The sequence below is a fragment of the Paraburkholderia monticola genome, assembly GCF_001580545.1.
GTDB lineage: Bacteria > Pseudomonadota > Gammaproteobacteria > Burkholderiales > Burkholderiaceae > Paraburkholderia > Paraburkholderia monticola.
The window spans coordinates 173,015-230,685 of the sequence record NZ_LRBG01000022.1 but is presented as its reverse complement, the minus strand read 5'-3'; the positions used below and the strand labels follow the sequence as shown (position 1 = coordinate 230,685).

The following is a 57,671-nucleotide window of genomic DNA, read 5'->3' as shown; positions in this document are numbered from 1 at the left end:
ATCACAAGCGCCATCACGATGAAAAACCCGTAAGGCTCGAGCCGCGACAACGCGATCGATTGCTTCGGCGGCAACAGCGCCATCAGCACGCGGCCGCCGTCGAGCGGCGGCAGCGGAAAGAGATTCAGCACGCCGAGCACCAGGTTCACGCCGACGCCCGCGCCCGCCATGCGCGTGAAAAACGGTTCGTTGACGTTGAGCACCGCGAGCACGACGCCGAACACGCCCCAGACGAGCGCCTGGATAAAGTTGCAGGCGGGTCCGGCTGCCGCGACCCACAGGCTGCCCCAGCGCGGATTGCGCAGATTGCCGAACGCCACCGGCACCGGTTTCGCATAGCCGAACATGAACGCGCCGCTCGTCGCGAAGTACAGCAGCAACGGAATGGCGATCGTGCCGAGCGGATCGATGTGCCGCATCGGGTTCAGCGACACGCGGCCGAGCACGTACGCGGTGTTGTCGCCGAGCCAGCGCGCAACATAGCCGTGCGCGGCCTCATGCAGCGTGATCGCGAAGATCACCGGCAGCGCGTACACCGCAATGGTTTGTATCAGGGAAGAATCCATAGCTCGCTATTGTAACAACGCGCTCGCGCACGTCTGTCGGCTTTCACTCACGGCGCTCACGCTGTTTCCGCGAGGCCGAACGGCGCGAGAGAGCCGCGCCCTGCCCGCACCAGCACCGGCTCGGAGCCGGTCAGATCGATCACGGTGGACGGCTCGCACACGCACGCGCCGCCGTCGATCACCAGGTCGAGCTGCTTTTCGAGCCGCGCCCGGATTTCCTCGGGATCGTTGAGCGGCTCCGTTTCGCCGGGCATGATCAGCGTCGAGCCGAGCAGCGGCTGGCCGAGCTCCTCGAGAATCGCGAGCGTGATCGCATGATCCGGCACCCGCAGGCCGATCGTCTTGCGCGAAGGATGCGACACGCGCCGTGGCACTTCCTTGGTGGCCTGCAGCACGAACACGTACGGGCCCGGCGTCACCGATTTAAGCAAGCGATACTGCCAGTTGTCCACCATCGCAAAATTAGAGAGTTCCGACAGATCGCGCACGAGTAGCGACAGCAGTTGCTTTTCATCGAGCCCGCGGATGCGCCGCAGACGCCCGACCGCGTCCTTGTCGTCGAGACGGCAGGCGAGCGCGTAGGTCGAATCGGTCGGCAACGCGACCACGCCGCCGTCGTTGATGATCTGCACGGCCTGCTTGACGAGGCGCGGCTGCGGATTGTCGGGATGAAGCCGAAAGTATTGGGACATGGAGATTCATGAAGGCAGCAGACGAACTGCGACGGATGGGCTGCGGCGAGCGCAACGCGTGCCGCAGCCAGCCGGCCCGCGCGCGAGACGTGCCGTAGCGGCACGGCGCGCGCTCACAGCCAGCGTTCCCAGACGGGCTTCAGATCGGCGGGTAGCGGCGGCAGCGCGCCGAGTTCGATGCGGCCTTCGCCGGGCGCATGGAAGTCGGAGCCACGCGAGGCCTCGAAGCCGAAGCGACGCGCGACGTCCGCGTATTCGCGGTACTGGTCGGGCGTGTGGCTGCCCGTCACGACCTCGATTGCCTTGCCGCCAAGGTCGATGAATTCACCGAAGAACGTGTCGAATTCGAGCTGCGAATAGGCGTAGCGGCCCGGATGCGCCACGATCGCGACGCCGCCCGCGGCCTGAATCCAGCCGAGCGCGTCGGCGAGTTTGGCCCAGCGGTGCGCGATGCAGGCCGGCTTGCCGTCGCCGAGATAGCGGTCGAACACTTCCTGGGTGTTCGCGCAGTGGCCGTGCTCGACCATGAAGCGCGCGAAATGCGTGCGCGACATCATGTCGGGATTCGACACGTAATGCCGCGCACCCTCGTACGCGTCTGGAATGCCGAGCGTGGCCAGTTGCTCGCCGATCGCTTCGGCGCGCGCGGCGCGGCCGTCGCGCGTGCGGGCGAGACCGTCGATCAGGATCTGGCTGCTCGGATCGATGCCGAGTCCGACGATGTGCACGGTACGCCCGGCCCACGTGACCGAAATCTCGACGCCGCTCAGGTAGTCCATGCCAAGTGCCTCGGCCGTGGCGCGCGCCTCGCGCTGGCCGCCGACTTCGTCGTGATCGGTGAGCGCCCACAGCGTCACGCCGTTCGCATGCGCGCGGCGCGCGACGTCGGCCGGCGCGAACTGGCCGTCTGAAACGGTGGAGTGGCAGTGAAGATCGGCGTTCATCGTGGTCCTGGAGAGGTTCTGCGGTCATTTTACTGCAACGCAGTAAGGGTCCGCAGGCGTATCTCGCGACCGATGCTCCGGTTGCCGCCGTGCCGCGAGCTCGGAACCACGCCAGCGCCGGGGCCCGCGACGTCCGGACGACGCCCGGGCACCGTTTCGAGCGTCGCCTCAGGCGCAGAAATCCTCGATCAACGCGGCGATCAACTCCGGCTGGTCGTGATGCACCATGTGCCCCGCACCGTCGATGATCTTCTCGCACCAGTCCGGAAATGCCTGAAAACGCGCCTTGAATTCGTCGAGCGGAATGTCGCCGGCGATGTGCGCAAGCGTCGGCGAGCCAGCGGCCTCGACGTGCAACACCTTCGCGCTGACCTTGCGCCACACCGCCATCACCTCGTCGAGGCGATAGAGCGTCGGCCCACGGACCTTGTGCGCCGGATCGGCGAGCAGCATGAAACGCCCTTCCCCATCCGGCTTCGACCAGTGCTGCGCGAGAAACTGCGCACGGCGCGGATCGAGGCGTGGATTGGTCTTGATCAGGCGCGCGGCGACGTCGTCGAGCGATGCGTAGCGCTTCAGTTGCGGGGGATCGCGCAATTCGTCGAGCCAGTTGAGCAGACGCTTCGGCGCTTGCGCCGGATGCGACGGCGCGAGCCCGAAGCCTTCCAGGTCGACGACGCGCCGCACCCGTTCCGGCCGCACGCCAGCATACAGACACGCGACGTTCGCGCCCATGCTGTGACCGACGAGGTTCACCTCGCCGTGCGGCGCGTAGTGATCGAGCAGCGCGTCGAGATCGCCCAGATAGTCCTGGATCCAGTAGCTTCCGCCGCCGCGCTCGGCGACCGGCCAGTCGGACAGGCCGAAGCCGCGCATGTCGGGCGCGATCACCTGCCAGTCGCCGGCGAGCGCATCGACGACGAACTGGAACGACGCGCCGACGTCCATCCAGCCGTGCAGCATGAACAGCATCGGTGCATCAGCTTGGCCCCAGCGCCGCACGTGCAGCTTGACGCCGCGCGCGGCAACGAACTCAGAGCGGGAAGTATTCATGAACGGCACACCCACGAAAAAAAGAATGGTCGTTCGATTATAGGGACAGCGGCGCAAGAAGTGGTAACGGATTATTGAGGCGACGCTCGGTGATCCGTTGCCTCCGTGGCTTGCTGTGCATCCTGGCTCGCGAGGGCGGCGAGTTCGGCGTCGTCGAAACCGGCGTCGCGGCGCGCTTCGAAATTGAATGGGCCGCGCAGTTTCGGCGCGTGGTACTGGTCGGCGAGGCGCAGATAAGTATGGTGCGGATCGAGACCGTGCTGGTCGCACAGGTGGCGAAACCAGCGGTTGCCGATCAGAACGTGGCCGATTTCATCGCGCAGGATCACGTCGAGGATCGCCGCCGACGCGTGATCGCCGGCCTGTTGCAGACGCGCGCGGATCGGCGGCGAGGCGTCGAGGCCGCGCGCTTCGAGCGTACGCGGCACCAGCGCCATGCGCGCGAGCACCTCGCCGCGGGTGCGCTCGCACATGTCCCACAGGCCGCCGTGCGCCGGAAAATCGCCGTAGGCGTGGCCGTATTCGGCGAGACGCGCGGCGAGCAGCGAGTAGTGATACGCCTCTTCGGCGGCCACCTTGAGCCAGTCGGTATAGAACGCGGCGGGCATGCGCGGGAAGCGCCAGACGGCGTCGAGCGCCAGATTGATCGCGTTGAACTCGATATGCGCGAGCGCGTGAAGCAGCACTGCGCGGCCCTGCGGCGACTGCATGCTGCGTCGGCCGAGCTGGCGCGGCTCGACCAGTTCGGGCCGCTCGGGGCGGCCCGGCAGATCGGCGGGCTCCGCGAGCTCGAGGTCGGCGTCACACAGCGCGCGGCCGTCGAGCACAGCCGCGTACAACTCGCGGGCGGCTGCGGCCTTCGCGGCCGGATCCTGCTCGCGCAACGCGGCAAGCGCGGCGCGGCGCGCGCACGACGGCTCGTCTTGAGAATTCGATGCAGGAGCAGCGGCGGACGTCATGAAAAACGGATCGGCAATGAAAGCGGTAAAAAACGATGAAGGCGAAACGATGAAGGCGACGGATAGACAGCGGCCGGCAATGCCGCCAAGCGGCCGAAGCACACAACCGTTTACAATACCCGATTCGACCATACAGCGCGCTTTCGGGCGCGCCCGTCGGTTGGCGACGCAGGACTGCCAACCTCGCACCGCGGCGGGTGCACGTCACCCTGCCCGTGTGCGTCAACCGATCAGCCAACCATCGCGCACGGGATCGGAGTCACCCAAAGACGGGCTCCGACCATCAAGGAGACATTGTGACGATTTACAAGCTGGGCGAAGCCGCCCCGATCATTCATGAAAGCGTGTTCGTCGCGGATTCGGCGAACATCATCGGCAACGTGACGCTCGAGGAGAACGCGAGCGTGTGGTTCGGCGCGACGCTGCGCGGCGACAACGAGCCGATCACGATCGGCGCCGGCAGCAACGTGCAGGAAAACGCGGTGCTGCATACCGACCCCGGCTATCCGCTGACGGTCGAGCCGAACGTGACGATCGGCCATCAGGTCATGCTGCACGGCTGCACGATCAAGGAAGGCTCGTTGATCGGAATTCAGGCGGTGGTCTTGAATGGCGCGGTGATCGGCCGCAACTGTCTGGTCGGAGCGGGCGCCATCGTCACAGAGGGCAAGGTGTTTCCCGACAATACGCTGATTCTCGGCGCGCCCGCGAAGGCGGTGCGCGAACTGACGGAAACAGATATCGCCAACATGCAGCGCGCCGCGGCAAGCTATGCCGGGCGCCGCGAGTATTTCAAGGCGCAGCTCGTACGCATCGGCTAGACGGCCGACGCGCGCGGCGCGCAAAGGCGCGGCATCACGCCGCGTCATTCCAGCGAGGAAGAGTTGTGAGCGACCAGTTGCAAAAATTCATGTTCAGCGCGGCGCCGGTGCGTGGCGAGATCGTTTCCCTGCGCAATACCTGGCAGGACGTGCTGACGCGCCGCGATTATCCGGCGCCCGTGCGAACCATTCTGGGCGAAATGATGGCCGCGTGCGCGCTGCTGTCCGCGAACCTGAAGTTCGACGGCACGCTCGTCATGCAGATTTTCGGCGATGGCCCGGTCAAGATGCTGGTCGTGCAGTGCAGCTCGAACCTGACGATGCGCGCAACCGCGAAGCTCTCCGGCGAAACCGCCCATACGATCGACGACACGACCTCGCTCGTTGATCTGCTGAACGCGAGCGGCCACGGCCGCTGCGTGATCACGCTCGACCCGACCGACAAGCAGCCCGGCCAGCAGCCGTACCAGAGTATCGTGCCGCTCTCGGGCGTGGACGGCCCGCTGAAGTCGATCGCCGAGGTGCTCGAGCACTACATGCATCACTCCGAGCAGCTCGACACGCGCATGTGGCTCGCGGCGAACACCGAGCGCGCGGTCGGCATGCTGCTGCAGAAGCTGCCGGGCGACGGCGGCATCGTCCCGCATCCGGGCGAGCTCGACGCGGATACCTGGGAGCGCGTGTGCACCCTCGGCGGCACGCTGTCGCAAGACGAGCTGCTGAAGGAAGAACCGCAAACGGTGTTCCGGCGCCTCTTCTGGCAGGAAAACGTCCAGCATTTCGAGCCGGTTACCGCGCGCTTCGAGTGCTCGTGCTCGCGCGAGAAAGTCGGCGCGATGTTGAAGATGCTCGGCCGCGATGAAGTCGACGGCGTGATCGAGGAACGCGGCCACGTCGAGATTCATTGCGAGTTCTGCAATCAGCGCTACGAGTTCGACCCGGTCGATGTCGCGCAACTTTTCGTGGCCGGCGGACTCTCACAGGGTGTGACGCCGGCGGCCGAGCAGCGCCACTAAAGCGCCCTCTCGCTGCGATGAACTACCTGCCGACGAACTGATCGCCCTTTACGACGGTAGTGCTGAGCGCGCCGCCCCATGCCTCGTCACGGCTCGGGCGGCGCGTTGCATTTGAACGCTGCGCTGGTAGATTGGAACGATGCGACGCCGCGCGTCGGGAGAGCTTGCTCGAGCCTCGGACCGATGGAGATTCGACCATGAAGCACACGCATTCGTTGATTCTGGCCGTGATCGCGGGCAGCGCGGCGCTGGCCGGCTGCTCGATCGATCCACCGGGCCCGGCGCCGATCCTGAGCCGGCTGCCGCCCGATCAGGCAGAGGCCGTCAGTCATGCGCACACGTTCACGCCGGAGGAACGCGCGCGATATGATGCGATCGAGCAACAGGTCATGTTCGAACAGGATCAGTCGATGGCCGCGGACGCCGCCGCGCAAGCCTGGTCGCGCTATTACTCGCGCACGCCGCCCGTGAGGTTTTCTGCAGGGTTCTCGAGCGGCAGCTGGGGACGTGGCTGGGGAACCGGTATCGGCGTCGGCTTCGGGCCATATTGGGGCTGGTAGCAGCAAAGACGGCAGAGCGAAAACGGCAGCACAAAATAAAAAGCGCGGTTCGAAATGAACCGCGCTTTTTTTGCGTCTTTGATACCCAGCCTATGCGAGCCATCAAACCTCAGTGCGCCGGCTTCTTCTCCTTCGCAGCCGCCGCCTTCCCGCCATGCTTGCGATCCGGCTTAGCGCGCGACTCGGGATTCGGCACCACGTGCAGCGGCGCGGCCGACACCACACCGCGCGTCGACGTATCCGCCGACGGCGTGCTCGGCATCGGCAACGGCTGGTTCGGCGACACGAATTGCACGAACACCTCGCCGTCCTTGACCATGCCCATTTCGTAACGCGCCCGCTCTTCGACCGCGGCCGTACCATTTTGCAGATCCTGCACTTCGCCCTGGATGCGCTCGTTGCGCAGCTTCGCGTCGGCATTCTTCTGCAGTTGCTGCGCGAGTTGCCCTTGTAACTCATGCACGCGCAGCCAGCCGCCGTGCCCCCACCAGAGCGGGTACTGGATCAAGGCCAGCAGAACGATCAGGACAGCAGTGACAAGCCGCATGAAGTAAGCACAATAAATACACGCCGCCCTGCGCTATACGCAGGGCGGCGTGGTCAATCAGAAACGAGGGATAACCGGCTCATTGATCGGCGTGAACAATCTGGCGAAAACGCTTAGCGCAGATTGTAGAACGCCGACTTGCCCGGGTAGCTGGCGATATCGCCGAGATCTTCCTCGATACGCAGCAGCTGGTTGTACTTCGAGATGCGGTCGGAACGCGACAGCGAACCGGTCTTGATCTGACCGGCGTTCAGACCGACGGCGATGTCAGCGATCGTCGAATCTTCCGTTTCGCCCGAGCGGTGCGAAATCACTGCCGTGTAGCCGGCGCGCTTGGCCATTTCGATCGCCGCGAAAGTTTCCGTCAGCGTGCCGATCTGGTTGATCTTGATCAGGATCGAGTTCGCGATGCCCTTCTCGATGCCTTCCTTCAGGATGCGCGTGTTCGTCACGAACAGGTCGTCGCCGACCAGTTGAACCTTCTTGCCGAGCTTGTCGGTCAGAATCTTCCAGCCTTCCCAGTCGCTTTCGTGCATGCCGTCTTCGATCGACACGATCGGGAACTTGTCGGCGAGGTTCGCGAGATAGTCCGCGAATTCCGTCGACGACAGCTGCAGGCCTTCGCCCGCGAGCTGGTACTTGCCGTCGTGGTAGAACTCGCTCGCCGCGCAGTCGAGCGCGAGCAGCACGTCTTCACCGGCGCGGTAGCCTGCTTTCTCGATGGCTTGCAGGATGGTCGACAGGCACTCGTCGTTGCTGCCGAAGTTCGGCGCGAAGCCGCCTTCGTCGCCGACGGCCGTGCTCATGCCGCGATCCGACAGGATCTTCTTCAGCGCGTGGAACACTTCGGCGCCGCAGCGCAGTGCTTCGCGGAAGCTCGGCTGGCTGACCGGCACGATCATGAATTCCTGGATGTCCAGGCTGTTGTTCGCGTGTGCGCCGCCGTTGACAATGTTCATCATCGGCACCGGCAGTTGCATCGCGCCCGAGCCGCCGAAGTAGCGGTACAGCGGCAGGCCGGCTTCTTCAGCGGCGGCCTTCGCGACCGCCATCGACACGGCCAGCATCGCGTTCGCGCCGAGACGCGACTTGTTGTCGGTGCCGTCGAGCTCGAGCAGCGTCTTGTCGAGGAAAGCCTGCTCGGAAGCGTCGAGACCCATGATCGCTTCGGAGATTTCCGTGTTGATGTGCTCGACGGCCTTCAGCACGCCCTTGCCACCGTAACGGCCGGCTTCGCCGTCGCGCAGTTCGATCGCTTCGCGCGAGCCGGTCGACGCGCCCGACGGCACCGCTGCGCGGCCCATCGTGCCCGATTCGAGCAGCACGTCGCATTCGACGGTGGGGTTGCCTCGCGAATCGAGAATCTCTCGACCGATGATGTCTACGATAGCACTCATGGTTTCCTCAAAGGATGACGTTGAATTCTTTACTGTGACACTGTATTGCACACCCGCCGGTCTCCCCGACAGACAACTCGCGCGCCAATACGTTCGACCGCCATTGTGCGAAAACGCCGCTTGCCGATTATCGAACGCAATCGTGACACGCGGCGCACGCCTTTATCAGTTGAAATCGCTTTCGAGGAACGGCCCGCGCTTGACGGCCTGGTCGAGCGTGACGAGCGTCTCGAGCAGGTCGGCCATGCGATTGAGCGGCACGGCGTTCGGGCCGTCCGACTTCGCTTGCGCCGGATTCGGATGCGTTTCCATGAAGAGGCCAGCGACGCCGACCGCGACCGCGGCGCGCGCGAGCACCGGCACGAATTCGCGCTGACCGCCCGAGCTCGTGCCCTGGCCGCCCGGCAACTGCACCGAGTGCGTCGCGTCGAACACGACCGGCGCGTTGGTCTCGCGCATGATCGCGAGCGAACGCATGTCCGACACGAGGTTGTTATAGCCGAACGACACGCCGCGCTCGCACGCCATGAAGCGGTCTTCGGACAGACCCGCTTCGCGCGCGGCGTCGCGCGCCTTGTCGATCACGTTCTTCATGTCGTGCGGCGCGAGAAACTGGCCCTTCTTGATGTTGACCGGCTTGCCCGAGCGCGCGCACGCATGGATGAAGTCGGTCTGACGGCACAGGAACGCGGGCGTTTGCAGCACGTCGACGACCGACGCGACCTGCTCGATCTCGTGCTCGGCGTGCACATCGGTCAGCACCGGCAGACCGAGCTGGCGCTTCACTTCCGACAGGATGCGCAGACCTTCGTCCATACCCAGTCCGCGGAACGACTTGCCGCTACTGCGGTTGGCCTTGTCGTACGACGATTTGTAGATGAACGGGATGTTCAGCTTCGCGCAGATTTCCTTCAGGCGGCCGGCCGTGTCGATCGTCATCTGTTCGGATTCGACGACACAGGTACCGGCGATCAGGAAAAACGGCTTGTCGAGCCCGATTTCGAAATCGCCCAGTTTCATGCTTTCTCCTCGACCCTCGACTGCTGATGCGCGAGCGCCGCTTCGACGAACGACTTGAACAGCGGATGGCCGTCGCGCGGCGTGGACGTGAATTCCGGGTGGAACTGCACGCCGACGAACCACGGATGCATGCTGCGCGGCAGTTCCATCATTTCAGGCAGATCCTCGCTCGGGGTACGGGCGCTAATGATGAGGCCACCGGCTTCGAGCTGGGGCACGAAACGGTTATTCACCTCATAACGGTGACGATGACGCTCGTTCACATCCGTGCCGTAAATCTCTTCGGCGAGCGTGCCCGGCTTGATCGGGCAGCGCTGCGAGCCGAGGCGCATCGTGCCGCCGAGATCCGACTCTTCGGTGCGCTTCTCGACGCGGCCTTCGCGGTCGTACCACTCGGTGATCAGCGCGACCACGCGGTTTTTCGTTTCCTGATCGAACTCGGTGCTGTTCGCGTCCTTCAGACCGACGACGTCGCGCGCGAATTCGATCACCGCGAGCTGCATGCCGAGGCAGATGCCGAGATACGGCACCTTCGCTTCGCGTGCATAGCGGATCGCGTTGATCTTGCCTTCGGTGCCACGACGGCCGAAGCCGCCCGGCACGAGCACCGCATCGAGATGCCTGAGGCTCTCGACGCCTTGCGTTTCGATCTCTTCGGAGTCGATGTACTCGATGTTCACGCGCGTCGACGTATGCATCGACGCATGGCGCAGCGCTTCGATCAGCGACTTGTACGACTCGGTCAGATCGACGTATTTGCCGACCATGCCGATCGTCACTTCGTGCTTCGGGTTCTGCAGCTTCTCGACCAGGTCGGACCACATCGAAAGATCCGCGGCCTTCGGCGTGAGCCTCAGCTCTTCGCAGATGATCGCGTCGAGACCCTGGTCGTGCAGCATCTGCGGAATCTTGTAGATGCTGTCCGCGTCCCACACGGAAATCACCGCGTCTTCGGGCACGTTCGAGAACAGCGAGATCTTCGCGCGCTCGTCGTCCGGAATACGGCGGTCGGCACGGCACAGCAGCACGTGCGGCGAAATACCGATCTCGCGCAGCTTCTGCACGCTGTGCTGGGTGGGCTTGGTCTTCAGCTCGCCGGCCGTGGCAACCCAGGGCACCAGCGTCAGGTGCACGAAGCACGCGCTGTTGCGGCCGAGGCGCAGGCTCATCTGACGCGCGGCTTCGAGGAACGGCAGCGACTCGATGTCACCCACCGTGCCACCCACTTCGACGATCGCGACATCCGGCTCGCCGCACGTCGCAGATGCTGCGCCGCGCTCGACGAATGCCTGGATTTCGTTCGTGATGTGCGGGATGACCTGCACGGTCTTGCCGAGATAATCGCCGCGGCGTTCCTTGCGGATCACCGATTCGTAAATCTGGCCCGTGGTGAAGTTGTTGGCCTTGCGCATCTTCGTGCTGATGAAGCGCTCGTAGTGGCCAAGGTCGAGGTCGGTTTCCGCTCCGTCTTCCGTCACGAACACTTCGCCGTGTTGAAACGGGCTCATCGTGCCGGGGTCGACGTTGATGTAGGGATCGAGCTTGAGGAGGGTGACTTTAAGGCCGCGCGATTCGAGGATCGCGGCGAGGGAAGCGGCGGCAATACCCTTGCCGAGGGAAGATACTACGCCGCCGGTGACGAAAACATATTTGGTCATCGCTGGATGCTCGCGGGAAAAACGGATTATACCGTAAAGGATGGTCCCGACCCAGCAAAAAACGACCGCCCCGCCGCGCGCGGATGCTGCCTCGCGCGCGCTGCGCGTCAGGCGCCTCGCTCCAGTTCGCGCAGCATGCGCTGCACCGCGCGGGCAGTTTCGATCGGCTTTTCCATCGGGTACAAATGGCTGCCCTCGATCCACTCGACGTGCCCGCCGGTCGCGCGGCGCGTCGCGTCGAGACCGGCCTGGCGGATTTCCTTCGAGCGGGTCCCGGCGATGAACCCGACCGGCACCGGCGCGCCGCGCGCGAGCCGCGCGCCGAGCGTATGCGGCAGGGTCCGGTAGATCTGGTATTCGGTGCGACGATCGAACGCGAGCATGCGGGTGCCGTCGGGTGAATTCTGCGGAATGCCGAAGTCGATGTAGTCGGACAGCATGCGCTCGTCCCAGCGCGCGAACGCGGGCTTCGAATGGAAGTGCCGCCAGGCTTCGTCGCGGCTCGCCCACTGGGTGCGCCGCGTGCGCGTCGCGGCGGCGGGCGAGAGCCGCTCGTCGAGCCCCGTCCATTGCGACACGCGAAGCATGCTGCTGCGCCAGCCGGCGATCACCGGCGAGTCGAGCATCACGACGCCGCGCACCCACTGCGGCTTTTTCAGCGCCGCCATCAGCGACAGATAGCCGCCGAGCGAATGCCCGACGAGCCACACCGGCTGCTCGTACCTGCGTGCCAGGTCGTCGAGCAGTTGCTCGACCAGATGCGGCCAGTCCTGAGTGACCGGAAAGCGCGGATCATGGCCGATCCGCTCGATGAAGCGCACGTCGTAGTCGTCGGAGAGTTCAGCGAAGATGGTCCGGTAAGTCGAGGCCGGGAAACCGTTCGCGTGCGAGAAATGGATGATGTTTTTCAACTGCGGCTATCTCCGTTGTGTTTTTTGCTCGTGGGCGTGCTTTGCCGCTGCTCATACCGCCGATCGTTTCTGCTTTGCGCGCCGTGGCGCTCACTGCTCCTTCCAGTAGCGGCGCTGCGTGTCGCGATAGCGCTCGAGCTCGAGCGCCGCGCCATCCTCGCCCGGCGCGACCGGATCGACGTCGACCCGCACCGCGCCGTCGCGATCGCTGCGCGCGAGCTCGATATGGCGCGCCACGTAGCGGGCGAACACGCCCGCATTGGGATGATGAAAGCGATTTTCGTAGCCTACCTGAAATAACGCGATGGACGGATCGATAGAGTCGAGGAACGGCTCGGTCGACGACGTCTTGCTGCCATGATGCGGCACCACCAGCACTTGCGCGCGCAGCAGGTCGCGATCGCGCGCGAGCAACGCGCGTTCGGTCGACGCCTCGATGTCGGCGGTCAGCAGGGCCGTATAGCGCGGCGCATTCGTACTGGCTCGCGTCGGCAAGGTGCTGACCCTCAACACGCAGCAATGATCGTTCGGCTTGCCGGTCAGCGCCCCGGCGTCCGGCCACAGCACGGTGAATTCGACACCGTCCCACTGCCAGCGCTGCCCCGCCACGCACGGCAGCGTCTGCGCGCCATGCTGCGTCGCCATCGGCCATAACGCATGGTCCGGCTCCAGTGCGGCCACCAGCTGACGCACCTCGATCGCCTCGAGCACGGCCGGCGCGCCGCCCGCGTGATCCGAATCGGCGTGACTGATCATCAGCGTATCGAGCGTCGTCACCCCTTGCGCCTGCAGGAACGGCACCACCACACGCTCTCCCGCGTGCGTCGATTCCGGACCGGGCCCCGTATCGAACAGCAACGCGTGATGCGCGGTCTGTACCAGCACCGACGTGCCCTGCCCGATATCGAGCGCAGTCAGACGGAACGCCCCCGATGGCTCGGCAAGGGCACCGTCCGCGCTGGGGAGCAGCAGCGGCAGCCACGTCAGCGGCGCGGCCCAACGCAACGGCCAGCCGCGCGGCGCGAGACACCACAGCGCACCGAGCGCCGCCGAGGCGAGTGCCCACGCGTGCGGCTGCGGCAACCACCAGAGCGACCAGCGCGGCCCGGAGAACAGCTGCAAGCCGGCCACGAGACCGTCGAGCAGCGCGTGCGCGGCGCGCCATGCAAGCGCATCGAGTGGCGCGGGCAACGCCACGCCCGCGAGTACCGTCGGCGTGACCAGCGCGCTCACCCACGGAATCGCGAATGCGTTCGCGAGCGGGCCGACGAGCGGGATCTGCGCGAACCAGTAAGCGGTCAGCGGCGCGAGCGCGACCGTCACCGCGTACTGCACGTGCGCGGCGCTGCGCAGCCGTTCGACCAGCGCCCGCAGACGCCGCGCCAAGGTCGCACGCAATCCTTGCCACCAGGTCCGCGCCCCGCTGCCCTCTTCGTCCGGATCATCGCGGGACGCCTGAGCACCCCGCCGACGCGGCCGCCCGGACATCGCGAACAGGATCGCGCCGACCGCGCAGAACGACAGCCAGAATCCGGCCGACACGACCGCCCACGGATCGACCAGCAGCACGAGCCCGAGCGCCCAGGCGAGCACCGTGGAGCGCGCCAGCTGCCGGCCACCGACGAACGCCAGCGCGACGAGCGCGGCCATCCACAACGCACGTTGCGCCGGCACGTTAAAGCCGGCGAGCGCCGCATGCAGCGCGGCGAACATCGTGCCGAGCGTCACGCCGACGAGCTGCGCGGGCAAGCGCAGCGGCCAGTGGCGGCCGAGCCACCCCGAGCGGCGCCACACCGCTGCCGCGAGCCAGCCGGCCAGCCCCGCGACGAAGCCGATATGCAACCCCGAAATCGCCACCAGATGACTCGTGCCGGTGCCGCGCATCAGCTGCCAGTCGGCGGGGCTCACCTGGTCCTGCGCGCCGATCGCGAGCGCCATGACGATGCCGCGATGCGGCGCGGCGGCGAGCACCGAGTCGATCCGCGCACGCAGCGCGGCGCGCCAGCGGTCGACCAGCACGGCGAATCCGCGCGCGTGACCGACGAGGTGCCGCGCGCGCTCCGGCGCGCTCACGTAGCCGGTCGCGCGGACGTTGCGGGCCAGCAGATTCGCCTCGGCATCGCGCACGCCGAAATTCGCGTTGCCATGCGGGCGCTTCAGGCGCACGGTCAGACGCCAGCGCTCGCCCGGTTCGAGCCGCGGGGCCGGCACGTCGCGCGAGATCCACGCGAGCTGGATCACGCGCGGAAAAGCGGCGAGCCGCGCATCGTTCGTCTCGACGTCGAACAGGAAGCGCTCGCCTTTGTCGCCGTGCGTCGGCAAACCCTTGATACTGCCGACGACCTCGATATCGCGCCCTTCCCATGCGTGCGGCAGGCTCACCGCGAGCCGCGTTTGCGCGCGCATGGCCGCATAGCCGAAGCCGACGCTGAACGCCGCGCACCACACGGCGCTCCATCCGACCACCCGCCGCACGCGGAACGCGCGCCATCCCTCGCGGGAGAACTCGTGCCCGAAGCCACGCCCGTCCGCAGCTTCCCGCTCACATGCGACACCTGTCCCGTCGCCACGCAACCCCCACACCGCAACGCCCAGCGCCACGCAGCCGGCCGCCACGCACGCCCACCATCCGCCGATACCCGGCAACGCCGCCTGCCGCTGCAGCCAGATCACTCCCAACGCAAACCCGCACCAGACCGCCCGCATCCGCCCTCCGCGCCGCTGGCGCCGGACGTCGTCACGCGCCGGCGAACGGGCAGCAGCGAGCCCGCCGGGCATGGGCGTCGCCCGGCGCGAACCCTCTCAACCAACGGAATCGATTATGCAGAGGAAAGCGCGAGTCGCGGCAGCGCGGCGAGCGCGTTAGCCGTTGTGCCTAGGGCGGCTGCGTCGGATGAGACACCGCGCAGTTGCGCGAGAATCGCGCCGATCGCCGGAATCTGCTCGGGCGAATTGCGCTGCTTGTACATCCACGATGGGGCGATATCGGGCGCATCGGTCTCGACGACCAGCGCATCGAACGGCAACTGCTCGGCAAGTCGCCGGATTTGCCGCGCGCGCTCGAACGTCAGGTTGCCGCCGAAACCAAGATGCATGCCCTGATCGATATAAGCCTGGGCCTGCTGGAAACTGCCGTTGAACGCGTGCGCGATGCCGCGATGGAGCTGGTGCCGGCGCAATCCCTTGAGCACCTGATCCTGCGATTTGCGCACATGGCAGATCACTGGCAGATCGAATTCGCGCGCGAGCTGCAACTGGCCGTTGTAGAAGAACTGCTGGCGCGCATCGTCGAGACCGTCGACGAAATAGTCGAGCCCGATCTCGCCGATGCCGACGAAGCGCGGATCGTCGAGACTCGCCTCGATCTCCATGCGCAGCAGGTCGAGGTCGGCATCGACGGCGTGCGGCGTGAAGAGCGGATGAATGCCGAGCGCGTACGCCCCGCCCTCGACGCGATGCGCGAGCTCGCGCACCGTCGCGAAGTTCTGTCGCCCGATCGCCGGAATCACGATGCGCGACACGCCCGCCTCGCGCGCGGACGCCGCGACCGCGTCACGGTCGGCGTCGAACTCCGAAGCGTCGAGATGGCAGTGCGTATCGATCCACATGGAAGGTCTCGCTGGCAGTGGGGCCGGGCCGCAGGCGGCCAGGCGCTCCGCGGTGGCCGTCAGTCATCGCAGCCAATCCGCAACGACCGTGCCGGACCGCATTCAGACCGGCACCGGCGGCTCTTCGTGCAGCACGCCGTCGCGCAGCCGCATGATGCGGTCGCAGCGGCCCGCCAGTTCCGGGTCGTGCGTGACGATCACGAAGCTCGTTTCGAGCGTGCGCGACAGTTCGAGCATCAGGTTGAACACAGTGTCGGCGGTGCCGCCGTCGAGGTTGCCGGTCGGCTCGTCGGCGAGCACGCAGGCGGGCTTCGTGACGAGCGCGCGCGCGATCGCGACGCGCTGGCGCTCGCCGCCCGACAGCTCGCCCGGCCGATGCTTCGCGCGGTGGCCCATGCCGACGCGCTCCAGCACCGCGAGCGCCTCGCGGCGCGCGACTTCGGTCGTCTCGCGACGAATCCGCAGCGGCATCGCGACGTTATCGAGCGCGGAAAACTCGGGCAGCAGATGGTGAAACTGATACACGAAGCCGAGCGCGCGATTGCGCAGGTCGTTGCGCTCGCGCTCGGAGAGCTTCGTGAACGGCTTGCCGAGCACCGACACCTGCCCCGCGCTCGGATCGTCGAGACCGCCGAGCACGTGCAGCAGCGTGCTCTTGCCGGAGCCCGACGCGCCGACGATCGCGAGCTTCTCGCCGCGCCGCACGGCGAGTTGTGCGTTGTTGAGCACCTGGACGTTCAGGCCGCCCTGCACGAATGATTTGGAAATGCCGGTGGCTTCGAGCACGTACGGATACGACGCGGGATCCTGAGCGGTCATGGATGAATCGGTGGATGGATGGACGAGGACGTCATTCATAGCGCAGCGCCTCCGCCGGACGGACCTTCGCGCCGCGCCAGCTCGGATAGAGCGTGGCGAGCGCCGACAGCACGAACGCGATGATGCCGATGCGCGCGACGTCGGCCGGCACCAGCTCGGACGGCAGCTCGCTGATGAAGTACACCGACGGCGGCAGGAACTGCACGCCGAGCAGATGCTCGATCATCGGCACGAGCCACGGTATGCTCCACGCGATCAGACAGCCGAGCGCGACGCCGGTCGCCGTGCCGATGAAGCCGATCGTCACGCCCTGCACGACGAAGATCTTCATGATCGAGCCGGGCTGCGCGCCGAGCGTGCGAAGGATGGCGATATCGGCCTGCTTGTTGGTCACCGTCATCACCAGCGACGACACCAGATTGAACGCCGCCACGGCGATGATCAGCGTCAGGATGATGAACATCATGCGCTTTTCGATCTGCACCGCCGAGAACCAGGTCTTGTTCTGCTGGGTCCAGTCGCGAATGTACAGATCGCCCGACAGCGTGCGCGCGAGCTGATGCGCGACTTCGGGCGCGCGCTGCATGTCGGTCAGGCGCAAGCGCACGCCGGTCGGCGCGGGCAGCCGGAACAGCGCCTGCGCATCCTTGATATTGATCAGCGCGAGCGTGCTGTCGTATTCGTAATGGCCCGACTCGAAGATGCCGACCACCGTGAACTGCTTCAGGCGCGGCAGCATGCCGGCGGGCGTGATCGTACCTTCGGGCGCGACGAGCGTGATCTTGTCGTTCAACTGCACGCCGAGATTGGCCGCGAGGTCCGCGCCGAGCACGATGCCGAAGTCGCCCGGCACGAGGTCGGTCAGCTTGCCGCCCTTCATTTCCTTGCCGATGTCGGACACTTCGGGCTCGAGGGTCGGCTCGACGCCGCGCAGGGCGACGCCGCTCACCGCGTCCTGGCGCGTGAGCAGCGCCTGGGCCTCGACGTAGGGTGCCGCGCCGATCACCTGTTTGTTCTGGCGCGCTTCTTTGGCGGTCAGCTGCCAGTCGGGCATCGACCCGGTCGGGGAAAAAATCTCGACGTGCGCGAGCACCGACAACATGCGGTCGCGCACCTCTTTCTGAAAGCCGTTCATCACCGACAGCACCACGATCAACGCCGCGACGCCAAGCGCGATGCCCGACATCGACACCAGCGCGATGAACGAAATGAAGCCGTTACCGGTCGTGCGTTTGCCGGCGCGCGTGTAGCGCCAGCCGATCTGCCATTCGTAGGGAAATTTCAAGCGAATCCTTGTGTGCGTTCTTCGACTGTGTGCCGCTCGCGACGGAAATCGAACGTCCGCCGTGCGGCCCGGACGTCGTGATCGTTGGGCTCGCGGCGGCGCGGATCGTTCCTCGCTCGCCACGCCGCCGTGCGGCTCGGCGGGCGCGTCAAGGTGCGGCGGCGTCGCGCGCCGCCCTGCCACGCCCAGCGCCGCATCCGGCGATCAAGCGCGAAGTTTGCCACACAATGCCGCCGCTCCGCGCAAAGGACGTGCCTCGCGCACGCTAGCGACCCACCGGCCGCCCCGCGTCGAAATACTCGCACCGTTTGCCCTACAATGCGCACCATCATGCCTGCCGACCGCCTCCATCTTCTGCTGCCCTTCGCGCTGCCCGCCGCTGCCGATGCCTCCACCGCGCTTCATGACATCCGCAGTCCCGCCCTCGACAGGCTGATCGCACGCGCGACGCTCGTCGAACGCGTGATCGGCGAGGATTTTCAGCGCACGCTGCCGCACGAGCGCTGGGTCGCGCGGCAATTCGGCGCGCTGCCCGATGCCGCCGCGGCCGCGGACGAAGCCCCGCTCGCGCCCTACATGCTGCGCGCCGACGGCGGCGAGCCCGGCAGCGCGACGTGGGCCTGCGTGCAGCCGGTGCATGTGCACATCGCGCACGACCACCTGGTGCTGATCGACCCCGCCTCGCTCGATCTGTCGGACGACGAAGCGGGCACGCTGCTCGCGATCGCGCGTCCGTTGATCGAGGAGCTCGGTGTGCGCATCGAAGCTCCGAAGCCGGTGCGCTGGTATCTGTCGAGCGACGCCTTCGGTTCGCTCGCGGGCGCCTCGCCGTTGCGCGCGAGCGGCCGCAACATCGAGATCTGGCTGCCGCACGAAGCGCATTCCGGCGAGCGCTCACGCGCATGGATGAAGCTGCAGAACGAAGTGCAGATGGCCTGGTTCGAGCATCCGGTCAACGAAGCGCGCGAGGCGCGCGGGCTGCCGGCCGTCAACTCGATCTGGTTTCACGCGCAGGGCGCGGCGCGGCCGGTGCGCAGTCCGTTCGCGCAGGTGCTGTCCGATGCCGCCGCGACGCGCGGTCTCGCGTTGAGCGCGGGGGTCGCGACGGGCGCGCCGCCGGCGTCGTACGGCGAACTGTCGACGGCACGGCGTGGCGCGACCAAAGGCAGCGGCGCCACGCTCATCGAACTCGATCCGTTTTCCGCGCCCTATATCGAACAGGACTGGGCGCGCTGGAACCAGGCGTTCGCCACGCTGCAGACCGACTGGTTCGAGCCCGCGCTCGCGGCGCTGCAGTCGGGCGAACTGGCCGAACTCGGCCTCACGCTGTGCGGCGACACCGGCTCGGTGACGCTGACCGTCACGCGCGGCGACTTGCGCAAATTCTGGCGGCGGCGCGTGCTGGCCTCGCTTTTCATCGAATGATCCACGGCCCTTTAGCATGACCCGAATCGTTACGCGCTCCTGCTCTCCCGTCGACGCCGACGTGCTGACCCGCTGCGGCCTGCACCCCGTGCTCGCGCGCCTGTACGCCTCGCGCGGCGTATGCCTGCCCGAAGACGTCGAAACCGGCCTCGCGCGGCTCGTGCCGCCCGCCGAAATGAAGGGCTGCGACGCGGCCGCCGTCCTGCTCGCCGACGCGTTGCAGCAGCAGCGCCGCATGCTGGTCGTCGCCGACTACGACTGCGATGGCGCGACCGCCTGCGCGGTCGCCGTGCGCGGGCTGCGGATGTTCGGCGCGCGCATCGACTACCTGGTGCCGAACCGCATGGAGCACGGCTACGGGCTCACGCCGGAGATCGTCGAGCTGGCGGCGCGCAGCGCGGCCGGCAAGCCCGATCTGCTGATCACCGTCGACAACGGCATCGCGAGCGTCGACGGCGTCGCGGCGGCCAACGCGCTCGGCATCGACGTGCTCGTCACCGACCACCACCTGCCCGGCGACGCGTTGCCCGTCGCTCGCGCGATCGTCAATCCGAACCAGCCGGGCTGCACGTTCCCGAGCAAGTGCCTCGCCGGCGTCGGCGTGATGTTCTACGTGCTGCTCGCGCTGCGCGCGGAGCTGCGCCGCCGCGGCGCGTTCGGCGACGCGCTGCCCGAGCCGCGCCTCGATGGCCTGCTCGACCTGGTCGCGCTCGGCACCGTCGCCGATGTCGTCAAGCTCGACGGCAACAACCGCGTGCTGGTCGCGCAAGGTCTGCAGCGCATCCGCCGTGGCCGCATGCAGCCGGGTATCGCCGCGCTGTTTCGCGCCGCCGCGCGCGATGCGCGCAACGCGTCGGGCTTCGACCTCGGCTTCGCGCTCGGGCCTCGCCTGAACGCGGCGGGACGGCTGTCGGACATGTCGCTCGGCATCGAATGCCTGACGACCGACGACGTCGGCCGCGCCTGGGAGCTCGCGCAACAGCTCGACGCGATGAACCGCGAGCGCCGCGAAATCGAGGCCGGCATGCAGCAGCAGGCACTCGACGACCTCGCCACGGTCGATCCCGCCGGCTCGACCACGATCACGCTGTTCAATCCGGGCTGGCATCAGGGCGTGATCGGCATCGTCGCGGGGCGCCTGAAGGAGAAGTTCCACCGCCCGTCGTTCACGTTCGCGCCGGCCGACGAGACCGGCGTGCTCGTCAAGGGCTCGGGCCGCTCGATTGCGGGCTTCCATCTGCGCGACGCGCTCGATCTGATCTCGAAGCGCGAACCGGACCTGATCGTCAAATTCGGCGGCCACGCAATGGCGGCCGGCCTGACGATCGCGGCCGCCGACGTGCCGCGTTTCACGGCCGCGTTCGAGGCGGTGGGCCGCGAATGGCTGTCCGAAGAGGTGCTCGCGCGCACGATCGAAACCGACGGCGAGCTCGAAGACGCGTACTTCACGCCGCAATTCGTCGAGATGCTCGATGCGGCCGTGTGGGGCCAGGGCTTTCCGGCGCCGGTGTTTTCGGGCGAATTCGAGGTCGCCTCGCAGGCGCTCGTGAAGGACAAGCATCTGAAGCTGCAACTGCTGCGCGGCCGCCAGCGCTTCAACGCGATCTGGTTCAATCACACCGATACGCTGCCCGCACGCACCACCGTCGCCTACCGGCTCGCGAGCGACACGTGGAACGGCGTGTCGCGCGTGCAACTGATCGTCGAGCACGCGGCGAGCTGAAATCTTCCGCAAAATCAACCGCGAACACGCGCCGGAGCGCCCGTGAGGCTCCGGCGCCGCGTGCCGATCGGCTATAATTTCTCCTTTTTACGCAGAATAGAAGATCGACATGGAAGCGGAACGTCTCAACGCGATCGAAGCCTCTCTGGCCGACCTGCGCAAGCGCGCGGACGACCTACGGGGGTATCTTTGACTACGACGACAAAGCACTGCGTCTAATCGAAGTCAACCGGGAACTCGAAGACCCGGACGTCTGGAACGACTCGAAGCACGCCCAGGCACTCGGTAAGGAAAAGAAGCTGCTCGACGACACGGTCGGCAAGCTGACGTCGATCACGAACGACGTGCGCGACGCGCAGGACCTGTTCGACATGGCGCGCGAAGAAGCCGACGACGAGACGCTGCTCGCCTGCGAGGGCGACGCCCAGGGCATCGAAGCGCGCGTTGCCGACATGGAATTCCGCCGGATGTTCGCCAACCCGGCCGACCCCAACAACGCCTTTCTCGACATTCAGGCCGGCGCCGGCGGCACGGAAGCGTGCGACTGGGCGTCGATGCTGCTGCGCCAGTATCTGCGCTACTGCGAGCGCAAAGGTTTCAAGACCGAAGTGCTCGAGCAGACCGAAGGCGACGTCGCCGGCATCAAGAACGCGACGATCAAGATCGAAGGCGAGTACGCATACGGCTTTCTGCGCACCGAAACCGGCGTGCACCGCCTCGTGCGCAAGTCGCCGTTCGACTCGTCGGGCGGCCGGCATACGTCGTTCTCGTCGGTGTTCGTGTACCCGGAAATCGACGACTCGATCGAAGTCGACATCAATCCGGCCGATCTGCGCATCGACACGTACCGCGCTTCGGGCGCGGGCGGTCAGCACATCAACAAGACCGACTCCGCGGTGCGGATCACGCACATGCCGTCGGGCATCGTCGTGCAATGCCAGAACGACCGCTCGCAGCACCGCAACCGCGCCGAAGCGATGGCGATGCTGAAATCGCGCCTGTACGAAGCGGAAATCCGCAAACGTCAGGCCGAGCAGGACAAGCTCGAAGCCGGTAAGACCGACGTGGGTTGGGGCCATCAGATCCGCTCGTACGTGCTCGACAACAGCCGCATCAAGGATCTGCGCACCAACGTCGAAATCAGCAACACGAAGAGCGTGCTCGACGGCGACCTCGATCCGTTCATCAGCGCGAGCCTGAAACAGGGCGTGTAAGCGCGCACGGCGCGTGCCTCGTTCACCTTGCGGGGCCGCGCTGTTTGGTTGTTGCCGCCGAGTGGCTTTCGCGCAGTTTCTTCGCTGTTTTTCCAGTACCGCCTGAGGTTTTACACTGACTGGCTTCCCGAGCGCGGCACACGCCGCGACGGACCACCGAATACCAAATCATCATGACTGAACCGACCCAGCCGAATGCGGCCCAGCCGACTGTCGTGCCCGAAGTGGACGACAACAAGATCATCGCCGAGCGCCGCGAGAAGCTGCGCGAGTTGCGTGAGCAAGGCGTCGCCTATCCGAACGATTTCCGTCCCACGCACCACGCCGAAGATCTGCAGGCGCAATACGAGCACACCGATAAGGAAGCGCTCGAAGCGAATCCGCTCGAAGTCGCGATCGCCGGCCGCATGATGCTGAAACGCGTGATGGGCAAGGCCAGCTTCGCGACCGTACGCGACGGCTCGGGTCAGATCCAGTTCTTCATCACGCCGGCCGACGTCGGTCAGGACACGTACGACGCGTTCAAGAAGTGGGACATGGGCGACATCGTCGCCGCGCGTGGCGTGCTGTTCCGCACCAACAAGGGCGAGCTGTCGGTGCGCTGCACGGAGCTGCGTCTGCTGTCGAAGTCGCTGCGTCCGCTGCCGGACAAGTTCCACGGCCTCGCCGACCAGGAGATGAAGTACCGCCAGCGCTACGTCGACCTGATCGTCACGCCGGAAACGCGCCGCACGTTCGTCGCGCGCACCAAGGCGATCGCGTCGGTGCGCAAGTTCATGGCCGACGCGAACTTCATGGAAGTCGAAACGCCGATGCTGCACCCGATTCCGGGCGGCGCGGCGGCCAAGCCGTTCTCGACGCATCACAACGCGCTCGACATGCAGATGTTCCTGCGCATCGCACCGGAGCTGTATCTGAAGCGTCTGGTGGTCGGTGGCTTCGAGCGCGTGTTCGAGATCAACCGTAATTTCCGTAACGAGGGCGTGTCCGTGCGCCACAATCCGGAATTCACGATGATCGAGTTCTACGCCGCCTACACCGACTACAAGTGGCTGATGGACTTCACCGAGCAGCTGATCCGCCAGGCCGCGATCGACGCACTCGGCACGGCCACCATCACCTATCAGGGCCGCGAGCTCGATCTGTCGAAGCCGTTCCATCGACTCACGATCACCCAGGCGATCCAGAAATACGCGCCGCAATACACGAACGAGCAACTCGCCGACAGCACGTTCCTGCGCGCCGAGCTGAAGAAGTTCGGCGTCGATGCATCGCAGCCGCAGTTCCTGAACGCGGGCGTCGGCTCGCTGCAACTGGCGCTGTTCGAAGAGACGGCCGAGTCGCAATTGTGGGAGCCGACCTACATCATCGATTACCCGATCGAAGTGTCGCCGCTCGCGCGCGCGTCGGACAAGGTGGAAGGCATCACCGAGCGTTTCGAGCTGTTCATCACGGGCCGCGAAATCGCCAACGGCTTCTCAGAACTGAACGATCCGGAAGATCAGGCCGCGCGCTTCAGGAAGCAGGTCGACCAGAAAGACGCCGGCGACGAGGAAGCGATGTTCTACGACGCGGACTATATCCGTGCGCTCGAATACGGCATGCCGCCGGCGGGCGGCTGCGGTATCGGCATCGACCGACTGGTCATGATGCTGACCGATAGCCCGAGCATCCGCGACGTGATCCTGTTCCCGCATCTGCGTCGCGAAGATTGAGCGGCGCCAGGCGCTAACGATCGTTGCGCCTCGCGCGCGACGACATGGTTGCGAAGAACGCCCGGTTTATGCCGGGCGTTTTTTTATGCCGCGCCTTTTCGCCTGGCGGGACCGTTTTCTGCTTCGGATGGTTTGTAACCAGCGGTAAAAGCTGCGTGTTCGAGCGCAAGTCGCCGTGGCCGCAATGATTTCAAAAGCTTGCGAACACCACGGCGCGCCGTGTTTTGCGGCACCGTGCACGCCCGCGGTTGTCACCGCACAGGTTACAAATTGAAACGCTCCCCGAATCGAATTGCCCGACACTCGGTCTCACAAGCAGTCGGCTCTGTCAGAAACGGAGGCCCAATATGGACAACCCTACTCATCAACCCACGCAGCAACGTCGTCTTCATCCGTTGATCGCGGTCGCCGCCGGCGCGGTGCTCGTCGCGAGTCTCGTCGCGACCGCGGCGATCACCGGCGTGTTCCCGAAGGCGTCGAGCAACGGCACACAAATCGATCACACGCAGGCCGCGCCAATCAGCACGCAACAGCCGGGCGTCGTCGATTCGGCTGCGCCGGTCAACCCGGCGGCGCAACCGCAGCAGCAGGCTCAGGCTCAGCAAGCAGTGCCGGTCGCCCCTGCCCCCGCTCCGGCGCAGCAACCGCAATACGCACAGCAACAGCAGGCGCAGGCCGCACAGCAGTACGCCCAACCACCCGAACCGCAAGCAGCGGCGCAGTACGCGCAGCAGCCGGCCCCGCAATCCGCGTATTGCTCGACGTGCGGCACCGTCGTCGCGATTTCAGAAGTTCGGCATGAGGGGCATGGCACCGGGATTGGCGCGGTCGGCGGCGCGGTGGCCGGTGGCGTCGTCGGTAACCAGTTCGGCGCGGGCGGCGGGCGCACCGCGATGACGCTGCTCGGCGCGCTCGGCGGCGGCCTCGCGGGCAACTCGGTCGAAAAGCATCTGCGCAGCACGGCCTCGTATTCGGTGCGCGTGCATATGGAAGACGGCAAGACGCGTTACTTCACCTACCAGGCGGCGCCCCCGTTCCACGACGGCGAGCGCGTGCGGGTCCAGAACGGCGGCCTCGTCGCCGACTAGGCTCGGCGCCCGACGCTCAGTGCTTTCCGGCTCGGTGTTTCCCGCCGCGGCAATGAAAAAAGGCGATTCCATTGGAATCGCCTTTTCTTTGCAGTTCGGTGCGCAAGCGCTAACAGACGCTCAATAGTCCGCGTCTTCGATCCACGCCGCCTGAATCGCTTCGAGAATCTTTTCGTTCGAGCGGTTTGGATCGTCGTCGAAACCTTCGAGCTCGGTCACCCAACGATGCAGGTCGGTGAAACGCACCTGCTGCGGATCGACGTCCTGATGCTTGTCGGTCAGAGCCATCGCGATGTCTTGCGTATCGGTCCACTTCATGGCGGCGCCCTCCTGTTAGTGGTTTTCCTTTGCGTGATTGATCGAGTAACGCGGAATTTCGACGACCAGATCCTGTTCGTCCGGCACGATCGCCTGACACGACAGGCGCGAAGCCGGTTCGAGCCCCCACGCCTTGTCCAGCAGATCGTCCTCGTCTTCCTCGGACGGCGTCAAGGCGGCGAAACCCTCACGCACGATCACGTGACAGGTCGTGCACGCGCACGACTTCTCGCACGCATGCTCGATCTCGATACCGTTATCGAGCAGGTTGTCGCAGATGCTCTTGCCAGGAACGGCATCGATCACCGCGCCTTCCGGGCACAGTTCGACGTGAGGCAGCACAACGATTTGAGGCATACAGTTTCCGTTTGGGTCTGAGGCACGGCGGCTGCCAGCTAATGCCGCGTGCAGGCTCCGTACCATTTTACTGGCGTCACGCGGACTTTTTAAGTCCGCGCGGCGCGCTCCGGTAGTTCGTGGGGTGGTCGCGGTTGGTCAGTGGACTGGACATGCGTCGCACGCTTGCTCACGCAACGCGCATGCCGTGTGCGCGCGACTTTCGCAATGTTCGCCCGTTCAGATCTCGTCGAGCTTGCGGCCCGACAACGCGCGGCGAATTCCCTTGTTCATGCGGCGCGCCGCGAATTCGTCGGTGCCTTCGGCAAGCGCCTTCGTCGCGGCTTCGATCGCGCCGACGTCATCGCTTTGCGCGACGTTGCGCAACGCGGCGAGCAACGCGTCGAGTTCGGCGCGTTCGCCATCGTCGAGCAGATCGGCGTCGGCGGCGAGCGCCGCGTCGGTCGCTTCGACGAGACGTTGCGCCTCGACTTGCGCCTCGCGCAATGCGCGCGCGCGCATGTCGATTTCCGCGGTCGAAAAGCTGTCTTCGAGCATGCGCGCGATGTCGTCGTCGGCGAGGCCGTAGGACGGCTTCACGACGACCGATGCCTCCACGCCCGACGCGAGCTCGCGCGCGAACACGGACAACAGGCCGTCCGCGTCGACCTGATAGGTCACGCGAATGCGCGCGGCGCCCGCGGCCATGGGCGGAATGCCGCGTAGCTCGAAACGCGCGAGCGAGCGGCAATCGCTGACCAGTTCGCGCTCGCCTTGCACGACGTGAATCGCCATCGCCGTCTGGCCATCCTTGAAGGTCGTGAAGTCCTGCGCGCGGGCGACCGGAATCGTCGAGTTGCGCGGGATGATCTTCTCGGTCAGCCCCCCCATCGTCTCGACGCCGAGCGACAGCGGAATCACGTCGAGCAGCAGCCACTCATCGCCTTCCGCGCCGCGATTGCCGGCGAGCAGGTCGGCCTGGATCGCCGCACCGAGCGCGACGACCTGATCCGGATCGAGATTGACGAGCGGCGGTTGGCCGAAAAACGCCTCGACCGCGCGGCGGATCACCGGCATGCGCGTCGCGCCGCCGACCAGAACCACGCCCTTGATCTCTTTCGTCGTGACCTTCGCGTCGCGTAGCGCCTTTTTCGTCGGGCCCAACGTGCGTTGCACCAGCGCGGCCGTGATGGTCTCGAAGGTGGCTTCGTCGATCGTCAGATCGAGCGCTGTGCCGTTGGAAAGCATGAGCTTGAGGCTCGCCTGCGGCGCGCTCGAGAGCGCCTCCTTGGCATCGCGCACGCTATCGAGCAGCAGGCGCACGTCCTGCGGCGCCAACGTGCGCGGTGCGATGCCGGCCTGTTCGAGCACATGGCGATACAGCGCGTGATCGAAGTCGTCGCCGCCGAGCGCGGAATCGCCGCCCGCCGCGAGCACTTCGAACACACCCTTCGTGAGCTTCAGGATCGACAGGTCGAACGTGCCGCCGCCAAGGTCGTAGACCGCGTACAAACCTTCGGCACCGTTGTCGAGACCGTAGGCGATCGCGGCCGCGGTCGGCTCGTTGAGCAGACGCAGCACGTTCAGGCCCGCGAGGCGCGCGGCGTCCTTGGTCGCCTGGCGCTGCGCTTCGTCGAAGTAAGCCGGCACCGTGATCACCGCACCGACCAGCTCGTCGCCGAGCGTGTCTTCGGCGCGCTGGCGCAGCGTCGCGAGAATTTCAGCCGACACTTCGACGGGGCTCTTCACACCGTCGACCGTGCGGATCTGCACCATGCCGGGCGCGTCCACGAAGTCGTACGGCGCATTTTCGGCGCCCTCCACTTCGGCCTTGCCACGTCCCATGAAGCGCTTGACCGACACGATCGTGTTGCGCGGATCGCTGGCGGCCTCCGCCTTGGCCCGGCGGCCGATGCGACGGCCGCCCTGTTCCAGGTAACGCACCACCGACGGCAACAGCACGTGCCCGTCTTCGTCGGGCAGCACGTCGGGCAGGCCGCTGCGCACGGCGGCGACGAGGGAATTGGTGGTGCCGAGATCGATACCGACCGCCAGACGCCGCTGGTGAGGCGCCGGCGCCATGCCGGGTTCGGAGATTTGCAGTAAGGCCATCTGGATCTTCTCGGGGACGTGGTGCCCCGTCCTGAATGTTCGCGTTGCTGGGGGGTGCTGCCGCGGCGCGCGGCCGCTATCGTTTTTGTTTGTCGCCTGGTACGTCGCCTGTTACGTCGCTGCCTACCGTTGCCGCTTGGTTGCTGCTCGCCGGCGCCGCGCTAGCCTTCGAGCCGCTCGATCTGCGCGTCGATTTCCGAGGCGACGCGCTCGATGAACATCAGCTGCCGCACCGCTTCGCCCGCGGCCTGATTCGCGCCGCTGTCGAGCGATGCACCGAGCTTGTCGAAGCGCTGACGTTCCTCGTCGCGCAACTCGACGAGCAGCGCATCGAGCGCGTCGACGTTCTTCGCCGTGGCCGCGTCCTCGATGTTCTCGCGCCACTCCATCTGCTGCATCAGGAACGCGGGCTCCATCGCCGTGTTGTTGTCCGCGCCGACGTTGATGCCGCGCAACGACAGCAGGTAGGTCGCGCGCTTGAGCGGATCGCGCAGCGTCTGATAGGCCTCGTTCGTGCGCGTCGCCCATTGCATCGCGATACGCTTTTGCGCTTCGCCGGCCGCCGCGAAGCGATCCGGATGCACCTGCGCCTGCACGGTACGGTACGCGTGATCGAGCGTGCTCGCATCGAGCGCGAACTGCGCGGGCAGACCAAACAGGTCGAAGTGGCTGTCGTTCAGCGAGGCCATCGGATTAAGTCCGTTGATGAAAACGCACCGCAGTGCAGTCAAAAAGCGTGGTGGAGAAACGTTGGGCCTTCCGGGGTGCGCGCGTCAGTCCGAGCGCGGATCAAACTAAAAAGGCGGCCCGCGCCGCCTTTGATCCGCCGCACGCGGAAAGTACCGAACCTAGACTCGGAACGACTCGCCGCAGCCGCATTCGTCTTTCACGTTCGGGTTGTTGAACTTGAAGCCTTCGTTCAGCCCTTCGCGTGCGAAGTCGAGTTCCGTGCCGTCGATATACGCGAGACTCTTCGGATCGACGACGACCTTCACGCCGCTCGTCTCGAACACCTGATCTTCGGGTGCGAGTTCGTCCACGTACTCGAGCTTGTAGGCGAGGCCCGAGCAACCGGTGGTGCGCACGCCGACGCGCAACCCGATGCCTTTACCGCGGCGGGTCAGATACTTCTGGACGTGCTGTACTGCCTTTTCGGTCAACGTAATTGCCATAACGTTTCTCAGTTGCCAGCGGGCGCGGCGCGTGTATTCGCGCCGCTCTCACCGGTTACTTCGTTCTTACCCGGTTGCTCAGGCGGCCTTGCCGTCTTCGACAACCGCTGCTTCGCCGTGGCGCTGCTTGTAGTCGGCGACCGCGGCCTTGATCGCGTCTTCCGCGAGGATCGAACAGTGGATCTTCACCGGCGGCAGCGCCAGTTCTTCGGCGATCTGCGTGTTCTTGATCGACATCGCCTGGTCGAGCGTCTTGCCCTTCACCCATTCGGTGACGAGCGAGCTCGAGGCGATGGCCGAGCCGCAGCCGTACGTCTTGAACTTCGCGTCTTCGATGATGCCGTCCGCGCCGACGCGGATCTGCAGCTTCATCACGTCGCCGCAGGCGGGTGCACCGACCATGCCGGTGCCGACCGCGTCGTCGTCCTTCGCGAAGGAACCAACGTTGCGCGGGTTTTCATAGTGGTCGAGGACCTTGTCGCTATAAGCCATGATTACACTCCTTGATTCGTTTCAACCTGCAATCCGATGATCGTTCGAGGTTCGATTCGCCCAGCTGGCGCGTCAGTGCGCGGCCCACTGGATGGTCGAAATATCGATCCCGTCCTTGTGCATTTCCCACAGCGGCGACAAATCGCGCAGCTTGGAAATCTTCGTCTTCAGCAGGTTGATCACGTAATCGACTTCCTGCTCCGTCGTAAAACGGCCCACCGTGAAGCGGATCGAGCTGTGCGCGAGTTCGTCGTTGCGGCCAAGCGCGCGCAGCACGTACGACGGTTCCAGCGAGGCCGACGTGCACGCCGAGCCCGACGACACCGCCACGTCTTTCACCGCCATGATCAGCGATTCGCCTTCGACAAAATTGAAGCTGATGTTCAGGTTGTGCGGCACACGCTTTTCCATGTCGCCGTTCACATACACTTCTTCGATTTCCGACAGGCCTTTCAACAGCCGGTCACGCAGCATGCGGATGCGCTCGTTTTCGGTCGCCATTGCTTCACGCGCGATACGGAACGCTTCGCCCATTCCGACGATCTGGTGCGTAGCCAGCGTGCCCGAGCGCATGCCGCGCTCGTGACCGCCGCCGTGCATCTGCGCTTCGATGCGGATACGCGGCTTGCGGCGCACGTACAGCGCGCCGATGCCCTTCGGGCCATACGTCTTGTGCGCCGAGAACGACATCAGGTCGACCTTCAGCTTCTGCAGATCGATCGTGATCTTGCCGGTGGCTTGCGCCGCATCGACGTGGAAAATGATGCCCTTCTCACGCGTGATCTCGCCGATCGCCTCGATGTCCTGGATCACGCCGATCTCGTTGTTGACCGACATCACCGACACCAGAATCGTGTCGGGACGCAGGGCCGCCTTGAACGCGTCGAGGTCGATCAGACCGTCGTCCCTGACATCCAGATAGGTGACTTCGAAGCCTTCGCGCTCGAGCTCGCGGCAGGTGTCGAGCACAGCCTTGTGCTCGGTCTTCACCGTGATGATGTGCTTGCCCTTGCTCTTGTAGAAGTGCGCGGCACCCTTCAGCGCGAGGTTGTCCGACTCCGTGGCACCCGAGGTCCAGATGATTTCGCGCGGATCGGCGTTCACGAGCGCGGCGACCTGTTCGCGCGCTTCCTCGACCGCGCGCTCGGCGTCCCAGCCATAAGCGTGGCTACGCGACGCGGGGTTGCCGAACTGCTCGCGCAGATACGGGATCATCTTGTCCACCACACGCGGATCGATCGGCGTCGTGGCGCTGTAGTCCATGTAGATGGGCAGATGGAGAGAGTCGTTGTTCATCAATTGCTCCGGGGACGTCATGTGCTCTGGCTTCTGGGTTCGATTTCGGACTGCGGCGGGGTGTGCTATTTCGCTTCGCGCTTCACGAACCGGCCATGTTGAAAACGGAATTGGGACCTTTGGGCGCCACGCGGACGGGTTCGACCGCCGGCGCATCGTTGCGCCTGTCGCGCAGCACCGCTGGCGCGCCTTCGCGTGAGCGCTGCTGGTCGACCAGATCCTTCAGCGAAACCGAATCGAGGTATTCGACCATTTTCTGGTTCAGCGTCGACCACAGCTCATGGGTCATGCAGTGGCCGTCGTGCTGCTTGGTGCCTTCGCACGTGCCTTTGCCGCCGCACTGGGTGGCGTCGAGCGGTTCGTCGACCGCGATGATGATGTCGGCCACCGTCACGTCTTCGGCGCGGCGCGCGAGATTGTAGCCACCGCCCGGTCCGCGCACGGACTCGACGATTTCATGGCGGCGCAGCTTGCCAAACAGCTGCTCGAGATACGACAGGGAGATGTGTTGGCGCTGGCTGATACCCGCAAGCGTCACCGGGCCCTGCTCCTGGCGCAGCGCCAGGTCGATCATCGCCGTGACGGCGAAACGGCCTTTCGTGGTGAGTCTCATATGATGTGGGAACCGCAATTCTCGACAAGTTTTGTCAAGTATAAATACATGAGCGATTTAGTCAAGTATGCGCGCCGAAATTTGAGCCGTTCACTTAATTGATCGCTATACCCTTTGGCGACACGCCCGCCAGCGCGGCGTAGACGGGATTGGACCGCATTCTCCGCCCGCTTTCTCTGCCTGATACCTACGCGAGCAACTGCGGACGCAGGGAGATGATCAACCCGCGGCAAGCCGCTTCGCACTGATCCAGCACCAACTCGAACCCTTCCGCGCCGCCGAAATACGGATCGACGACTTCCCGTGTGCCACTCCAGCGGCCATCCGCCTCGGGCACGAATTCCATTAACAGACGGATCTTGTCGCGCTGCGCGGGCGGACACAGTTGATGCAACGCAGCGACGTTGCGGTCGTCCATCGCGATCAGTAAATCGAAACGCTCGAAGTCGGCGACCGTGACCTGGCGGCCGCGCAGCGCGTCGAGCGCATAGCCGCGTTGGCGCGCCGCGTACTGCGCGCGTTCATCCGGTGCCGCGCCGATGTGCCAATCGCCGGTGCCGGCCGAATCGATCAGGATGCGATCCGCGAGTTTCGCCTCGTCGACCAGGCGACGCATCACCCCCTCCGCCGTCGGTGACCGGCAGATATTCCCGAGGCAAACGAAACAGACGGACACAGTTTTCATCAGGGATTCTTCGACACTCGAGACGCCGCGCGTGGCGTCGACACTTGGTTAGCGGACTGCGCCGCGATTATACAAACCTCGACGGATTCACGCCGGGCGTGGTGCAGCCGTGCGAGCGCCGTGGACGTTGAGCATCGCCGCCCGCCGCGTCTGATTAGGATGCCTCCGCGAGCGGCGTTGCCGTGGCGCTGCGCATCGGCTTGGCCGGCAATGCCGAGGCGGCGTCGATCATCCCGTACGACACAGCGCGCGCCAGTTCGGCGCTCAGATGGTTGGCGTCGAGCGGCATCTGCGAGGCGCGCGAAGCGGTTTGACCGTTGATGTGCAGATAGGCCAGCGCCGCGAGAGGCACAACGATGGCTAGAGGCCAGTACACCGATATTGTCTTTTTCATGATGTGTTTTCCAATTAGGGGCGCATGAGCTTATGGCGCACTATGCCCAGTCGAAATGCTATAGGAATTCACAATCGGGAATAACCCACCCGCGCGATATAGATCGTTGCTCCAAATGGAACAGTCAATTGACGGCCCTCCCGCGGAACCATCTATCCGCTCGCAGGCACGAAAAAGAAAAGCTTACAAACACATACAAAGCCGTCGCGACGGACGGCGATAATGATGGTCTTATTCTTACATCTACATTTCTTCGCACTCGCGACCGGTCTGACAAAATGAAACGCATTGCACCTCTCGCTGGCCTCGTCGTCGCCACCCTGCTCGGCGGCTGCGCGGTCTATCCGGACGGTACCCCGTACGGCAATGGCTACGGCGCCTACAACGGCTATGACGGTTACGCGTACGCGCCAAGTGCGGCAGTCGTGCCGCAAACCAACGTGTACATGGGCTATAGCGATTACGCGCCGGGACGCTACTACGGCCCGGGGCCGGCTCCGGGCTATCACGGCTATCCGGATCGCGGTCATCCGAGCGACAACGACTGGCATCACGGCAATCGTGGCGATCACGGCAACAACGGCGGCGATCACGGGCAGCCGCACGGCGGGCCCCCGCCGCAGGGCGCGGCGGGCGGTCCGCACGGGCCTGGCGGATACAATGCCGGCCCGCGCCCCGGCGCGGGCGGTCAACCGCCGGCGCCGCCGCAAGCAGGCAACGGCGGCGGACGAGGCAACGAGTCGGCGAGAAACCCGCCTGGGCGTCAGCCGGGACAGATGACTGAACATTGAGGCGTGGGCGCGGCGAACGACAACAGCCGTTCCCGCGCCCACCTCGCAGGCTACGCGAGCGCGCAGCCCTCAAACCACTCGCAACGCCGCCTGCTCAGCCAAGGTGGCTGCGCTGCGCGGCATACAATTCCCGGAACGTACGGCCCACGGGCGCTGGCATGTCGCGCGTAGCGGTCCAACCGGCGCCGCCGAGCGGCAATTTGGCGATCGAGCGCTTGCGCCCGCCCATCCGCTCCATCACGCGCACCGCGAGCTTGGTCACGAGCGCATACACATCGGGATGCAGCGCGAGCCAGCCCCACAGCGTCAACCCGGCGCGCTCTTGCCACGGCCGCAGGTGTCGCTCCGTTTGTTTTTCGCGCAGCTTGCGCAACAGATCGGACAGTGGAATGCCGACCGGGCACACGCTATTGCACTCACCGCACAGCGTCGCCGCTTGCGGCAGATCGAGCGCCTTGTCGATACCGACATAGCTCGGCGTCAGCACCGATCCCATCGGCCCCGGATAGACCCAGCCATACGCGTGTCCACCGACCTTCTGATAAACCGGACAATGGTTCATGCACGCACCGCAGCGGATGCAGCGGAGCATCTCCTGAAAGTCGCCGCCGATCAGGCCCGTGCGCCCTCCGTCGACGAGCACCACGTACATATGCTCGGGGCCGTCCTGATCGCCCGCGCCGCGCGGTCCGGTCAGCATCGAAAAATAGTTCGACGTGGCCTGGCCGGTCGCCGAGCGCGGCAGCAGGCGCATCGCGGTAGCGAGATCCTCGAGCGTCGGCAGCACCTTCTCGATGCCGGTGACAGCGACATGCACACGCGGCAACACCGTACACATGCCTTCGTTGCCTTCATTCGTCACGACCACGACCGAGCCCGTTTCCGCGACGATGAAATTGCCGCCCGTCACGCCCATGTCCGCGCTCAGAAAATGCGGTCGCAGCATCTCGCGCGCCTCGCGTGTCATGTCGGGAATCTCGGTGAGACGCGGCCGGCCGTGCGTCTTCGCGAACAGATCGGCGATCTCCTCCTTATCCTTGTGAACGACCGGCGCAATGATGTGGCTCGGCGGCTCGTTGTCGTTGATCTGCAGGATATATTCGCCGAGGTCGGTTTCGATCGACTGCACGCCCATCTGCCCGAGCACTTCGTTCAGTCGCATTTCCTCGGTGACCATCGACTTGGTCTTGATCACCTTCTTCACGTCGTGCTTGCGCGCGATGTCACCAACGAGCTGCGCGGCCTCCCGCGTGGTCTCCGCGAACAGCACCGTCACGCCGCGCCGGGCGGCCTCGCGCTCGAAGGTCTCGAGCCACACGTCGAGATTCTCCAGCGCGCGATTGCGGCGCTCCTTCAGCGCGGCGCGCGTCGCCGGGAAGTCGATCGCGGTCATCGCGCTCGCGCGCGCCGATACGAACTTCGTGGACAGCTTGGTCAGGTTCTGCTGCAGGCGCTGGTCGGCCAGCTTCTGACCAGCGCGAGCCTTGAACTGCATCGATTGGACTTGCATGGCGGCCCTGATGAGATCGGATTGAAACGCGCGGCGCATTCGCGCGCGACGCAAGGCATGAGAGACAACAGGAACGAGACGCGGACAACGGCCCGCGTGAGCGCGCGCGATTACACGTCGCCGGCCAGCACCTGCGCGATATGGAGCACGCGCGTGGTCGAGTCGCCCTTGCGACGCAGCCGCCCTTCGATATTCAACATGCAGCCGAGGTCGCCGAGCACGACCGTACCGGCGCCGGTCTCGGCGATGTTCGCGCATTTTTCGTCGACGATCGCGGTCGAGATATCGCCGTACTTGACGGCGAACGTGCCGCCGAAGCCGCAGCAATGCTCGCAGCCCTTCATTTCGGTCACCGCGACGCCGACCTGAGCAAGCAGTTCGCGCGGCTGCGCCTTGACGCCGAGCTCGCGCAGCCCCGAACACGAGTCGTGATAGGTGGTCACCTGTCCCGCGAACTCGCCCGGCTGCAACTGCACCTTCGCGACGTTGACGAGAAAATCGGTCAGCTCGAACACCTTGCCGCGCAGGCGGCCGAAGCGGTTCATCAGCTCGGGATCGTCGCCGAACAGGTCTCCGTAGTGCACGCGGATCATGCCGCCGCACGAACCCGACGGCACCACCACGTAGTCGAACTGTTCGAACTCGCGGAGCGTTTTCTCGGCGAGCTCGCGCGCGAGCCGACGGTCTCCGGAGTTATAGGCGGGTTGGCCGCAGCAGGTCTGCGCAGGCGGCACCACGACCTCGAAACCAGCGCCTTCGATCAGTTTGATGACCGAAAAACCGATCTCGGGACGCATCAGGTCGATCAGGCACGTGACGAACAATCCGACTCGCATGAGCCCTCCTTTCGGGGAAACGTCCCTGATTATCCGCTGATTGCGGGTGCAATACCAACGGCCGGAAGGCATAGGACGCGCGCCGCGCCGGTTTGGAGGTCCCCGTCGAAGCGCGTTCGCTTTTTTCACCATACGAGATACAATCAGTTTTCGCTGTTTGACGCATCCACCGATTCTCATATGAGCGATACGAACCCGGATCCCAAAACTTCGATCCAGGTGATCGAACGCATGATGCGCCTGCTCGACGCACTGGCAGCGCATAGCGACCCGGTCAGCCTGAAAGAACTGGCCCTCCGCACGGAGTTGCACCCGTCCACCGCGCACCGCATCCTGAACGACATGGTGATGTGCCGGCTGGTCGACCGTTCGGATCCCGGCACCTACCGTCTCGGCATGCGCCTGCTCGAGCTCGGCAATCTCGTCAAGGCGCGCCTGTCGGTGCGCGACGCGGCGCTCACGCCGATGCGCGAACTGCATCGTCAGACCGGCCAGACCGTGAACCTGTCGGTACGTCAGGGCGACGAAATCGTCTATATCGAACGCGCGTATTCGGAGCGCTCGGGCATGCAGGTGGTGCGGGCGATCGGCGGCCGCGCGCCGTTGCATCTGACTTCGGTCGGCAAGCTGTTCCTCGCCGCCGACGAAGCCACCCGCGTGCGTGCCTACGCAACGCGCACCGGTCTGTCGGGTCACACGCAGAACAGCATTACGGATCTCGCGAAACTCGAGCGCGAGCTGTCGCATGTGCGCCAGCAAGCCTGCGCGCGCGACAACGAGGAACTGGAATTGGGCGTACGCTGCATCGCCGCCGGCATCTACGACGATACCGGCAAGCTGGTTGCGGGCCTGTCGCTGTCGGCGCCGGCCGATCGTTTGCAGGATTCGTGGCTCGGCCAGTTGAGCCAGACTGCCTTGCTGATTTCCGAATCGCTCGGCTACCGGCCGCAGCCGCAGCAGGACCATTCGCACGGCTCGCACAGCCACCATTAGTAGGCGACAGCGGCGACCGCCTGTCCACGACGGTTGCGCTCATCGCCCCCTTCGCCCTCCCGCAGGTGAAAAAAAAGCCTCGCATCCGCGAGGCTTTTTCTTTGCGCGCTGACTACAGCCGGCCTGACTACGATCGGCTGCGCAAGCGTTCGGACTTCAGGTACCCGGACCGCCGGCATCGGCGCTCGTGATACGCGGCTGGTCGCCACCGTTGTCGAGCCACGTACGCAGGCGCGTCGCATCCGCGAAACGTGAATACTTACCCGACGAATCGAGCAGGACGATGATCATCGGCCGGCCGTGGATGGTCGCCTGCATCACGAGACACTCACCCGCTTCGTTGATGAAGCCGGTCTTCTGCAGACCAATGTCCCATGTCGGGTTGCGCACCAGCGCATTCGTGCTGTTGTACGCGAGCGTGCGCTTGCCGGTGTACACCTCATAGCTGTGATCGGTCGAGAACTTGCGGATCATCGGGTACTGATACGCCGCGTTGACCATCTTCACGAGATCGCGCGCGCTCGACACGTTCATGCTCGTCAGGCCGGTCGGGTTCTCGAAGTGCGTGTCGTTCATGCCGAGCTGTCTGGCCTTCGCGTTCATCGCCGCAAGGAACGCCGGACGGCCGCCCGGGTAGTAGCGCGACAGCGCCGCGGCCGCGCGGTTTTCCGACGCCATCAACGCGATGTGCAGCATGTCCTCGCGCGAGAGCACCGAGCCTACCGACAGACGCGAACCGGTGTTCTTCTCGTAGTCACGGTCTTCGTCGGTGACTTCGATCTGGTCGGTCATCGGCTCTTTCGAATCGAGCACGACCATCGCGGTCATCAGCTTGCTGATCGATGCGATCGGTACCACGGCGCGCGAGTTCTTGTCGAACAGCGACTCGCCGCTATTCTGGTCGATCACGTAGGCGACGCTGGAGCGCAGCATCAGCGCGTCCGGCGTCTCGTGCAGACCGAAGGCCTGGCCGACGCTCGGCTGGCGCGGCTCGTACGCGACGCGGCGCATGACCGAATGGTGCCGGCCGTTCGCGGTGAACGTCACGCGCTTGCGTTTGACACCAGCGCGCGGCGCGTCTTCATCCGCCGCGGCGGTTTTCACGGCCTCGCCCTTGCCGGCTTCGGCTTTCGCCGCACGGCTCGACACCTTTTCGGTGGCGGCCGCCTGCGCCGGCTTTTTGGCCTTTTTGGCGTGCTTGGAAGTTTTTGCGGGTGCAGCAGATGTAGCTGCAAAAGTGCTGACAGGCGTAGCGAACGCCGCTGCGACGGCCAGCGAGACGGCCACCGACAGAGCGGTGCTGCGCGCCGCGCCGTGGAGCACTTTTAGCGACGAAAACATGTCGGTTTTCATGGGTGTTCGATAGGGAGCGGCGAGAGGTTTCCGCAAGTGTAGTAAAGCAATGAAAAATTAGCAATTTGAAGCACTTATACGCGCTCCTTAAACCGGCTTGTCAGCTCCGATCGCGAAAAAGCAAATAAGTGCCGCGCCTCGATCGAAAAAAACGATCGTCGCCAGCAGGCCTCGCCATTGCCGCCGCTCGGCTCAATCGAGCAGATCCTTCCAGCATAACGGCAATTTTGAGACAACCTTGATTCGGGGAAATACGGTCAGAGCATCGACGGGAACTACTGCGCCGCGCAATGAAGGCGTTGCGAGCTAGCGACAAACTCTTAAGTGTCTGACGAAAGTCGCTAACGCGCGTTCGACTACTATCGATCTTTAACGTTCCGTGTCGCTTTGTGGTTTACATCGAATTCACAATGACCGGGTTTTCAGGGGGCGTATCGCTGGGAGACCGCCCTGTCCGGCCCGCATCACGGTTTCGGCAGGGAAAAATAGTTTCCGCGGAGCGCGTTGGAGGGGCCCTTTATCTCGCACCAGCAAGGTGCAGCAACCCATTATCCCCGCGTCATCTTAATGACATGCCTACTGCATAAGCTATTGTTTTGTCGACATTTTCTCGCTGTTGTGCGTTGCACAAAAAGTTCTTGACATTCTTTGTGGCCATCCTAAAATGGGAACCATTGCTGCGATGCACAATACATCGCAGTCCGGGCAGACGAGCATCCGGCGTCTCGCCACTAACCCAATGCGGTCCGCACAGACCGGCCGCTACCCAGGAGCGTAAACCATGACTCTGCTGACCCCTGAGCAATTCGCCGCAGCCCAGAAAGCCAACTTCGAGACCCTGTTCGGCCTGACGACCAAAGCATTTGAAGGCGTCGAAAAGCTGGTTGAACTGAACCTGCAAGTTGTGAAGTCGACGCTCGCCGAAAGCCAGGAAAACGCCCAACGCGCCCTGTCGGTGAAGGACGCGCAGGAACTGCTGGCACTGCAAGCGAGCCTCGCGCAGCCGGTGGCTGAAAAGGCGCTGTCGTATGGCCGCCACGTGTACGAAATCGTTTCGGCAACGCAGGGTGAGTTCACCCGCGTCGCGGAAGCGCAATTCGAAGAGCAAAACCGCAAGGTTCAGGCTCTCGTCGAGAACGTTGCGAAGAACGCACCGGCCGGTTCGGAAACCGCTGTCGCCGTGATGAAGTCGGCTATCACCGCCGCCAACACCACGTATGAAACGGTCCACAAGGCAACCCGCCAGGCTGTCGAAATCGCCGAAAGCAACTTCAATGCAGCCGCAACGGCCGCATCGAAGGCAGCTTCGCAAGCCGCTGCGCAAGCATCGCGCGCTGCCGCCAAGAAGGCAGTCTAAGCTTCACGCCTTGACACGCCAGGCTTCGAACCTGGCGTCGTTGTTCACGCCGGCCCAGCCTACGCGCTGCGCCGGCGTTATTTCGAGTAACAGCGTCGTGCCGTTGCCACTCATCCGGTTTGATTGGCCGAACGCTCCGATACGTTGAACGACGTATCGTTTGCCCGGTCACCATGCCGGGATTTTTTTGTCCGCATGCCGGCCCGCCGCAAAAACAGAAACGGCGCGCTCCGAACTGGAGCGCGCCGTTTTTCTTTGCTACGCCACGTGAGCGTGCAGCCTTACTTCTTCTTCACAGGCGGCAGATCGGTACAGACGCCTTCGTACAACTCGGCTGCCATGCCGACCGATTCGCCGAGCGTCGGATGCGGATGGATCGTCTTGCCGATATCCGTTGCGTCCGCGCCCATCTCGATGGCGAGACAGACTTCGCTGATCAGGTCGCCCGCATTCAGACCGACAATACCGCCGCCGATCACGCGATGCGTCTCCTCGTCGAACAGCAGCTTCGTGAAGCCTTCGTCACGCCCGTTGGCGATCGCGCGGCCCGACGCGGCCCACGGGAACACCGCCTTGCCGAACTTGACGCCTTCGGCCTTCAGCTGGTCTTCCGTCTTGCCGGCCCATGCCACTTCCGGATCGGTGTAAGCCACCGACGGAATCTGCATCGCGTCGAAGTACGCCTTCTCGCCATGCGCGGCTTCCGCCGCCACGTGGCCTTCGTGCACGGCCTTGTGTGCGAGCATCGGCTGACCGACGATATCGCCGATCGCGAAGATGTGCGGCACGTTCGTGCGCTGCTGCTTGTCGACTTCGATGAAGCCGCGATCCGTCACCGCGACCCCGGCCTTCTCCGCGCCGATGCGCTTTCCGTTGGGCGAGCGGCCCACGGCCACCAGCACGAGGTCGTAGCGTTGCGGCTCGGCCGGCGCCTTCTCGCCCTCGAACGACACGTAGATGCCGTCGTCTTTCGCTTCTGCCGCGGTGGTCTTGGTCTTCAGCATCACGTTCGCGAAACGCTTGCTGTTGTACTTCTCCCAGACCTTGACCAGATCGCGGTCCGCGCCCGTCATCAGGCCTTCGAGCATTTCGACGACGTCGATCTGCGCGCCGAGCGTCGAATACACGGTCGCCATTTCGAGACCGATGATGCCGCCGCCGATCACGAGCATGCGCTGCGGAATCTGGCGCAGTTCAAGCGCGCCGGTCGAATCGACGACCCGCGGATCTTCCGGAATGAACGGCAGCTTCACCGCTTCCGAGCCCGCGGCGATGATCGCCTGCTTGAACTTCACGACCTTCTTGCCGCCTTCGGTCTGCACTTCCATGTGGTTCGGATCGACGAACGCGCCGGTGCCGACCACCACTTCGACCTTGCGCGCCTTCGCCATGCCGGCGAGACCGCCGGTCAGCTTCTTGACCACGCCCGATTTGAAATCGCGCAGCTTGTCGAGGTCGATTTGCGGCTTGCCGAACGTGATGCCGTGGGCGGCGAGATCAGCCGCCTCGTCGATCACAAGCGCGGTGTGCAGCAGCGCCTTCGACGGGATACAGCCGACGTTCAGACACACGCCGCCGAGCGTCGAATAACGCTCGACCAGCACGGTCTTCATGCCGAGGTCGGCGGAGCGGAACGCGGCCGAATAACCACCGGGGCCCGAACCGAGCACCAGCATGTCGCACTCAATATCCGCGCTGCCCGCATAGCTGCCGGCCTGCGGAGCCGGTGCGGCGGCCTTCGGTGCAGCAGCGGCGGGCGCCGGTGCGGCAGCCGCCTTCTCGGGCGCCTTGGCCGGCGCGGCTGCGGCCGCGCCGCCCGCCGCTGCCTCGACGAGCGCGATCACCGTGCCCTGAGAGACCTTGTCGCCCGGCTTGATGCGCACTTCCTTGACGGTGCCGGCGGTATCGCTCGGCACTTCCATCGACGCCTTGTCCGATTCGAGCGTCAGCAGCGACTGCTCCTGCTCGATGACGTCGCCCGGCTTGATGTTGACTTCGATGACGTCGACGTCCTTGAAGTCACCGATGTCCGGCACTTTTACTTCGACGAGACTCATGGTGTCCCCTTCTCTTATTGATCGGTGATGAGCGACGCGTTCGACGTGCACAGCGCACGAGAAACGCGCGGACGGCGCGAGGCGGCTCAGTCGAGACTGTCCGCGCCCGCGCCGGTGGACCTCACCAGCCGGTCAAAGAATCACACGCCGGAAATCGGCAAGAATCGAACCGAGGTATGCGTTAAAGCGCGCGGCTTCCGCTCCGTCGATCACGCGATGGTCGTACGACAGCGACAGCGGCATGGTGAGGCGCGGCACGAACTGCTTGCCGTCCCACACCGGCTTCATCGCGCTGCGCGACAGACCGAGAATCGCGACTTCAGGCGCATTGATGATCGGCGTGAAGTGCGTGCCGCCGATACCGCCCAGCGACGAGATCGAGAAGCAGCCACCCTGCATCTGGTCCGGCTTCAGCTTGCCCTCGCGCGCGGCCTTCGACAGGTCGGCCATTTCCTTCGCGATGTCGACGAGACCCTTCTTGTCCGCGTCGCGAATCACCGGAACGACGAGGCCGTTCGGCGTGTCCGCGGCAAACCCGATGTGGTAGTACTGCTTGAACACCAGGTTATCGCCGTCGAGGCTCGCGTTGAACGTCGGGAATTTCTTCAGGGCCGCCACGCAGGCCTTGATCACGAACGCGAGCATCGTGAACTTGATGCCCGCCTTTTCGTTTTCCTTGTTCAGCTTCACGCGCAGCGCTTCGAGCTCGGTAATGTCCGCTTCGTCGTTGTTCGTGACGTGCGGGATCATGACCCAGTTGCGATGCAGATTCGCGCCCGAGATCTTCTTGATCCGCGACAGCGGCTTCGGATCGATCGGGCCGAACTTCGTGAAGTCGACCTTCGGCCACGGCAGCAAATTCAGCTCGCCACCGCCAACGGCCGGTGCGGCTGCGCCAGCCGGCGCCGCACGCTGACCGGTCATCACGCCCTTCACGAACGCGGTGACGTCGGCCTGCGTGATGCGGCCCTTCGGACCCGTGCCGCGCACCTGCGAGACGTCGACGCCAAGTTCGCGCGCGAACTTGCGCACCGACGGCGACGCATGGCTCGGATGACGCGAACCGCCTTCGCCAGCCGGGATCAGCGGCGCCTGCGCGAGCGCGGACGGCGAAGCCGGCGCCGGCGACGGCGCCACGGGCGCGTCGGACGGCTGCTCGGCCGGTGCCTTGGCAGCCGGCGCCGGTGCCGGCGCCGCGGCAGCACCGCCGTCCGCTTCCAGCACCACGATGACCGAGCCTTCCGACACGGTATCGCCGACCTTGACCTTCACTTCCTTGACGACACCGGCGGACGAACTCGGCACGTCCATCGTCGCCTTGTCGGATTCCAGCGTGACGAGCGACTGTTCCTTCTCGACGCGATCGCCGACCTTCACCGCGATCTCGATCACGGGAACGTCTTTGTAGTCGCCGATATCCGGCACCTTGATTTCCTGCACGCCGCCGCCTGCTGCCGCGGGCGCGGGAGCAGGTGCCGCAGCGGGAGCCGCCGCCGGAGCCGGTGCAGCCGCCGCGGGCGCGGGCGCCGCAGCGGCGTTGGCGCCTTCCAGCACGATGATCAGCGTGCCTTCGGACACCGTATCGCCGACCTTGACCTTCACTTCCTTGACGACGCCCGCTTCCGAGCTCGGCACGTCCATCGTCGCCTTGTCGGATTCCAGCGTCACGAGCGATTGCTCTTTCTCGACGGTGTCACCCGCCTTCACCAGCACCTCGATCACAGGAACGTCCTTGTAATCGCCGATGTCCGGCACCTTGATTTCGATCGCTTGACTCATTGTTAGTGTCTCCTGGGCCGCGCACGCCGCCTGCCCCTCGCGATGAGGGACAGGCGCGTGCTTCGTGGCACACGGGTGATGCCTTAGACGGTCATCGGGTTGGGTTTGGCGGGATCAAGGTTGTACTTCTTGAGCGCCTCGGCGACCACCTTGCGTTCGATCGTGCCTTCGTCCGCCAGCGCGTTGAGCGCGGCGACCGTGACCCAGTAGCGATCGACTTCGAAGAAGTGACGCAGCTTCTCGCGCGTGTCCGAGCGGCCGTAGCCGTCGGTGCCCAGCACGATGAACTTCTGCGGCACGAACGCGCGGATCTGCTCGGTCAGCGCGCGCACGTAGTCGGTCGATGCGATGACCGGACCCGGCGCGTCCTTCAGCAGCTTCTCGACGTGCGACACCTTCTTCTCTTCGGTCGGATGCAGCAGGTTCCAGCGCTGCACTTCGTGGCCTTCGCGGGCGAGCTCGGTGAAGCTCGGCACGCTCCACAGGTCGGCGTTGACGCCCCAGTCGTTCTTCAGCAGGTCGGCCGCGGCGATCACTTCGTTGAAGATCGTGCCCGCGCCCATCAGCTGCACGTGCGGCGCCTTCTTGTCGGCCGCGGTCTTGCGGAACGAGTACATGCCCTTGATGATGTCCGCGGCGACGGTGTCGCCCTGCGGAATCGCCGGGTGCTCGTAGTTCTCGTTCATCACCGTGATGTAGTAATACACATCTTCCTGCTCGGCGACCATGCGGCGCAGACCGTCCTGCATGATGACCGCGAGTTCGAAGCCGAACGTCGGGTCGTAGCTGATGCAGTTCGGCACCGATGCGGCCCACAGCAGCGAGTGGCCATCTTCGTGTTGCAGACCTTCGCCGTTCAGCGTCGTACGGCCCGCGGTGCCGCCCAGCAGGAAGCCGCGCGAGCGCATGTCGCCCGCCGCCCATGCGAGGTCGCCGATGCGCTGGAAGCCGAACATCGAGTAGAAGATGTAGAACGGGATCATGATCTCGCCGTGCGTCGAGTACGACGTCGCGGCTGCGATCCAGTCGGCCATGCCGCCGGCTTCGTTGATACCTTCCTGCAGGATCTGACCGGTTTCCGACTCACGGTAGAACATCAGCTGGTCGGAATCTTCCGGCACGTACTTCTGGCCTTCCTGATTCCAGATACCGATCTGACGGAACAGACCTTCCATACCGAAGGTACGCGACTCGTCCGGCACGATCGGCACGACGCGCTTGCCGAGCGCCTTGTCCTTCAGCAGGATGTTCAGGATCCGCACGAACGCCATCGTCGTGGAGATCTCGCGGCCTTCGCCCGTGCCCTTCAGGAGCGGCTCGAATGCCGACAGTTCCGGCACCGGCAGCGACTCCGCCTTCTGACGACGCGCCGGCAGATAGCCGCCGAGGTCCATGCGCTTCTGGCGCATGTATTCGAGTTCCTTCGAGCCTTCCTCGAACGTCAGGTACGGCACGTCGACGATCTGCTCGTCCGTGATCGGCAGGCGGAACTGGTCGCGGAATTTCTTCAGTTGCTCCACCTGCATCTTCTTCTGCTGGTGGGTGATGTTCATTGCCTGGCCGGCTTCGCCCATGCCGTAGCCCTTGATCGTCTTCGCGAGGATGACGGTCGGCTGGCCCTTCGAATTCGACGCTTCCGTGAACGCCGCGTAGATCTTGTGCGGATCATGGCCGCCGCGGTTCAGATTCCAGATGTCCTCGTCGGACCAGTCGGCGACGAGCGCCTTCAGCTCCGGCGTGTTGAAGAAGTGCTCGCGAACGAACGCGCCCGACTCCGACTTGTACGTCTGGTATTCGCCGTCGACCACTTCCATCATGCGGCGCATCAGCACGCCCGACTTGTCGCGCGCGAACAGCGCGTCCCAGCGGCTGCCCCAGATGACCTTGATGACGTTCCAGCCCGCGCCGCGGAATTCGCTTTCGAGTTCCTGGATGATCTTGCCGTTGCCGCGCACCGGACCGTCGAGACGCTGCAGGTTGCAGTTGATCACGAACACGAGGTTGTCCAGACGCTCGCGGCCGGCCATGCCGATCGCGCCGAGCGATTCCGGCTCGTCGGTCTCGCCGTCGCCGAGGAAGGCCCAGACCTTGCGGCCGTCGGTCTTCGCGATGCCACGCGCCTGCAGGTACTTCATGAAGCGCGCCTGGTAGATCGCCATGATCGGGCCGAGGCCCATCGACACGGTCGGGAACTGCCAGAAGTCCGGCATCAGCCACGGGTGCGGATACGACGAGATGCCCTCGCCGCCGACTTCCTGGCGGAAGTTGTCGAGCTGCTTGTCGGAGAGGCGGCCGAGCAGGAACGCGCGCGAGTAGACGCCCGGCGACGAGTGGCCCTGCACGAACACGAGGTCGCCGCCATGCTCGGCGGACGGCGCGTGCCAGAAGTGGTTGTAGCCGACGTCGTACAGCGTGGCGGCCGACGCGAACGACGCGATGTGGCCGCCGACGTTGGTTTCCTTGCCGGCGCGCAGCACCATCGCCATGGCGTTCCAGCGGGTGTACGAGCGGATGCGGTGTTCGATGTCCTGGTCGCCGGGGTTTTTCGCCTGGCGCCCGACCGGGATCGTGTTGATGTACGGGGTGTTGGCTGAGAACGGCAGATGTTCGCCGTGCACACGCGCAAACTCGATCTGCTTCTCGATCAGGTAGTGGGCACGGTCAGGGCCCACAGCAGAAATCACGCCATCCAGCGCTTCCAGCCATTCGCCGGTTTCCTGGGGATCGTCGTCTTTATCGGCGGCGACATATTTCATGACTTCGTCGGGTACAGCGGACATGCTCGTCTCCTGGATAGGGGGAACGCACTTTGAACAGGCGACGCGGACGCAGGAACGCCGCGGCAGCTCCGGCCGATTGTAATAAGGGTCCCGACGTCAGCGCAACCAAATTTTCAAATTACGAGATCAATTCTCATAATGCGGAAAATTGCTGCAACGCAACCTGGTTTGACTGCCGATCGGCTGATCCGTCGGCTAGTTTGCGCCGAATAACTGCACTTTCCGCGCTTTTTTGCGCCATTTGTCGGGGACGTGCTGAGCTACAATGCCACGCATGTTGACCGAACGGCTTTTCTCTCGCTCGGCGCGCACCGCGGGTTCGCCGGCGGATTCGTCGCCGTCCCCGCGCTGGCACCACGGACCCTGGTGGTCCAATTCCTATTTGCTGACGCCGCTCCTGTCGATCCTGGTGTTCCTGGTCGTCATGAGCCTGATTCTGTGGAGCCTGAACCGGCGCGAACAGCAGCAGCAGGAAGACACGCTGTACCGCAACGTCGCCTGGGCGCAGCAGCAGATCCGCCTGTCCATGACGGGCGCGCAGGAGCAGATCCAGGCGCTCGCGCGCGACCTCGCCGCCGGCCATGCCGACGAGCATTCGTTCCAGGTGTCCACCACCGACATCATGCAGGGGCATCCCGAGATCCTCTACATGAACTGGTATACGGGCCTGCAACAGCCGCGCTGGCCCAACGCCGCGCCGCCGGTGCTCGGCCAGCGGCTCGCCCGGCCGAACGACGCGCAGATGGACGAAGCGGTCAAAGCCGGCTTCGTCGAGGCGCGCAACACGCGCCGCCAGGTGTACTCGCCGCTCATCTACGACGACCTCGGCAACGGCTTCATCACGCTGCAAACACCCATCTACCGCGACCGCGATTTCCTCGGCACGATCGCCGCGGTGTTCTCGGTGGAAGGCATCCTGAAGCGCGACATCCCGCCCGAGCTGTCGGCGAAGTACAAGATCTCGATCATCGACGTGAACAATCGCGAGTTGACGACCACGTCGACCCGCCCGCGCCTGCCGCGCGACATGTTCTACGACCTGCCGCTCGACCCGCCGGGCCAGGGCATCTCGGTGCGCGTGTACGCGTTCCCGCAAATCACCAACTTCACGAACAACACGCTGGTCTGGCTGGTGGCGGGCCTCTCCTGCTTCGTGCTGTGGAGCCTGTGGAGTCTGTGGAAGCACACGCGCCAGCGCTTCGAGGCGCAGCAGGCGCTCTACGCGGAAGCGTTCTTCCGCCGCGCGATGGAAAACTCGGTGCTGATCGGCATGCGCGTGCTCGACATGCACGGCCGCATCACCCACGTGAACCCCGCGTTCTGCCGCATGACCGGCTGGGACGAGAGCGACCTCGTCGGCAAGAGCGCGCCGTTCGCCTACTGGCCGCGCGACGCGTACCCCGAAATGCAGCGCCAGCTCGACATGACGCTGCGCGGCAAGGCGCCCTCGTCCGGCTTCGAGTTGCGGGTACGGCGCAAGGACAGCTCGACGTTCCACGCGCGCCTCTACGTGTCGCCGCTGATCGACAGCTCAGGGCGCCAGACCGGCTGGATGTCGTCGATGACCGACATCACCGAGCCGAAACGCGCGCGCGAAGAACTGGCCGCCGCCCACGAACGCTTCACCACGGTTCTCGAAAGCCTCGACGCGGCCGTGTCCGTGCTCGCCGCCGACGAAGCCGAGCTGCTGTTCGCGAACCGCTACTACCGGCACCTGTTCGGCATCCGCCCCGACGGCCATCTCGAACTGGCGGGCGGCGGCTTCGACAGCTCGCAGGCGTCGTCCGATTCGATCGACATGGTCGACACCTTCGTCGGCCTGCCCGCCGCGGCGCTGACCGACAGCACCGCCGACGCGCAGGAAATCTACATCGCGGGCATCCAGAAGTGGTTCGAGGTGCGGCGCCAGTACATCCAGTGGGTCGACGGCCACCTCGCGCAGATGCAGATCGCGACCGACATCACGACCCGCAAGCGCGCCCAGGAACTCGCGCGCCAGCAGGACGAGAAGCTGCAGTTCACGAGCCGCCTGATGACGATGGGCGAAATGGCCTCGTCGCTCGCCCACGAACTGAATCAACCGCTCGCCGCGATCAATAACTATTGCTCTGGAACCGTCGCACTGGTTAAATCCGGTCGGACGACGCCTGACAACTTGCTGCCAGTGCTCGAAAAGACCGCGCAACAGGCGGTGCGCGCCGGCATGATCATCAAGCGCATCCGCGAGTTCGTGAAGCGCAGCGAGCCGAAGCGCCAGGCCACGCGCGTCGCGGATATCGTCGCGGACGCGGTGGGTCTCGCCGAAATCGAGGCGAGGAAGCGCCGGATTCGCATCGTCACCGATCTGCGCTCGCGGCTGCCGGTCATTTACGTCGACCCGGTGCTGATCGAGCAGGTGTTGGTGAACCTGCTGAAGAACGGCGTCGAGGCGATGGCCGAAGCGCGTCCGAACGCGGTCGATCCGGTGATCCGCGTGGTCGTGCGACTGGACAGCGGCTTCGTCTGCATCAGCGTCGTCGACCAGGGGCCGGGCGTCGACGAAGCGACCGCAGAGCGTCTGTTCGAACCGTTTTACAGCACCAAGTCCGATGGCATGGGCATGGGGCTGAACATTTGCCGTTCGATTATCGAATCGCACCGCGGCCGTCTGTGGGTGGTCAACAACGTCGAGTCCGACGGCCACATCACGGGCGCCACGTTCCATTGCAGTCTGCCTATAGGGGAGCCTGACGGCCCGAGCAACGGCGGGTCCGAGGCGCCGACACCACAAACCGTTACGGGAGAGCTATGAACAGCCCAGTCACCACCCAGGAAACCGTCTTTGTCGTCGATGACGACGAGGCCGTGCGAGATTCGCTGCGCTGGCTGCTGGAGGCGAACGGCTACCGCGTTCAATGCTTCTCGAGCGCCGAGCAGTTCATCGACGCATGGCAGCCGCATCAGCATCCGGGCCAGATCGCGTGTCTGATCCTCGACGTGCGGATGTCCGGCATGAGCGGGCTCGAGTTGCAGGAACGCCTGATCGCCGACAACGCGTCGCTGCCGATCATCTTCGTGACGGGCCACGGCGACGTGCCGATGGCCGTGTCGACGATGAAAAAAGGCGCGATGGACTTCATCGAAAAGCCGTTCGACGAAGCCGAACTGCGCAAGCTCGTCGAGCGCATGCTCGACAAGGCGCGCAGCGAAAGCACCAGCGTCCAGCAGCAGCGCGCCGCGGCCGAGCGCCTCGGTAAGCTGACCGCGCGCGAGCATCAGGTGCTCGAGCGGATCATCGCCGGTCGCCTGAACAAGCAGATCGCCGACGATCTCGGCATCAGCATCAAGACGGTCGAGGCGCATCGCGCCAACATCATGGAAAAGCTGAACGTCAACACGGTCGCCGATCTGCTGCGACTCGCGCTGTCGAACAAGCCGCAAACGGCGCAGTAACAGCCGTCACGGGTAGTCATACGCGGCCCTTCGCCTGAAGGGTCGCCAACGTGGCCGCTCTCAATGGCCGCGACCCGGCCTCGCGATCCGCTCCTGCGTTCGCGTCTGGCTGCGCGCAATTCGATCCGCACACCCATTTGCCAGCCCGCTTCAAACGTCGCGTGTCACTGTGCGGTTTGACAAGCGGGACTGTGCCTCCTAACTTATACAAAGCTCCATCACGGGCTCGCCGATGCGCGATCGATAGGTACATCACGTGCGGCACCTTGCGCGCCCAATGTGGTCGGGCAATGCGGGCGAGTGTCATCGCCGAGATGCCGTCATCGCCCATTTGCTGCGTGGATCCCTACACCGCGCCGGCGCGCTTCTCCCCTGCTCCACTATCTTGCTGCCTTGCTGCAAACCGTATCTCTGGCTGTCTCGCCGCTTGTGCTTTCCCTGATTCCTGCGTGACGTGTCATGGCGGCAGATGCCGTGCATGTCACCCCGAGTGGCATACGACCGGGAGGAGGTCATCGTGAAACGATCCGGAGTGCATCGCCCGCGAGTGTGGTTGCGCGTGTGGCCGATTTGCGCCGTGCTGGCGGGCGCGCCTGTGGTCGCCGGTCTCGGCCTGCTGGGCACCGCCAGCACCGCGCGGGCGCAAGCCCCCGCGAAAGTCTCGAACCAGCAGCTCGATTCGCTGACCGCACCCATCGCGCTCTACCCCGATGCGCTGCTCGCGCAGGTGCTGATGGCCACGACGTTTCCGCAGCAGGTGCAAGACGCGGCCGCGTGGTCGAAGGCCAATCCGAAGCTGCAGGGCGACGATGCCGTCAAGGCGGTGGCCGATTATCCGTGGGACCCGAGCGTACAGTCGCTCGTCGCGTTCCCGCAGGTGCTCGCGACGATGTCCGCGAAGCCCGACTGGGTCACGCAGATCGGCAACGCGTTTCTCGCGCAGCCGAACGACGTGATGGATTCGGTGCAGCGTCTGCGCAAGCAGGCGCAGTCGGCCGGCAATCTGAAGACGACCTCGCAACAGAAGGTCGTCGTCGAGCAAAGCGCGATCCAGATCGTGCCGGCCGATCCACAAGTGGTGTACGTGCCGACCTACAACCCCACGGTCGTCTACGGGACGTGGCCCTATCCCGCTTATCCGCCGGTCTATATGCCGCCGCCTCCGGGTTATGCGGTAGCAAGCGGCCTCGCAGCGGGGCTCGCGTTCGGCACCGGCGTCGCGATCGCGAATTCGCTGTGGGGCGGCTTCAACTGGAATACGCACGACGTCAACGTCAACGTCAACCGCTACAACAACATCAATGTGAACAACCGGCTCGACGCCAACAGCAACACCACGAACTGGAACCGCAACGCCAACGTCAATCGCAATGTCAACAACGCGAACCTGAACCGCAACCTCAACAACGCCAACCTGAACGCGCAGCACGATGCCTATCGCGGCCGCGACGAAGAGCGCGCCCAGGCCCAGCAGGCACTGCAGAACCGCACCGGGCAGAACCTCGGCGGCAGCGCGAGCCAGCGCGTGCAAGGGATACACCAGGGCGGCGTCGAAAATCAGAATCTGCAGAATCGCGCGCAGAACCTCAATCGGGACAACGCGCTGCGTGGCGCCGGCGACGGCAACGCCGCGCGCCAGGATATGCAGCGCGGCGAAGCGAGCCGCCAGTCGTTCGCGCAGCATCAGGGCGGACAACTGGGGGCGAACGGTGGTGGCTTCGAGCACGGCGGTGGGTTCGAACGCGGCGGGTTCGAACGCGGCGGCATGGAGGGTGGCAGGTTCGGCGGCGGTGGCGGCGGCCAGCCCCACTTCGGCGGCCGTCGTCGTTGAACGCGTCGAACGTCGAGGAGGAGTCTCTGATGAAGCGCTTATTTTCAAAGGGCGCGACAGGCGCCCGCGCTCAGGCATGGGCGGCGGTGTTCGGTCGCAGTGACCGGATGCGCGTTCGTCGCACCGGACGCTTCGGCGGACCCAGGCAGCGTGCACTGCTCGCCGCGCCGATCCTGCTCGCCGCCGCCGGCCTCGTTCACGCGCAGGCCGTCTATCCGAGCGCGGAGGCGGCCGCCAATGCGTTCGTCGACGCGCTCGCCAGCAATGACGACCCCGGGCTCAAACACGTGCTCGGCAACGATTTCCACCGCTTCATTCCGACCGAGGATATCGGCCAGGCCGACATCGACCAGTTTCTCGGCGCATGGGCGAAGGGTCATCAGATCGTCGAAGATCCGGCGAGCGGCAACGCTCGCGCGAGCGCGCATCTCGCCGTCGGCGACAGCGGCTGGACGCTGCCGATTCCGCTCGTGCAGGTCGCGCACGGCTGGCGCTTCGATCCACCGGCCGCACAGGGCGAGATGCTGACGCGGCGCATCGGCCGCAACGAACGCGCCGCGATCCTGACCGCGCTGGCGTACGTCGACGCGCAGAACGACTATCGCAACCTGACGCAGCACTACGCGCAGCGCCTCGTCAGCACACCGGGCACACACGACGGCCTGTACTGGAAAACCGCGCCCGGCGAAGCCGAGAGCCCGCTCGGACCGCTCGCCGCGGCAATGCCCCCGCACACCCGGCCGCAGGAGGCCTATCACGGCTATCACTACCGGATCCTGACCGCGCAGGGGCCGCATGCGCAGGGCGGCGCGCAGAACTACGTCGACGCTGGCGTCCTGAGCGGTGGCTTCGCGCTGATCGCATCGCCGGCAGACTACGGCAAGACCGGGGTGATGAGCTTCATCGTCAATCAGGACGGCCGGGTCTACGAGAAGAACCTCGGGCCCCAGACCGCGCGCGCGGCCGCGGCGATCCAGTCGTTCGATCCTGACGGAAGTTGGCGGCCGACCCAGCCGTAGAACGGTGGATGCGAGCTGTCGAGCCCGGGCCAAACGGCTCGCATCCACCGGGAAAACCCTCCACTGCGCCGGTATAATGTCGGACTTTGCCGCGGCGCGATTGCCTTCATCGGCAAGCTGCCTGTCGCGCGGCGACCGGGCCTCGTCGACAAGCCAAAGCACGCCGTCGCGCGCTCCGTTCGCGCCAGCGCTTCGCCCGCCTGCCGAGCCGCCTGCCCCGACCCGATTCCCGATCCCAACCTCGACTCAACGCTCGACCGACCATGACTGCCAAACTGATCGACGGCCTCGCCCTCTCCAAGACCCTGCGCGCCGACGTCGCCGCGCGCGCCGCCGCCCTGACCGCCCGCGGCCATCAGCCGGGCCTCGCCGTGATTCTGGTCGGTGAGAATCCGGCCAGCGAAGTGTATGTGCGCAACAAGGTCAAGGCCTGTCAGGACAACGGTCTCGGCTCGTCGTTCGACCGCTATCCGGCCGATCTGCCCGAAGCCGACCTGCTCGCCCGCATCGACGAACTGAACCGCGATCCGGCCATTCACGGCATTCTCGTGCAGTTGCCGCTGCCGAAGCACATCGATAGCCACAAGGTGATCGAGGCGATCGCGCCCGAGAAGGACGTCGACGGCTTTCACGTCGCCAACGCGGGTGCGCTGATGACCGGCCAGCCGCTGTTCCGTCCGTGTACGCCGTACGGCGTGATGAAGATGTTCGAGGCCTACGGCATCGATCTGAAGGGTGCGAACGCGGTGGTGATCGGCCGCTCGAACATCGTCGGCAAGCCGATGGCGCTGCTGCTGCTCGAAGCGGGCGCGACCGTCACGATCTGCCACAGCAAGACGCGCGATCTGGCCGCGCACACGCGCAACGCCGACGTCGTGGTCGCCGCGACCGGCCTGCGCAACATCCTGACCGCCGACATGGTGAAGCCCGGCGCGACCGTGATCGACGTCGGCATGAATCGCGACGACGCCGGCAAGCTGTGCGGCGACGTCGACTTCGCGGGGGTCAAGGAAGTGGCCGGCTTTATCACGCCGGTGCCGGGCGGCGTCGGTCCGATGACGATCACGATGCTTCTCGTCAACACGATCGAAGCAGCCGAGCGCGAGGCGAACGCGGCGAACGCGTAATTGCCGGAAGGCGAGCGTGAGACGGAGTGAGACGACTCCTCCGTCTTGTCATCCCCCGCCGCCGTTCCCCCTTCTCGCTGAACCATCACCACCAAATACCGCGCGGCCTGATCGGCCGCCGCCGGCCACCTGGACGCGCGTCACACGCCCAGCCCAACCCGCCCAGCGCACCGCAACATCTGTTAATTTGTCAGCCGATGGATTGGAATCGGCGCGCCCCGCCCCAATAATGTCGGTACCCGGTGCCGCCCCGCGCCGTGCGTCGAGCGTCGAGCCAGCCAGCGCGCGCCGACCCGCCCGGGCGCCGCCGCACCGCCCCTTCACCCGCGTCAGACAGGAAGCCTTATGTCCACTACCGCCACGCCTCAAGACAACCCCCTCCTCGATTTTTCCGATCTGCCGCGCTTTGGCGATATCCGCCCCGAACACGTGACGCCCGCCCTCGACGTGCTGCTCGCCGACGCGGCGGCCGCCGTCGAGCGCGCCGCGCTGCCGGTCACGCCAGCGTCGTGGGCCGACGTCGTCGAACCGGTCGAGCGTGCCACCGAGCCGCTGTCGCGCGCGTGGAGCGTGATCGGCCATCTGAACGCCGTCGCCGATACGCCCGAACTGCGCGCCGTGTACGGCGAAAACCTGCCGCGCGTGACCGAGTTCTGGTCGAGCGTCGGCCAGAATCTCGCGCTCTACGAGAAGTACAAGTCACTGAATGCGAGCGACGAATTCGCGTCGCTGAACAGCGAGCGCAAGAAGATCCTCAGCAACGCGCTGCGCGACTTCCGCCTGTCCGGCGCCGAGTTGCCGGAAGACCAGAAGCCGCATTTCGCCGAATTGCAGGAACGCCAGGCGAACTTGTCGAAGGCGTTTTCGGATCACGTGCTCGATGCGACCAATGCGTACGCCTACCTCGTCGAGGCGGGCAACGAGGCGCAACTGAGCGGCCTGCCCGAAGACGTGATCGCGGCCGCGAAGGAAGCCGCCGAGCGCGACGGCAAGACCGGCTACAAGTTCACGCTGCACTTCCCGTCGTATTTCCCGGTGATGCAGTACTCGGAGAACCGCGCGATGCGCGAAGCGATGTACCGCGCGTATGTGACGCGCGCCTCCGAGCTCGGCGCGCAATACGGCAACGGCAAGGCCGAGTGGGACAACACCCAGGTGCTCGCCGACGAACTGAAGCTGCGTGCCGAAGAAGCGCAGATGCTCGGCTACGGCAACTTCGCCGAAGTGTCGCTGGCGCCGAAGATGGCCGAGTCGCCGGCGCAGGTCATGGCCTTCCTCGAAGACCTCGCGACCCGCGCACGTCCGCATGCGGAGCAGGACTGGAAAGAGCTGCGCGAATTTGCCGCGAGCGAACTCGGCATGACCGATCTGCAGCCGTGGGACATGACGTTTGCCGCCGAGCGTCTGCGTCAGAAGCGCTACTCGTTTTCGGAAAACGAAGTGAAGCAGTACTTCCCCGAAGACGCGGTGTTCAAGGGCCTGTTCAAGGTCACCGAGACGCTGTTCGGCGTGCGCATCCGCCGCGACGAAGCGGCCGTCTGGCATCCGGACGTGCGCTTCTTCCGGGTCGAGAATCAGGACGGCGGCCTCGTCGCCCAGTTCTATCTGGACCTCTATGCGCGCGAAGGCAAACGCGGCGGCGCCTGGATGGACGATGCGCGCGGCCGTCACAAGCTCGCGCATGACGCCGTGCAAACGCCGGTCGCTTATCTGACCTGCAACTTCTCGGCACCGGTCGGCGGCAAGCCCGCCTGCTTCACGCACGACGAAGTGATCACGCTGTTCCACGAGTTCGGCCATGGGCTGCATCACATGCTCACGCGCGTCGATGAGCTCGGGGTGTCGGGCATCAACGGCGTCGAATGGGATGCGGTCGAATTGCCGTCGCAGTTCATGGAGAACTTCTGCTGGGAGTGGGACGTGCTCTCCGACATGACCTCGCACGTCGATACGGCGAAGCCGCTGCCGCGCGAGCTGTTCGACAAGATGCTCGCCGCGAAGAACTTCCAGAGCGGTCTCGGCACGCTGCGGCAGATCGTGTTCTCGATGTTCGACATGCAACTGCACACCGGCTTCGACGCGAACGGCGCGACCAGCGCCAACGATCTCGCGCGCGAAATCAACGAGCGCTTCCACGTCGTGCCGCAAGCGCCGTTCTCGCGTTGGCCGAATACGTTCAGCCATATTTTCGCGGGCGGTTACGCGGCCGGCTACTACAGCTACAAGTGGGCCGAGGTGCTGTCGGCCGACGCGTACGCGGCGTTCGAGGAAGCCGCGCAAGCCGCGGGCAGCGTGCTCGATCAGACCACCGGCATGCGTTATCGTCGCGAGATTCTCGAAGTGGGCGGCAGCCGCCCGGCGATGGAATCGTTCAAGGCGTTTCGCGGCCGCGAGCCGAATATCGATGCGCTGCTGCGGCACAACGGCATGGCGCCGGGAGCCGCGCACTGAGCTAAGCGATGCCGATAAAAAACCGGCGGTCTGCGCAAGCAGGCCGCCGGTTTTTCATTGAGGCGCGAGATACCTGGCTACGCGCGATGCAGTTTGAAATCGATCTGCTCAGGCCGCCCTTCGAGCGATAACGACGCGCGCGCAGCCGGCGCGCGGCTCACCACCCTGCCCCGGCTCACGACCGCGAGCCGTGCGGCGCGCAGACGGATCGCCTCGACCTCGTCGCGCGCATCGAGCACGACGAGATTAGCAGCGCATCCGGGCGCGATGCCATAGCCTTCCAGGCCGAGAATGCGCGCCGCGTTCACGGTCACCGCGTCGAAACAGGCATGCATGCCATCGACGCTGGTCATTTGCGCAACATGCAAGCCCATCTGCGCGACTTCGAGCATGTCGGCCGAACCGAGGCTATACCACGGGTCCATCACGCAGTCGTGGCCGAATGCGACCGTGATGCCCGCGGCCAGCATCTCGGGCACGCGCGTCATGCCGCGCCGTTTCGGGTACGTGTCGCTGCGCCCTTGCAGCGTGATGTTGATCAGCGGATTCGCGATCGCCGCGACACCCGACTCGCGCATCAGCGGCAACAGCTTGCTCACATAGTAGTTGTCCATCGAATGCATCGACGTCAGATGCGAACCGGTGACGCGTCCGTGCAAACCAAGGCGGTGGGTTTCGGCCGCGAGTGTTTCGATGTGGCGCGACAGCGGATCGTCCGATTCGTCACAATGCATGTCGACGCGCAGGCCCTGCTCGGCCGCGTACTCGCACAGCATGCGCACCGACTGCGCGCCGTCGGCCATCGTGCGCTCGAAATGCGGAATGCCGCCGACCACGTCGACGCCCAGGCCGATCGCGCGCTTCAGATTGTCGAACGCACCGGCGCTGCGCAGCAGACCGTCCTGGGGAAACGCGACCAGTTGCAGATCGAGATACGGCGCGACGCGGCGCTTCACTTCGAGCAGCGCCTCGACCGCCAGCAAGCGCGGATCGCACACGTCGACGTGGCTGCGGATCGCGAGCAGGCCGCGCGCGACCGCCCAGTCGCAGTACTGCATCGCGCGCTCGATCAGCGCTTCCTGCGTGAGCTCGGGCTTCAGTTCGCCCCATAGCGCGATGCCTTCGAGCAGCGTGCCCGACGCGTTCACGCGCGGCAAACCGTATGACAGCGTCGCATCCATATGGAAATGCGGATCGACGAACGGCGGCGAAACGAGCGAGCCGGCCGCGTCGAGTTCCTCGGGCGCGCTCGCGGCCAGCTTCGGCTCGATGGCGACGATGCGGCCCGCGTCGATGCCGATATCGACCGGTTGGCGGTGCTGCGGGGTCGGCTGCGCGCTCAGCCGAGCAGCGCTGCGCGGCAGCGTCGCGCGGCGGATGATCAGATCCATGTATCGCTCCCGTTGATCTCGTTCGGACTCGCTACGATTCTATCGGCGCCAGAAAAATGCGGGGGCCGATGCGTACCGGCGCGCGCGGCGCAATCCGTACCGGCGGCCGGCGATGCGACGCGCCTATACTCGCCGTTTCAGCGATGCAATGACGGAGCGCACAAATGAAAACGATCGGCGTGATTGGGGGAATGAGCTGGGAGTCGTCCACCGAGTACTACCGGCTGCTTAACCGCCACGCGAAGGCGCGGCTCGGCGGGCATCACAACGCGCGCAGCCTGCTCCTGACCGTCGATTTCGCGGCGATCGAGGCGAACCAGCGCGCCGGCGACTGGCACGCGCTCGGCGAACAGATGGCCGACGCTGCGCGCCAGCTCGAACGCGGCGGCGCCGATCTCGTGATCCTCGCGACGAACACGATGCATCGCGTGTGCGATTCGATCGAGCGGGCGATCACGGTGCCGTTCCTGCACATCGCCGATCCGACCGGCGAGGCGCTGCGCGCGGCGGGCGTCGAGCGGGTCG

Annotated in this window: 49 protein-coding genes (2 of these 49 running past the window's edge); 18 read left to right on the top strand and 31 right to left on the bottom strand. The window is 65.1% G+C overall.

Features of this window, described 5'->3' with window-relative positions; genetic code table 11:
- From CI15_RS17900 to CI15_RS17880, 5 genes are all read right to left on the bottom strand, one after another.
- Positions 1–566: the 5' portion of a site-2 protease family protein gene (locus CI15_RS17900; RefSeq protein WP_062129635.1), read on the bottom strand. Its footprint begins 97 nt before the window's first position; 566 of the gene's 663 nt are visible here — the first part of the coding sequence; it begins with the start codon at positions 564–566; the stop codon falls past the left edge of the window.
- A gap of 56 nt (positions 567–622) precedes the next feature.
- Positions 623–1,258 carry an L-threonylcarbamoyladenylate synthase gene (locus tag CI15_RS17895; protein WP_062129634.1) on the bottom strand — a complete coding sequence of 212 codons (636 nt, stop codon included), beginning with the start codon at positions 1,256–1,258 and terminating at the stop codon, positions 623–625.
- Positions 1,259–1,371: 113 nt separating this feature from the next.
- Positions 1,372–2,202, bottom strand: coding sequence for a 3',5'-nucleoside bisphosphate phosphatase (locus CI15_RS17890; protein WP_062129633.1), 831 nt, complete (start codon positions 2,200–2,202; stop codon positions 1,372–1,374).
- A gap of 168 nt (positions 2,203–2,370) precedes the next feature.
- Positions 2,371–3,255, bottom strand: coding sequence for an alpha/beta fold hydrolase (locus CI15_RS17885; RefSeq protein ID WP_062129632.1), 885 nt, complete (start codon positions 3,253–3,255; stop codon positions 2,371–2,373).
- A 71-nt stretch (positions 3,256–3,326) separates the two neighbouring features.
- Entirely contained in the window at positions 3,327–4,214 is an 888-nt protein-coding gene (locus CI15_RS17880) for a ferritin-like domain-containing protein (protein ID WP_062129903.1), read from the bottom strand.
- Positions 4,215–4,510: 296 nt separating this feature from the next.
- Between CI15_RS17880 and CI15_RS17875 the strand changes: the two genes are divergently transcribed.
- The 3 genes from CI15_RS17875 (at position 4,511) to CI15_RS17865 (ending at position 6,611) form a co-directional block, all read left to right on the top strand.
- Positions 4,511–5,035, top strand: a complete 525-nt coding sequence (locus CI15_RS17875) for a gamma carbonic anhydrase family protein (protein ID WP_062129631.1) — start codon at positions 4,511–4,513, stop codon at positions 5,033–5,035.
- A gap of 65 nt (positions 5,036–5,100) precedes the next feature.
- Positions 5,101–6,051, top strand: a complete 951-nt coding sequence (gene hslO, locus CI15_RS17870; protein ID WP_062129630.1) for an Hsp33 family molecular chaperone HslO — start codon at positions 5,101–5,103, stop codon at positions 6,049–6,051.
- Positions 6,052–6,248: 197 nt separating this feature from the next.
- Positions 6,249–6,611, top strand: coding sequence for a hypothetical protein (locus tag CI15_RS17865; RefSeq protein WP_062129629.1), 363 nt, complete (start codon positions 6,249–6,251; stop codon positions 6,609–6,611).
- A gap of 109 nt (positions 6,612–6,720) precedes the next feature.
- On the opposite strand, the gene ftsB is transcribed toward CI15_RS17865, so the two are convergent.
- From ftsB to CI15_RS17820, 9 genes are all read right to left on the bottom strand, one after another.
- On the bottom strand, positions 6,721–7,158 hold the full coding sequence (ftsB, locus tag CI15_RS17860; protein WP_062129628.1) for a cell division protein FtsB: 438 nt from the start codon (positions 7,156–7,158) through the stop codon (positions 6,721–6,723).
- A 113-nt stretch (positions 7,159–7,271) separates the two neighbouring features.
- Entirely contained in the window at positions 7,272–8,555 is a 1,284-nt protein-coding gene (gene eno / locus CI15_RS17855) for a phosphopyruvate hydratase (protein ID WP_062129627.1), read from the bottom strand.
- Positions 8,556–8,720: 165 nt separating this feature from the next.
- A complete protein-coding gene (gene kdsA / locus CI15_RS17850) occupies positions 8,721–9,575 on the bottom strand; it encodes a 3-deoxy-8-phosphooctulonate synthase (RefSeq protein ID WP_013089801.1) in 855 nt (284 codons plus the stop codon).
- The gene (locus CI15_RS17845; protein ID WP_062129626.1) at positions 9,572–11,233 is read right to left on the bottom strand and encodes a CTP synthase; all 1,662 of its coding nucleotides are present in this window, start codon (positions 11,231–11,233) and stop codon (positions 9,572–9,574) included. Before CI15_RS17845 ends, kdsA begins: the two co-directional genes overlap by 4 nt.
- Positions 11,234–11,340: 107 nt before the next feature.
- Positions 11,341–12,144 (bottom strand): alpha/beta fold hydrolase, encoded by an 804-nt coding sequence (locus CI15_RS17840; protein WP_062129625.1) that lies wholly within the window; start codon positions 12,142–12,144, stop codon positions 11,341–11,343.
- 90 nt (positions 12,145–12,234) lie between these two features.
- A complete protein-coding gene (locus CI15_RS17835; protein ID WP_062129624.1) occupies positions 12,235–14,850 on the bottom strand; it encodes a DNA internalization-related competence protein ComEC/Rec2 in 2,616 nt (871 codons plus the stop codon).
- Between the two features lie 113 nt (positions 14,851–14,963).
- A complete protein-coding gene (locus CI15_RS17830; protein WP_062129623.1) occupies positions 14,964–15,752 on the bottom strand; it encodes a TatD family hydrolase in 789 nt (262 codons plus the stop codon).
- A 102-nt stretch (positions 15,753–15,854) separates the two neighbouring features.
- Positions 15,855–16,571, bottom strand: coding sequence for a lipoprotein-releasing ABC transporter ATP-binding protein LolD (gene lolD, locus CI15_RS17825; protein WP_420915863.1), 717 nt, complete (start codon positions 16,569–16,571; stop codon positions 15,855–15,857).
- A 31-nt stretch (positions 16,572–16,602) separates the two neighbouring features.
- Positions 16,603–17,856: a lipoprotein-releasing ABC transporter permease subunit gene (locus CI15_RS17820; protein ID WP_062129621.1), complete on the bottom strand. Its 1,254-nt coding sequence runs from the start codon at positions 17,854–17,856 to the stop codon at positions 16,603–16,605.
- Positions 17,857–18,174: 318 nt separating this feature from the next.
- Between CI15_RS17820 and CI15_RS17810 the strand changes: the two genes are divergently transcribed.
- From CI15_RS17810 to CI15_RS17790, 5 genes are all read left to right on the top strand, one after another.
- The gene (locus CI15_RS17810) at positions 18,175–19,281 is read left to right on the top strand and encodes a hypothetical protein (RefSeq protein WP_062129619.1); all 1,107 of its coding nucleotides are present in this window, start codon (positions 18,175–18,177) and stop codon (positions 19,279–19,281) included.
- 16 nt (positions 19,282–19,297) lie between these two features.
- On the top strand, positions 19,298–21,004 hold the full coding sequence (recJ, locus tag CI15_RS17805; RefSeq protein ID WP_062129618.1) for a single-stranded-DNA-specific exonuclease RecJ: 1,707 nt from the start codon (positions 19,298–19,300) through the stop codon (positions 21,002–21,004).
- A 109-nt stretch (positions 21,005–21,113) separates the two neighbouring features.
- A protein-coding gene (prfB, locus tag CI15_RS17800) for a peptide chain release factor 2 (protein WP_153041134.1) occupies positions 21,114–22,218 on the top strand; the annotation gives its coding sequence in 2 pieces (ribosomal slippage) (positions 21,114–21,194 and positions 21,196–22,218; 1,104 coding nt in all).
- A 173-nt stretch (positions 22,219–22,391) separates the two neighbouring features.
- Positions 22,392–23,933: a lysine--tRNA ligase gene (lysS, locus tag CI15_RS17795; protein ID WP_062129617.1), complete on the top strand. Its 1,542-nt coding sequence runs from the start codon at positions 22,392–22,394 to the stop codon at positions 23,931–23,933.
- Between the two features lie 347 nt (positions 23,934–24,280).
- Positions 24,281–25,021: a glycine zipper 2TM domain-containing protein gene (locus CI15_RS17790; protein ID WP_062129616.1), complete on the top strand. Its 741-nt coding sequence runs from the start codon at positions 24,281–24,283 to the stop codon at positions 25,019–25,021.
- A 120-nt stretch (positions 25,022–25,141) separates the two neighbouring features.
- On the opposite strand, the gene iscX is transcribed toward CI15_RS17790, so the two are convergent.
- The 10 genes from iscX to CI15_RS17740 form a co-directional block, all read right to left on the bottom strand.
- Positions 25,142–25,339 (bottom strand): Fe-S cluster assembly protein IscX, encoded by a 198-nt coding sequence (iscX, locus tag CI15_RS17785; RefSeq protein ID WP_013588918.1) that lies wholly within the window; start codon positions 25,337–25,339, stop codon positions 25,142–25,144.
- Positions 25,340–25,354: 15 nt separating this feature from the next.
- Positions 25,355–25,696 (bottom strand): ISC system 2Fe-2S type ferredoxin, encoded by a 342-nt coding sequence (gene fdx / locus CI15_RS17780; protein ID WP_062129615.1) that lies wholly within the window; start codon positions 25,694–25,696, stop codon positions 25,355–25,357.
- 219 nt (positions 25,697–25,915) lie between these two features.
- Entirely contained in the window at positions 25,916–27,787 is a 1,872-nt protein-coding gene (gene hscA / locus CI15_RS17775; protein WP_062129614.1) for a Fe-S protein assembly chaperone HscA, read from the bottom strand.
- A 161-nt stretch (positions 27,788–27,948) separates the two neighbouring features.
- The gene (gene hscB, locus CI15_RS17770; protein WP_062129613.1) at positions 27,949–28,476 is read right to left on the bottom strand and encodes a Fe-S protein assembly co-chaperone HscB; all 528 of its coding nucleotides are present in this window, start codon (positions 28,474–28,476) and stop codon (positions 27,949–27,951) included.
- 159 nt (positions 28,477–28,635) lie between these two features.
- A complete protein-coding gene (iscA, locus tag CI15_RS17765) occupies positions 28,636–28,959 on the bottom strand; it encodes an iron-sulfur cluster assembly protein IscA (protein ID WP_062129612.1) in 324 nt (107 codons plus the stop codon).
- Positions 28,960–29,037: 78 nt separating this feature from the next.
- Positions 29,038–29,451 carry a Fe-S cluster assembly scaffold IscU gene (gene iscU, locus CI15_RS17760; RefSeq protein ID WP_062129611.1) on the bottom strand — a complete coding sequence of 138 codons (414 nt, stop codon included), beginning with the start codon at positions 29,449–29,451 and terminating at the stop codon, positions 29,038–29,040.
- Between the two features lie 72 nt (positions 29,452–29,523).
- Entirely contained in the window at positions 29,524–30,747 is a 1,224-nt protein-coding gene (locus CI15_RS17755; protein ID WP_062129610.1) for an IscS subfamily cysteine desulfurase, read from the bottom strand.
- 82 nt (positions 30,748–30,829) lie between these two features.
- Complete coding sequence (iscR, locus tag CI15_RS17750) at positions 30,830–31,360, bottom strand: Fe-S cluster assembly transcriptional regulator IscR (protein WP_008922038.1); 531 nt, start codon at positions 31,358–31,360, stop codon at positions 30,830–30,832.
- Positions 31,361–31,547: 187 nt separating this feature from the next.
- The gene (locus CI15_RS17745) at positions 31,548–32,045 is read right to left on the bottom strand and encodes a low molecular weight protein-tyrosine-phosphatase (protein ID WP_062129609.1); all 498 of its coding nucleotides are present in this window, start codon (positions 32,043–32,045) and stop codon (positions 31,548–31,550) included.
- Positions 32,046–32,199: 154 nt separating this feature from the next.
- Entirely contained in the window at positions 32,200–32,439 is a 240-nt protein-coding gene (locus CI15_RS17740; RefSeq protein ID WP_062129608.1) for a hypothetical protein, read from the bottom strand.
- Positions 32,440–32,717: 278 nt separating this feature from the next.
- Between CI15_RS17740 and CI15_RS17735 the strand changes: the two genes are divergently transcribed.
- Positions 32,718–33,230, top strand: a complete 513-nt coding sequence (locus CI15_RS17735) for a hypothetical protein (RefSeq protein ID WP_062129607.1) — start codon at positions 32,718–32,720, stop codon at positions 33,228–33,230.
- Between the two features lie 94 nt (positions 33,231–33,324).
- On the opposite strand, the gene CI15_RS17730 is transcribed toward CI15_RS17735, so the two are convergent.
- Together CI15_RS17730 and CI15_RS17725 are read right to left on the bottom strand one after the other, a co-directional pair.
- A complete protein-coding gene (locus CI15_RS17730; protein WP_062129901.1) occupies positions 33,325–34,740 on the bottom strand; it encodes a lactate utilization protein B in 1,416 nt (471 codons plus the stop codon).
- A gap of 110 nt (positions 34,741–34,850) precedes the next feature.
- A complete protein-coding gene (locus CI15_RS17725) occupies positions 34,851–35,576 on the bottom strand; it encodes a (Fe-S)-binding protein (protein WP_062129606.1) in 726 nt (241 codons plus the stop codon).
- 180 nt (positions 35,577–35,756) lie between these two features.
- Here CI15_RS17725 and CI15_RS17720 point away from each other — a divergent pair, with 180 nt between their 5' ends.
- Positions 35,757–36,569 carry an IclR family transcriptional regulator gene (locus CI15_RS17720; RefSeq protein ID WP_062129605.1) on the top strand — a complete coding sequence of 271 codons (813 nt, stop codon included), beginning with the start codon at positions 35,757–35,759 and terminating at the stop codon, positions 36,567–36,569.
- A gap of 156 nt (positions 36,570–36,725) precedes the next feature.
- On the opposite strand, the gene pbpG is transcribed toward CI15_RS17720, so the two are convergent.
- Positions 36,726–37,922, bottom strand: a complete 1,197-nt coding sequence (gene pbpG, locus CI15_RS17710; RefSeq protein WP_062129603.1) for a D-alanyl-D-alanine endopeptidase — start codon at positions 37,920–37,922, stop codon at positions 36,726–36,728.
- Between the two features lie 781 nt (positions 37,923–38,703).
- Here pbpG and CI15_RS17705 point away from each other — a divergent pair.
- Positions 38,704–39,279 (top strand): phasin family protein, encoded by a 576-nt coding sequence (locus CI15_RS17705; RefSeq protein ID WP_013089827.1) that lies wholly within the window; start codon positions 38,704–38,706, stop codon positions 39,277–39,279.
- A gap of 281 nt (positions 39,280–39,560) precedes the next feature.
- Here CI15_RS17705 and lpdA read toward each other — a convergent pair whose 3' ends face one another.
- The 3 genes from lpdA to aceE form a co-directional block, all read right to left on the bottom strand.
- Positions 39,561–41,336 (bottom strand): dihydrolipoyl dehydrogenase, encoded by a 1,776-nt coding sequence (gene lpdA / locus CI15_RS17700; RefSeq protein ID WP_062129602.1) that lies wholly within the window; start codon positions 41,334–41,336, stop codon positions 39,561–39,563.
- Positions 41,337–41,468: 132 nt separating this feature from the next.
- On the bottom strand, positions 41,469–43,115 hold the full coding sequence (gene aceF, locus CI15_RS17695; RefSeq protein WP_062129601.1) for a dihydrolipoyllysine-residue acetyltransferase: 1,647 nt from the start codon (positions 43,113–43,115) through the stop codon (positions 41,469–41,471).
- 83 nt (positions 43,116–43,198) lie between these two features.
- Positions 43,199–45,895: a pyruvate dehydrogenase (acetyl-transferring), homodimeric type gene (gene aceE / locus CI15_RS17690; protein WP_062129600.1), complete on the bottom strand. Its 2,697-nt coding sequence runs from the start codon at positions 45,893–45,895 to the stop codon at positions 43,199–43,201.
- Between the two features lie 274 nt (positions 45,896–46,169).
- Between aceE and fixL the strand changes: the two genes are divergently transcribed.
- The 6 genes from fixL to CI15_RS17660 all read left to right on the top strand — a co-directional run bounded on the left by fixL (position 46,170) and on the right by CI15_RS17660 (position 55,755).
- Positions 46,170–48,686 carry an oxygen sensor histidine kinase FixL gene (gene fixL, locus CI15_RS17685; RefSeq protein ID WP_062129900.1) on the top strand — a complete coding sequence of 839 codons (2,517 nt, stop codon included), beginning with the start codon at positions 46,170–46,172 and terminating at the stop codon, positions 48,684–48,686.
- A complete protein-coding gene (gene fixJ, locus CI15_RS17680) occupies positions 48,683–49,327 on the top strand; it encodes an oxygen response regulator transcription factor FixJ (RefSeq protein WP_062129599.1) in 645 nt (214 codons plus the stop codon). The genes fixL and fixJ overlap by 4 nt, the downstream gene beginning before the upstream one ends.
- Positions 49,328–49,844: 517 nt before the next feature.
- The gene (locus tag CI15_RS17675; protein WP_062129899.1) at positions 49,845–51,158 is read left to right on the top strand and encodes a DUF3300 domain-containing protein; all 1,314 of its coding nucleotides are present in this window, start codon (positions 49,845–49,847) and stop codon (positions 51,156–51,158) included.
- Positions 51,159–51,265: 107 nt separating this feature from the next.
- Positions 51,266–52,177, top strand: coding sequence for a DUF2950 domain-containing protein (locus CI15_RS17670; protein ID WP_062129898.1), 912 nt, complete (start codon positions 51,266–51,268; stop codon positions 52,175–52,177).
- Positions 52,178–52,440: 263 nt separating this feature from the next.
- Positions 52,441–53,304: a bifunctional methylenetetrahydrofolate dehydrogenase/methenyltetrahydrofolate cyclohydrolase FolD gene (gene folD / locus CI15_RS17665; protein WP_062129598.1), complete on the top strand. Its 864-nt coding sequence runs from the start codon at positions 52,441–52,443 to the stop codon at positions 53,302–53,304.
- A gap of 345 nt (positions 53,305–53,649) precedes the next feature.
- Complete coding sequence (locus CI15_RS17660; RefSeq protein WP_062129597.1) at positions 53,650–55,755, top strand: M3 family metallopeptidase; 2,106 nt, start codon at positions 53,650–53,652, stop codon at positions 55,753–55,755.
- A gap of 77 nt (positions 55,756–55,832) precedes the next feature.
- Here the strand turns inward: CI15_RS17660 and CI15_RS17655 are convergent, their stop codons facing one another.
- Positions 55,833–57,146, bottom strand: a complete 1,314-nt coding sequence (locus CI15_RS17655; protein ID WP_062129596.1) for an amidohydrolase family protein — start codon at positions 57,144–57,146, stop codon at positions 55,833–55,835.
- Between the two features lie 164 nt (positions 57,147–57,310).
- Here CI15_RS17655 and CI15_RS17650 point away from each other — a divergent pair, with 164 nt between their 5' ends.
- Positions 57,311–57,671: the 5' portion of an aspartate/glutamate racemase family protein gene (locus tag CI15_RS17650; protein ID WP_062129595.1), read on the top strand. It continues 338 nt past the right edge of the window; 361 of the gene's 699 nt are visible here — the first part of the coding sequence; its start codon is at positions 57,311–57,313; the stop codon falls past the right edge of the window.

Bases quoted from the DNA above. Each gene is read 5' to 3' on its own strand.
- hscB (WP_062129613.1), bottom strand. From the start codon at position 28,476: ATGGCCTCGCTGAACGACAGCCACTTCGACCTGTTTGGTCTGCCCGCG.
- fdx (WP_062129615.1), bottom strand. From the start codon at position 25,696: ATGCCTCAAATCGTTGTGCTGCCTCACGTCGAACTGTGCCCGGAAGGC.
- folD (WP_062129598.1), top strand. From the start codon at position 52,441: ATGACTGCCAAACTGATCGACGGCCTCGCCCTCTCCAAGACCCTGCGC.
- aceF (WP_062129601.1), bottom strand. From the start codon at position 43,115: ATGAGTCAAGCGATCGAAATCAAGGTGCCGGACATCGGCGATTACAAG.
- CI15_RS17660 (WP_062129597.1), top strand. From the start codon at position 53,650: ATGTCCACTACCGCCACGCCTCAAGACAACCCCCTCCTCGATTTTTCC.
- eno (WP_062129627.1), bottom strand. From the start codon at position 8,555: ATGAGTGCTATCGTAGACATCATCGGTCGAGAGATTCTCGATTCGCGA.
- hscA (WP_062129614.1), bottom strand. From the start codon at position 27,787: ATGGCCTTACTGCAAATCTCCGAACCCGGCATGGCGCCGGCGCCTCAC.
- kdsA (WP_013089801.1), bottom strand. From the start codon at position 9,575: ATGAAACTGGGCGATTTCGAAATCGGGCTCGACAAGCCGTTTTTCCTG.
- CI15_RS17810 (WP_062129619.1), top strand. From the start codon at position 18,175: ATGCGCACCATCATGCCTGCCGACCGCCTCCATCTTCTGCTGCCCTTC.
- iscX (WP_013588918.1), bottom strand. From the start codon at position 25,339: ATGAAGTGGACCGATACGCAAGACATCGCGATGGCTCTGACCGACAAG.
- CI15_RS17835 (WP_062129624.1), bottom strand. From the start codon at position 14,850: ATGCGGGCGGTCTGGTGCGGGTTTGCGTTGGGAGTGATCTGGCTGCAG.
- lpdA (WP_062129602.1), bottom strand. From the start codon at position 41,336: ATGAGTCTCGTCGAAGTAAAAGTGCCGGACATCGGTGACTTCAAGGAC.
- CI15_RS17755 (WP_062129610.1), bottom strand. From the start codon at position 30,747: ATGAACAACGACTCTCTCCATCTGCCCATCTACATGGACTACAGCGCC.
- iscA (WP_062129612.1), bottom strand. From the start codon at position 28,959: ATGGCAATTACGTTGACCGAAAAGGCAGTACAGCACGTCCAGAAGTAT.
- CI15_RS17740 (WP_062129608.1), bottom strand. From the start codon at position 32,439: ATGAAAAAGACAATATCGGTGTACTGGCCTCTAGCCATCGTTGTGCCT.
- CI15_RS17655 (WP_062129596.1), bottom strand. From the start codon at position 57,146: ATGGATCTGATCATCCGCCGCGCGACGCTGCCGCGCAGCGCTGCTCGG.
- iscU (WP_062129611.1), bottom strand. From the start codon at position 29,451: ATGGCTTATAGCGACAAGGTCCTCGACCACTATGAAAACCCGCGCAAC.
- CI15_RS17845 (WP_062129626.1), bottom strand. From the start codon at position 11,233: ATGACCAAATATGTTTTCGTCACCGGCGGCGTAGTATCTTCCCTCGGC.
- CI15_RS17885 (WP_062129632.1), bottom strand. From the start codon at position 3,255: ATGAATACTTCCCGCTCTGAGTTCGTTGCCGCGCGCGGCGTCAAGCTG.
- fixJ (WP_062129599.1), top strand. From the start codon at position 48,683: ATGAACAGCCCAGTCACCACCCAGGAAACCGTCTTTGTCGTCGATGAC.
- aceE (WP_062129600.1), bottom strand. From the start codon at position 45,895: ATGTCCGCTGTACCCGACGAAGTCATGAAATATGTCGCCGCCGATAAA.
- CI15_RS17720 (WP_062129605.1), top strand. From the start codon at position 35,757: ATGAGCGATACGAACCCGGATCCCAAAACTTCGATCCAGGTGATCGAA.
- recJ (WP_062129618.1), top strand. From the start codon at position 19,298: ATGACCCGAATCGTTACGCGCTCCTGCTCTCCCGTCGACGCCGACGTG.
- CI15_RS17890 (WP_062129633.1), bottom strand. From the start codon at position 2,202: ATGAACGCCGATCTTCACTGCCACTCCACCGTTTCAGACGGCCAGTTC.
- lysS (WP_062129617.1), top strand. From the start codon at position 22,392: ATGACTGAACCGACCCAGCCGAATGCGGCCCAGCCGACTGTCGTGCCC.
- iscR (WP_008922038.1), bottom strand. From the start codon at position 31,360: ATGAGACTCACCACGAAAGGCCGTTTCGCCGTCACGGCGATGATCGAC.
- CI15_RS17865 (WP_062129629.1), top strand. From the start codon at position 6,249: ATGAAGCACACGCATTCGTTGATTCTGGCCGTGATCGCGGGCAGCGCG.
- CI15_RS17895 (WP_062129634.1), bottom strand. From the start codon at position 1,258: ATGTCCCAATACTTTCGGCTTCATCCCGACAATCCGCAGCCGCGCCTC.
- CI15_RS17745 (WP_062129609.1), bottom strand. From the start codon at position 32,045: ATGAAAACTGTGTCCGTCTGTTTCGTTTGCCTCGGGAATATCTGCCGG.
- CI15_RS17705 (WP_013089827.1), top strand. From the start codon at position 38,704: ATGACTCTGCTGACCCCTGAGCAATTCGCCGCAGCCCAGAAAGCCAAC.
- pbpG (WP_062129603.1), bottom strand. From the start codon at position 37,922: ATGAAAACCGACATGTTTTCGTCGCTAAAAGTGCTCCACGGCGCGGCG.
- CI15_RS17730 (WP_062129901.1), bottom strand. From the start codon at position 34,740: ATGCAAGTCCAATCGATGCAGTTCAAGGCTCGCGCTGGTCAGAAGCTG.
- CI15_RS17735 (WP_062129607.1), top strand. From the start codon at position 32,718: ATGAAACGCATTGCACCTCTCGCTGGCCTCGTCGTCGCCACCCTGCTC.
- CI15_RS17725 (WP_062129606.1), bottom strand. From the start codon at position 35,576: ATGCGAGTCGGATTGTTCGTCACGTGCCTGATCGACCTGATGCGTCCC.
- fixL (WP_062129900.1), top strand. From the start codon at position 46,170: ATGTTGACCGAACGGCTTTTCTCTCGCTCGGCGCGCACCGCGGGTTCG.
- CI15_RS17880 (WP_062129903.1), bottom strand. From the start codon at position 4,214: ATGACGTCCGCCGCTGCTCCTGCATCGAATTCTCAAGACGAGCCGTCG.
- lolD (WP_420915863.1), bottom strand. From the start codon at position 16,571: ATGACCGCTCAGGATCCCGCGTCGTATCCGTACGTGCTCGAAGCCACC.
- CI15_RS17830 (WP_062129623.1), bottom strand. From the start codon at position 15,752: ATGTGGATCGATACGCACTGCCATCTCGACGCTTCGGAGTTCGACGCC.
- CI15_RS17670 (WP_062129898.1), top strand. From the start codon at position 51,266: ATGCGCGTTCGTCGCACCGGACGCTTCGGCGGACCCAGGCAGCGTGCA.
- CI15_RS17790 (WP_062129616.1), top strand. From the start codon at position 24,281: ATGGACAACCCTACTCATCAACCCACGCAGCAACGTCGTCTTCATCCG.
- ftsB (WP_062129628.1), bottom strand. From the start codon at position 7,158: ATGCGGCTTGTCACTGCTGTCCTGATCGTTCTGCTGGCCTTGATCCAG.